Annotated in this window: 40 protein-coding genes; 31 read left to right on the top strand and 9 right to left on the bottom strand. The window is 70.4% G+C overall.

Annotated elements, in window-relative coordinates; all coding sequences use genetic code 11:
- The coding region (locus ACILR4_RS20620; protein ID WP_395702755.1) for an ornithine cyclodeaminase at positions 1-986 on the bottom strand (986 nt) is incomplete at its 3' end.
- A 151-nt stretch (positions 987-1,137) separates the two neighbouring features.
- Between ACILR4_RS20620 and ACILR4_RS20615 the strand changes: the two genes are divergently transcribed.
- From ACILR4_RS20615 to ACILR4_RS20605, 3 genes are read left to right on the top strand one after another with little or no spacing between them, the layout of a single operon-like run.
- Positions 1,138-1,563 carry an Lrp/AsnC family transcriptional regulator gene (locus ACILR4_RS20615; protein ID WP_395702754.1) on the top strand — a complete coding sequence of 142 codons (426 nt, stop codon included), beginning with the start codon at positions 1,138-1,140 and terminating at the stop codon, positions 1,561-1,563.
- 16 nt (positions 1,564-1,579) lie between these two features.
- Positions 1,580-2,152: a GrpB family protein gene (locus tag ACILR4_RS20610; protein WP_395702753.1), complete on the top strand. Its 573-nt coding sequence runs from the start codon at positions 1,580-1,582 to the stop codon at positions 2,150-2,152.
- A 55-nt stretch (positions 2,153-2,207) separates the two neighbouring features.
- On the top strand, positions 2,208-2,543 hold the full coding sequence (locus tag ACILR4_RS20605) for a DUF1992 domain-containing protein (RefSeq protein ID WP_395702752.1): 336 nt from the start codon (positions 2,208-2,210) through the stop codon (positions 2,541-2,543).
- Positions 2,544-2,547: 4 nt separating this feature from the next.
- On the opposite strand, the gene ACILR4_RS20600 is transcribed toward ACILR4_RS20605, so the two are convergent.
- Complete coding sequence (locus tag ACILR4_RS20600; RefSeq protein WP_395702751.1) at positions 2,548-3,207, bottom strand: glutathione S-transferase family protein; 660 nt, start codon at positions 3,205-3,207, stop codon at positions 2,548-2,550.
- A 160-nt stretch (positions 3,208-3,367) separates the two neighbouring features.
- Here ACILR4_RS20600 and ACILR4_RS20595 point away from each other — a divergent pair, with 160 nt between their 5' ends.
- The 3 genes from ACILR4_RS20595 to ACILR4_RS20585 are packed head-to-tail and all read left to right on the top strand — an operon-like array spanning position 3,368 to position 5,699.
- Positions 3,368-4,081: an ABC transporter permease gene (locus ACILR4_RS20595; protein WP_395702750.1), complete on the top strand. Its 714-nt coding sequence runs from the start codon at positions 3,368-3,370 to the stop codon at positions 4,079-4,081.
- Entirely contained in the window at positions 4,078-4,854 is a 777-nt protein-coding gene (locus ACILR4_RS20590) for an ATP-binding cassette domain-containing protein (protein ID WP_395702749.1), read from the top strand. The genes ACILR4_RS20595 and ACILR4_RS20590 overlap by 4 nt, the downstream gene beginning before the upstream one ends.
- Entirely contained in the window at positions 4,854-5,699 is an 846-nt protein-coding gene (locus ACILR4_RS20585; protein WP_395702748.1) for a substrate-binding domain-containing protein, read from the top strand. The genes ACILR4_RS20590 and ACILR4_RS20585 overlap by 1 nt, the downstream gene beginning before the upstream one ends.
- 24 nt (positions 5,700-5,723) lie before the next feature.
- Here ACILR4_RS20585 and ACILR4_RS20580 read toward each other — a convergent pair whose 3' ends face one another.
- Entirely contained in the window at positions 5,724-6,617 is an 894-nt protein-coding gene (locus ACILR4_RS20580) for a LysR family transcriptional regulator (RefSeq protein WP_395702747.1), read from the bottom strand.
- Between the two features lie 154 nt (positions 6,618-6,771).
- Here ACILR4_RS20580 and ACILR4_RS20575 point away from each other — a divergent pair, with 154 nt between their 5' ends.
- The 5 genes from ACILR4_RS20575 to ACILR4_RS20555 all read left to right on the top strand — a co-directional run bounded on the left by ACILR4_RS20575 (position 6,772) and on the right by ACILR4_RS20555 (position 11,523).
- Complete coding sequence (locus ACILR4_RS20575; RefSeq protein ID WP_395702746.1) at positions 6,772-8,112, top strand: NAD(P)/FAD-dependent oxidoreductase; 1,341 nt, start codon at positions 6,772-6,774, stop codon at positions 8,110-8,112.
- Positions 8,113-8,124: 12 nt separating this feature from the next.
- Positions 8,125-8,907, top strand: a complete 783-nt coding sequence (locus ACILR4_RS20570; protein WP_395702745.1) for a 3-hydroxybutyrate dehydrogenase — start codon at positions 8,125-8,127, stop codon at positions 8,905-8,907.
- A gap of 62 nt (positions 8,908-8,969) precedes the next feature.
- Positions 8,970-9,443, top strand: coding sequence for a cupin domain-containing protein (locus ACILR4_RS20565; protein ID WP_395702744.1), 474 nt, complete (start codon positions 8,970-8,972; stop codon positions 9,441-9,443).
- On the top strand, positions 9,443-10,558 hold the full coding sequence (locus ACILR4_RS20560) for a patatin-like phospholipase family protein (RefSeq protein WP_395702743.1): 1,116 nt from the start codon (positions 9,443-9,445) through the stop codon (positions 10,556-10,558). The genes ACILR4_RS20565 and ACILR4_RS20560 overlap by 1 nt, the downstream gene beginning before the upstream one ends.
- Complete coding sequence (locus ACILR4_RS20555) at positions 10,555-11,523, top strand: YeeE/YedE thiosulfate transporter family protein (RefSeq protein ID WP_395702742.1); 969 nt, start codon at positions 10,555-10,557, stop codon at positions 11,521-11,523. Before ACILR4_RS20560 ends, ACILR4_RS20555 begins: the two co-directional genes overlap by 4 nt.
- 1 nt (position 11,524) lies before the next feature.
- On the opposite strand, the gene ACILR4_RS20550 is transcribed toward ACILR4_RS20555, so the two are convergent.
- Entirely contained in the window at positions 11,525-11,842 is a 318-nt protein-coding gene (locus ACILR4_RS20550; RefSeq protein ID WP_395702741.1) for a hypothetical protein, read from the bottom strand.
- Positions 11,843-11,989: 147 nt separating this feature from the next.
- On the opposite strand from ACILR4_RS20550, the gene ACILR4_RS20545 reads away from it, so the two are divergent.
- A complete protein-coding gene (locus ACILR4_RS20545) occupies positions 11,990-12,337 on the top strand; it encodes a PspC domain-containing protein (protein ID WP_395702740.1) in 348 nt (115 codons plus the stop codon).
- Between the two features lie 13 nt (positions 12,338-12,350).
- Here ACILR4_RS20545 and ACILR4_RS20540 read toward each other — a convergent pair whose 3' ends face one another.
- Entirely contained in the window at positions 12,351-13,355 is a 1,005-nt protein-coding gene (locus tag ACILR4_RS20540; protein WP_395702739.1) for an XdhC family protein, read from the bottom strand.
- Positions 13,356-13,622: 267 nt separating this feature from the next.
- Between ACILR4_RS20540 and ACILR4_RS20535 the strand changes: the two genes are divergently transcribed.
- The 7 genes from ACILR4_RS20535 to ACILR4_RS20505 are packed head-to-tail and all read left to right on the top strand — an operon-like array spanning position 13,623 to position 21,161.
- Positions 13,623-14,096: a (2Fe-2S)-binding protein gene (locus tag ACILR4_RS20535; protein ID WP_395702738.1), complete on the top strand. Its 474-nt coding sequence runs from the start codon at positions 13,623-13,625 to the stop codon at positions 14,094-14,096.
- A 13-nt stretch (positions 14,097-14,109) separates the two neighbouring features.
- Positions 14,110-16,464 (top strand): xanthine dehydrogenase family protein molybdopterin-binding subunit, encoded by a 2,355-nt coding sequence (locus tag ACILR4_RS20530; protein WP_395702737.1) that lies wholly within the window; start codon positions 14,110-14,112, stop codon positions 16,462-16,464.
- Between the two features lie 26 nt (positions 16,465-16,490).
- Positions 16,491-17,279 carry an FAD binding domain-containing protein gene (locus ACILR4_RS20525; protein WP_395702736.1) on the top strand — a complete coding sequence of 263 codons (789 nt, stop codon included), beginning with the start codon at positions 16,491-16,493 and terminating at the stop codon, positions 17,277-17,279.
- Positions 17,276-18,190, top strand: a complete 915-nt coding sequence (locus tag ACILR4_RS20520) for an AAA family ATPase (RefSeq protein WP_395702735.1) — start codon at positions 17,276-17,278, stop codon at positions 18,188-18,190. Before ACILR4_RS20525 ends, ACILR4_RS20520 begins: the two co-directional genes overlap by 4 nt.
- 10 nt (positions 18,191-18,200) lie before the next feature.
- Positions 18,201-19,409 (top strand): VWA domain-containing protein, encoded by a 1,209-nt coding sequence (locus ACILR4_RS20515; protein WP_395702734.1) that lies wholly within the window; start codon positions 18,201-18,203, stop codon positions 19,407-19,409.
- A gap of 37 nt (positions 19,410-19,446) precedes the next feature.
- On the top strand, positions 19,447-19,980 hold the full coding sequence (locus ACILR4_RS20510; protein WP_395702733.1) for a CoxG family protein: 534 nt from the start codon (positions 19,447-19,449) through the stop codon (positions 19,978-19,980).
- Between the two features lie 35 nt (positions 19,981-20,015).
- Positions 20,016-21,161, top strand: a complete 1,146-nt coding sequence (locus tag ACILR4_RS20505) for a substrate-binding domain-containing protein (protein WP_395702732.1) — start codon at positions 20,016-20,018, stop codon at positions 21,159-21,161.
- Positions 21,162-21,172: 11 nt separating this feature from the next.
- Here the strand turns inward: ACILR4_RS20505 and ACILR4_RS20500 are convergent, their stop codons facing one another.
- Genes ACILR4_RS20500 through ACILR4_RS20485 form a run of 4 tightly spaced genes read right to left on the bottom strand, consistent with a single transcriptional unit; the run spans position 21,173 to position 23,768 of the window.
- Positions 21,173-21,859: a helix-turn-helix transcriptional regulator gene (locus ACILR4_RS20500; RefSeq protein WP_395702731.1), complete on the bottom strand. Its 687-nt coding sequence runs from the start codon at positions 21,857-21,859 to the stop codon at positions 21,173-21,175.
- 3 nt (positions 21,860-21,862) lie between these two features.
- Positions 21,863-22,366 (bottom strand): cupin domain-containing protein, encoded by a 504-nt coding sequence (locus tag ACILR4_RS20495; protein ID WP_395702730.1) that lies wholly within the window; start codon positions 22,364-22,366, stop codon positions 21,863-21,865.
- Between the two features lie 17 nt (positions 22,367-22,383).
- The gene (locus ACILR4_RS20490; protein ID WP_395702729.1) at positions 22,384-22,773 is read right to left on the bottom strand and encodes a VOC family protein; all 390 of its coding nucleotides are present in this window, start codon (positions 22,771-22,773) and stop codon (positions 22,384-22,386) included.
- A 56-nt stretch (positions 22,774-22,829) separates the two neighbouring features.
- Positions 22,830-23,768, bottom strand: a complete 939-nt coding sequence (locus tag ACILR4_RS20485; protein ID WP_395702728.1) for a LysR substrate-binding domain-containing protein — start codon at positions 23,766-23,768, stop codon at positions 22,830-22,832.
- 116 nt (positions 23,769-23,884) lie between these two features.
- On the opposite strand from ACILR4_RS20485, the gene ACILR4_RS20480 reads away from it, so the two are divergent.
- The 12 genes from ACILR4_RS20480 to ACILR4_RS20425 all read left to right on the top strand — a co-directional run.
- On the top strand, positions 23,885-24,937 hold the full coding sequence (locus ACILR4_RS20480) for a zinc-binding alcohol dehydrogenase family protein (RefSeq protein WP_395702727.1): 1,053 nt from the start codon (positions 23,885-23,887) through the stop codon (positions 24,935-24,937).
- A 63-nt stretch (positions 24,938-25,000) separates the two neighbouring features.
- Complete coding sequence (locus ACILR4_RS20475; protein ID WP_395702726.1) at positions 25,001-26,395, top strand: M16 family metallopeptidase; 1,395 nt, start codon at positions 25,001-25,003, stop codon at positions 26,393-26,395.
- On the top strand, positions 26,392-27,858 hold the full coding sequence (locus ACILR4_RS20470; RefSeq protein ID WP_395702725.1) for a M16 family metallopeptidase: 1,467 nt from the start codon (positions 26,392-26,394) through the stop codon (positions 27,856-27,858). Before ACILR4_RS20475 ends, ACILR4_RS20470 begins: the two co-directional genes overlap by 4 nt.
- A gap of 25 nt (positions 27,859-27,883) precedes the next feature.
- Complete coding sequence (locus ACILR4_RS20465; RefSeq protein ID WP_395702724.1) at positions 27,884-28,894, top strand: cupin-like domain-containing protein; 1,011 nt, start codon at positions 27,884-27,886, stop codon at positions 28,892-28,894.
- An 88-nt stretch (positions 28,895-28,982) separates the two neighbouring features.
- The gene (locus ACILR4_RS20460) at positions 28,983-29,819 is read left to right on the top strand and encodes a zinc-dependent peptidase (protein WP_395702723.1); all 837 of its coding nucleotides are present in this window, start codon (positions 28,983-28,985) and stop codon (positions 29,817-29,819) included.
- A gap of 28 nt (positions 29,820-29,847) precedes the next feature.
- Complete coding sequence (gene recG, locus ACILR4_RS20455; protein ID WP_395702722.1) at positions 29,848-31,917, top strand: ATP-dependent DNA helicase RecG; 2,070 nt, start codon at positions 29,848-29,850, stop codon at positions 31,915-31,917.
- Positions 31,918-31,967: 50 nt separating this feature from the next.
- Positions 31,968-32,891, top strand: a complete 924-nt coding sequence (locus ACILR4_RS20450; RefSeq protein ID WP_395702721.1) for a LysR substrate-binding domain-containing protein — start codon at positions 31,968-31,970, stop codon at positions 32,889-32,891.
- A 95-nt stretch (positions 32,892-32,986) separates the two neighbouring features.
- On the top strand, positions 32,987-37,399 hold the full coding sequence (locus ACILR4_RS20445; RefSeq protein WP_395702720.1) for a pre-peptidase C-terminal domain-containing protein: 4,413 nt from the start codon (positions 32,987-32,989) through the stop codon (positions 37,397-37,399).
- 10 nt (positions 37,400-37,409) lie between these two features.
- Positions 37,410-38,396: a hypothetical protein gene (locus ACILR4_RS20440; protein ID WP_395702719.1), complete on the top strand. Its 987-nt coding sequence runs from the start codon at positions 37,410-37,412 to the stop codon at positions 38,394-38,396.
- A complete protein-coding gene (locus ACILR4_RS20435; RefSeq protein ID WP_395702718.1) occupies positions 38,393-39,157 on the top strand; it encodes a GNAT family N-acetyltransferase in 765 nt (254 codons plus the stop codon). The genes ACILR4_RS20440 and ACILR4_RS20435 overlap by 4 nt, the downstream gene beginning before the upstream one ends.
- A 69-nt stretch (positions 39,158-39,226) precedes the next feature.
- Entirely contained in the window at positions 39,227-40,951 is a 1,725-nt protein-coding gene (locus ACILR4_RS20430) for a calcium-binding protein (RefSeq protein WP_395702717.1), read from the top strand.
- An 89-nt stretch (positions 40,952-41,040) separates the two neighbouring features.
- A partial coding sequence (locus ACILR4_RS20425; protein ID WP_395702716.1) for a heme-binding beta-barrel domain-containing protein occupies positions 41,041-41,339 on the top strand: 299 nt, incomplete at its 3' end.

The raw sequence follows: 41,339 nt of genomic DNA, 5'->3' as shown, positions 1-41,339 counted from the left end.
GGATCCGCCATCGACGGCGTGATGTCCACCGGCTCGCCCAGCCCCAGCTCGCGGGCGCAGTCGCGCAGCAGGCGCAGCGCCGAATAGTCTTCCAGCGCGAAACCGACCGAGTCGAACACGGTGATCTGCGCGTCGTGGTCTCGGCCGCTCACTTCGCCCGTCATCACCTGCCACAGCGCATGCACCGGGAAGTCCGCCGGCATCTGCTGCAGGTCGCCTTCGACCCGGCTCTGCGGCTCGTACTCGACGAAGACCTTGGCCGCGTGCAGCACGTCCGGGTGCAGCTCGGTCTTGCCCGGGCAGTCGCCGCCGACGCCGTTGATGTGCAGGCCGGGGCGCAGCATCGCGGGCGTGAGGATGGTCGCGTTGGCCTTGTCGGCGGTGACGGTGGTGACGATGTCGGCCCCGGCCACCGCGTCGGCAGTGGAGGCGCAGGCCACCAGCTTCAGGCCCGGCACGGCCCCCAAGTTGCGCTGCAGCTTGGCGGTGGCGCGCGGGTCGATGTCGTACAGCCGCAGTTCGGTGATGCCCAGCAGGTGGTGGAAGGCCAGCGCCTGGAATTCGCTTTGCGCACCGTTGCCGATCAGTGCCATCGTGCGGCTGCCGGGCCGTGCCAGCAGCCGCGCGGCCATCACCGAGGTGGCGGCGGTGCGCATCGCGGTGGTGAGCGTCAGTTCGCTCAGCAGTTCGGGCCGTCCGGTGGCCACGTCGGCCAGCACGCCGAAGGCCATCACGGTGGGCAGCCCGGCGCGGGTGTTCTTCGGGTGGCCGTTGACGTACTTGAAGCTGTACAGCGCGGCATCGGCAATCGGCATCAGCTCGATCACGCCATCGCGCGAATGGCTGGCCACGCGGGCGGTCTTGTCGAACTCCGGCCAGCGGCGGAAGTCGGCTTCGAGGTAGTGGACCAGGCGCTTCAGCAGCGTCGGCAGGCCATGGATCGCGACGATGCGGGCGACGTCCTGGGTGGTCAGCAAGGTGGTCATGGCGGCTCCCCTGGCGAGGGTTCGTTGCGGGATGCCGGGATTGTTCGGGGGCCGCGTGGCAATGAATAGCGGCAAGATTGCTTCGAAATCGTCAGGCTCTTGGCATTTCGGCAGCACCTGCTGACATTTTGCTCGGAGCGTGGAATCCGTCATGGACAGCCTGGACCAGCAACTGATCGCGCTGCTGCGCGCCGATGCACGCGCCAGCGTCGCCACGCTGGCGCAACGGCTGAAGGTCTCGCGCGGCACGGTCACCAACCGCATCAAGCGGCTGGAAGACGAGGGCGTGATCGTCGGCTACACGGTGCGGCTGCGACCCGACGTGCAGACCGAGCAGATCACCGCGTGGACCAGCATCACGGTGGACGGCAACCAGGCGCGCGAGGTGATCAGCCGCCTGCTCGGCGAGCCCGGTGTCGCCGCCATCCACGACACCAACGGCCGCTGGGACCTGCTGGCCGAGCTGCGCTCGTCCAGCCTGAACGAGCTGGCCGCGGTGCTGGAACGGCTGCGGCTGATCAAGGGCATCAGCGCGACGGAGACGAGCATCCACCTGCAGACCTACAAGCTGACGTGAGGCCGGTGAGGCGCCGATGATCGTCATCCATCCCTACGACGAGCGCTGGCCGGCCGAGTTCGCGGCGCTCAGGACCCAACTCGCCCAAGCCCTGGGCCCGCGTGCCCTGCACATTGCGCATATCGGTTCGACGGCCGTTCCCGGCCTGGCGGCGAAGGACATCATCGACATCCAGGTTGGCGTGCAGGCGCTGGACCCGGAACTCGTCACGCTGCTGGTCGACAGCGGCTTCGAGTACGTGCCCCGGCATCCTGTCGACCACCTGCCGCCCGGCGCCACCGATCCGCCCGAGCAATGGCAGAAGCTCCTCTTTCGCGGCCTGCCGCCGCGGCGCCCATGCCATGTCCATGTCAGGCCGGTCGGCCACGCGAATCAGCGCTACGCGCTGCTGTTCCGCGACTACCTGCGACACCATCCCGGCTCGCGCATGACGATCGAGGTCATCAAGCGCGAGCTGGCCCGCCTGCATGCGAACGACGTGGACGCGTACTACGCCGTCAAGGACCCGGTGTACGACCTCGTCTGGCAGTCCGCCCGGGATTGGGCGCAGCGCTCAGGCTGGCACCACGCCACGGCGCCGGAGTCCTAGCCGATCGGTCACCGCAGCGCTTGCCGGCCCCGGACGAGGCCGATATCGTTCGCCCATGAGCACCCTGGACGAGCACATTGCCAACATGCTGCGCGAGAGCGAGCGCAACGGCGAACTGCGCGCGGCGCCGAGCTTCGGCAAGCCGATCGAGATGAACGACGGCTATGCCGAGACGCCGGACGAGCTGCGCCTGCCGTTCAAGATCCTGAAGGACGCCGGCATCGTGCCGCCGGAGGTCGAGCTGATGCAGAAGCTCGGGGCCTTGCGCGCCGAGCTGGCCGCGCACAGCGGACCGGCCGACGAGCGCCAGGCGCTGCAGCAGCGCATCAGCGAACTGCAGCAGCTGATTGCGCTGCGGCTCGAACGGCTGCGCGCCACCCGAACGCTCTGACGCCTCAGACCAGCGGAGCCGAGAGCCCTTCGTCGGCGATCACCCGCTGCACCGCCGGCCGCGCCAGCATGCGCTGCAGGTAGGCGCCCAGCAGCGGCCGCTCGCGCGCCGGCGCAGAGGCGGCGCCCTGGAAGCCGCGCGTCCAGCGGCACAGCATGAAGGCATGCGCATCGGCCGCGCTGTAGGCCGTGCCCAGCAGCCACGGCCCGCCATGCTGCGCGAACTGCGCTTCCAGCTGGTCCAGCATGCGGCCGACCTGCGCCTGCGCATGGGCCTGCACCTGCGCCGCACCGTCGGCGTTGCCTTCGTCGACCAGGCGGTCAGGGTAGAAGTAGTGGATCAGCATCGCCTGCAGCGTGTTGGTCAGCCACACCATCCACTTGTAGTAGTGCGCGCGCTCGGGCGAGCCCAGCGCAGGGGCCAGGCCGGCCGCAGGATGCTTGTCGGCCAGATGCAGGCTGATGGCCGCGCATTCGTACAGCACCAGCTCGCCATCCACCAGCACCGGGATCAGCCCGTTGGGGTTGAGCTTCAGGTACTCGGCGCTCTTGTGCGCGTTGCGCGTGCGGTCGACCAGGCGCTTCTCGAAAGGAACGCCCAGCTCGTGCAGCACGATGTGCGGCGCCATGCTGGCGTTGCCGGGGTAGTAGTGCAGTTCGATCATCGGCGGGCTCGGCGTTGCGGAAGTCGGGCCCGCGATGATGCACCAGGGCCGGCCCGGCCGAGGCGCGCCTGTCGGCAGAAGCCCTGCTATGCAGCACGCTGCATATCGCCAAGCCCTGCCCCGGTCGCAAGAATCCAGCCGAAATCCGGAACCGTTGGGAATGGGTGCCTTCTCGCAAAGCCTGTCGCTGGCGCTGCAGCTGATTGCCAGCGCCGATGCGACGCTGTGGCGCATCGTCGGCCTGTCGCTGCGCGTCAGCGCCAGCGCCTGCCTCATCGGCGCGCTGCTCGGCCTGGGCCTGGGCGCCTGGCTGGCGGTGTCGCGCTTTCGCGGCCACGGCCTGGTCGTCGGCGCGCTGAACACGCTGCTGGCGCTGCCCTCGGTGGTGGTCGGGCTGGTGGTGTACCTGCTGCTGTCGCGCTCCGGGCCGCTGGGCAGCTGGGGCATCCTGTTCACGCCCGGCGCGATGGTGATCGCGCAGACCATCCTGGTGGTGCCGCTGATCGCCGCGCTGGCGCGCCAGCTGGTGGCCGACGCGCTGCGCGAGGGCGGCGACGAGCTGCAGGCCATGGGCGCGGGCCGCCTGCTGGCCGCGCTGCTGCTGCTGCTGCACGAACGCGTGGCCGTGCTGACGCTGCTGCTCACCGCCTTCGGCCGCGCGGTGGCCGAGGTGGGCGCGGTGATGGTCGTCGGCGGCAACATCGACGGCGTGACGCGGGTGATGACCACCGCGATCGCGCTCGAAACCAGCAAGGGCGACCTGCCGCTGGCGCTGGGCCTGGGCCTGGTGCTGCTGGGCGTGGTGGCGATCATCAACGGGCTGGTCGCGCTAACCCGCCGCTCGCCCGCGGCCTGGGTGGGCGCCGCCGCATGAAGCCAAGCGACCTGCCGCTGCCGCCGGCGGCCCTGCCGCCCGCGCCGCCGCGCCCGCTGATCAGCCTGCACGGTGCCGGCCTGCGCTTCGGCAGCGTGCAGGCATTGCGCGACATCACGCTGCAGGTGCGCACCGGGGAACGGCTGGCGCTGGTGGGCGCCAACGGCTCGGGCAAGACCAGCCTGCTGCGCCTGCTGAACGGCCTGCTGCCGCCCAGCGAGGGCCGGCGCGAGCTGCACGCGCCGGTCGATCCTGGCGGTCAAAGACAGCGTCCGGTGTCGGCCATGGTGTTCCAGCGCCCGTTCCTGCTGCAGCTGTCGGTGCGCCGCAACCTGCGGCTGGCACTGTGGCTGGCCGGCGTGCCGCGCGCGCAGCGCGAGGCGCGGCTGCGCGCGGCGCTGGAACGCGTGGGGCTGGACGAGCTGCTGCAACGACCGGCGCGGGCGCTCTCCGGCGGCCAGCAGCAGCGCCTGGCGCTGGCCCGTGCCTGGGCGGTGGAACCCGACGTGCTGTTCCTGGACGAGCCGACCGCCAGCCTCGACCCTTCGGCCAAGCGCGAGGTCGAGCAGCTGATCGAGGCCTTCGGCCACGACGGCGTCACGCTGGTGATGAGCTCGCACAACCTCGGCCAGGTCAAGCGCCTGGCCACCCGGGTGCTCTACCTCGAAGCCGGCCGGCTGGTGGCGGACCTGCCGGTCGACGACTTCTTCCACCGCGACGCCCTGCCCGGTGCCGCGGCCGCCTTCCTCAAAGGAGAACTGCCTTGGCACTGATGAAGACTCTCTCGCGCCCCTGGGTTTCGCGCCGTGCGCTCGCCGCATTCGGCGCCGCGCTGTGGCTCGGCCTCGCCGGCGTCCCGGCGCACGCGCAAAGCCCGTTCATCGTCGTCGCGTCCACCACCTCCACCGAGCAGTCCGGCCTGTTCGGCCACTTGCTGCCGCTGTTCAAGGCCGCCACCGGCACCGAGGCGCGCGTGGTGGCGGTGGGCACCGGCCAGGCGCTGGACATGGGGCGGCGGGGCGATGCCGACGTGGTGTTCGTGCACGACACGGCGGCCGAGGAGAAGTTCGTCGCCGAAGGCTGGGGCCTGAAGCGCCTGCCGGTGATGTACAACGATTTCGTGCTGATCGGCCCGGCCGCCGACCCGGCCAAGGTCAAGGGCCGCGACGTGGCCGCCGCGCTGCAGAAGATCGCCGCGGCCGGCGCGAGCTTCGTCTCGCGTGCCGACAAGAGCGGCACGCATGCGGCCGAGCTGCGCTACTGGAAGCTGGCCGGGCTGGACATGGCCGCGGCCAAGCCCGCCGGCTACAAGGAATGCGGCTGCGGCATGGGCCCGGCGCTGAACATCGCCGCGTCCACCGGCAGTTACCTGCTGTCCGACCGTGGCACCTGGCTCAGCTTCAAGAACCGCAACGACCTGACGATCCTGGTCGAAGGCGACACGCGGCTGTTCAACCCCTACGGCGTGATCGTCGTGAACCCGGCCAAGTATCCGCATGTCAAGCAGGCGCTGGCGCAGGGCTTTGCCGACTGGCTGGTGTCGCCGGCCGGCCAGGCGGCGATTGCCTCGTACAAGATCGGCGGCGAGCAGCTGTTCTTCCCGAACGCCAAGCCCTGAGGCGCGGCGTGCCAGGCGCCGGGTTCAAGGCGCCGCCGACGCGGCTTCCCAGCGGAAGCCGCGCAGCGACTCGATCACCGCCTGCTGCCCCGGCGTGGCCGGGCGCTCGGCCTGCATCAGCAGCTTGACCTCGCGCACGATCGGGCAGTCGGCCGTCAGCACATGCGACAGGCCGGCCGCGCGGGCGATCGACAGCGGCATGAAGGCCACGCCGAAGTTGGCGCGCACCAGCGCCTGGATCCAGTCTTCGCGCGCCGATTGCTGCACCACCTGCAGCCGCACGCCGCGCGCCACCAGCAGGCGCTCGATGTGGTGCGAGAACTCGCAGTGGATGCGCTCGCAGTAGTGCTCGCGGTCCAGCTCCTGCATCTCGATCGCCTCGCGGCCGTGGAAGCGGTGGTCGTCGCCGAAGGCCACCACATAGTCTTCGCTGAACAGCGGCGTGGCGGCAAAGCGGCGCGGAATCTCGTTCGGTGAGCACATCACGCCCAGGTCGATCTCGCCGCGGTCCAGCGCGTCGGTCAGCGCCTCGAGGTTGCCTTCGCGGAAGCTCAGGTCCAGCTCGGTGCGGCCTTGCTGGCTGTCGGCAAAGCCGGGCAGCACCTGGTGGAAGTCGATGGTGCACATCACGCCGACGCGCACCACCTCTTTCCGCACGCGCGTGAGCCGGCGCGCCTGCTCGCGCGTGGCCTGCGCGGTGTCGTAGATCTGGCGGAAGTTCGGCAGCATCGCGCGGCCCAGATCGGTCAGCTGCACCGCGTTCTTGCTGCGGTCGAACAACCGCCCGCCCAGCGTTTCTTCCAGGCGCTGGATGGCCTTGGTCAGCGCCGGCTGCGACACGTACGAGCGCTCGGACGCGCGCGTGAAGTTCAGCGTCTCGGCCACCGCGAGGAAATAGCGGATCTGATAAAGCTCCATGGCGCAGGTCTGTCGCGCCAGGCCGCCGAATCCTTACACCGGCGGCGATAACCGCCGCGCATGGCGCGATGAATCCATGCCATTTCCGCGCTAGCGACCTGCTGCCTAAAGTGCCTGCCATTCGCAACGCAGTCAGCACCCAGGCAGCCCCATCATGCATCCCAGCAAGACCCTCGTGATCGTCGGCGGCGGCTTCGCCGGCACCACGCTGGCCCGCGCGCTGGAACAGCGCCTGCCGCCGGATTGGCAGCTGCTGCTGGTCAGCGAAGAGAGCTACACCACCTTCAACCCGATGCTGGCCGAGGTGGTGGGCGCCGCGGTGTTCCCCGAGCATGTGATCGCGCCGATCCGCGCAGTGATCTCCCGCACCCGTTTTGTCATGGGCCGGCTGCTGCAGGTGGATGCCCGCCAGCGCCGCCTGCGCTGCGACACGCTGGCCGGCGTGCGCGAGTTCGCCTACGACGAGCTGGTGCTGGCGATCGGCCAGCGCGCCAAGCTCGACCTGCTGCCCGGCCTGGCCGAGCATGCACTGCCACTGAAGCTGGTGGGCGATGCGCTGCACATCCGCAACCGGGTGCTGCAGCGGCTGGCGCGCATCGAGCTGACGGCCGATCCGGCCGAGCGGCTGGCGCTGGGTCGCTTCGTCGTGATCGGCGGCGGCTTCTCGGGCGTGGAAGTCGCCGGCTCGCTGGCGGACTTCCTGCGCAGCGCGCGCCGCTACTACCCGCGCATCGCCGACGGCGAGCTCGGCGTCACCTTGCTGCACGACGGCGAGCGCCTGCTGCCGGAATTGCCGGCCCGCCTGGGCGACGCCGCCGCGCACTCGTTGCGCCGCCGCGGCGTCGAGGTGCAGCTCGGCACCCGCGCGACGCGCATCGAGGCCGACGCGGTCACGCTCGACAACAGCGCCCGCCTGGCTTCGCACACGGTGGTCTGCACCATCGGCACGCAGCGCCATGCGCTGGTCGATGCGCTGGCCGCCACGGCTGGCGTGGCGCTGCAGCGCGGCCGCATCGCCACCCACGCCGACGGCTCGGTGCCCGGCGTGCCTGGGCTGTGGGCGCTGGGCGATTGCGCCGCGGTGCCGAATGCCGAGGACGGCAGCATCAGCCCACCGACCGCGCAGTTCGCGGTGGCGCAGGCGCAGCAGCTGGCCGAGAACCTGCTGGCGCGGCTGCAGGGCCGGCCGACGATGCCGTTTGCCTACCGCTCGCGCGGAATGATGGCCACCACCGGCCACCACAAGGGCGTGGCGCTGCTGTTCGGCCTGCAGCTCACCGGCCTGCCGGCCTGGCTGCTGTGGCGCGCCTACTACCTGAGCCGGCTGCCGACCTTCGGCCGCAAGTTGCGCATCTGGGTCGAGTGGACCTGGAGCCTGTTCTTCCCGCTGGACATCACGCACCTGCGCTTCACCCGCACCGCGGAGGCGCAGGCCGCGCAGGAGCCGGCCGCCGCGTCTTCTTCCTCGTCCGAACACGCCCACTTTTCACGTTAGGAGCATTGCACCATGTTCATCGGCAAGACCGCCCTCGTCACCGGTTCCACCTCGGGCATCGGGCTGGGCATCGCCCGCACGCTGGCCGCGCAGGGCGCCAACATCATCCTCAACGGCTTCGGCGACAAGCGCGAGATCGAGGCGCTGCGCAGGAAAATGGCCGAGCAGCACGACGTGCAGGTGCGCTACGACGGCGCCGACATGGGCCGGCCCGAGGCCATCGAGGACATGATGGGCAAGGCGCTGTCGGAGTTCGACAGCATCGACCTGCTGGTCAACAACGCCGGCATCCAACACGTGGCGCCGGTGGACGAGTTCCCGGTCGACAAGTGGTACGCGATCCTCGCGATCAACCTCTCGGCCACCTTCCACACCACCCGGCTGGCGCTGCCGGCGATGAAGCGCAAGGGCTTCGGCCGCATCGTCAACGTGGCCTCGGCCCATGCGCTGGTGGCCAGCAAGTTCAAGTCGGCCTACGTCACCGCCAAGCATGGCGTGGCCGGTTTCACGAAGACCGTGGCGCTGGAGGTGGCCGAGGCCGGCATCACCGTCAACGCCGTCTGCCCCGGCTATGTGCTGACGCCGCTGGTCGAGCAGCAGATCCCCGACACCGCGAAGGCGCGCGGCATCTCGCAGCAGGAAGTCATCCGCGATGTGCTGCTGGCCGCGCAGCCGACCAAGCGCTTCGTCACGGTCGAGCAGGTGGCCGCGCTGACCGCCTTCCTGTGCTCGGACGATGCGGCATCCATCACCGGCGCAGTGCTCCCCATCGAAGGCGGCTGGACCGCGCAATGAGTTCCCGTCCCGGGCCGCAGGATGCGGCCCATTTCCTCCTCATCCCCATTCTGGAGATCACCATGCAATCCACGTTCAAGCTCTCGCTTGCCAGCCTCGCGCTGGCCACCTTCACGCTCGCGGCGCAGGCCGGCGAGTGCCCGGCCGACAAGGTCGCGACCAATGCGCTGGCCGGTGCGGCCACCGCGCCGGCCGGCGTCACCGACACCGAGCTGGCCTCGGTCGACCTGGCCAAGGAAAACGTCAAGCTCAGCCAGCGCCGGCTGCGCATGCGCCACATGACCATCGCCCCCGGCGGCATCGTGCCCTTCCACAGCCACGAGGACCGGCCCGCCCTGATCATGGTCAACAGCGGCGAGATCTACGAGCACTCGAGCAAGTGCGCGGTGCCCATCCTGCACAAGGCCGGCGACATCTCGAAGGAGTTCCTCGGCACCAAGCACTGGTGGAAGAACACCGGCAGCCAGCCGGTCGAACTGACGATCGCCGACATCGTCAACGACAAGAAGCCCGAGACGATGATGGAGATGATGTGATGGCACGCCAGCACCCCTCTTCCAGGAGCGCCACGCTGCCGGGCCAGGTGGTGCTGGTGCTGCAGGGCGGTGGCGCCCTGGGCGCCTACCAGCTGGGCGTCTACGAGGCGCTGCACGAGGCCGGCATCGAGCCGGACTGGGTCATCGGCACCTCGATCGGCGCGATCAACGGCGCGCTGATCGCGGGCAATGCGCCCGAGCATCGGCTCGAACGGCTGCAGGCCTTCTGGCAGCATGTGGAACAGCAGATGCCGCTGGCCGGGCCGATGGACTGGCTGGGCATGGGCAACCTGCTGGCCAACATGACGACGGTGATGCGCGGCATCCCCGCCTTCTTCACGCCCAACCATGCGGCGCTGCGTGGCGCGCGGGCCGCGGTGGGCGTCGAGCAGGCGGCCTACTACAGCACCGCGCCGCTGCGCGACACGCTGGCCGCGCTGGTCGACTTCGAATCGCTGCAGGGCGGCCCGACGCGGCTGACCGTCGGCGCGGTCAACGCCTGCAGCGGCGCGATGCGCTACTTCGACAGCCGCGACGAGGCGCTGGGCGTCGACCATGTGATGGCCTCGGGCGCGCTGCCGCCGGCCTTTCCCGCGGTGCGCATCGACGGCCAGCCCTATTGGGACGGCGGCATCTACTCGAACACGCCGATCGAGGCGGTGCTGGACGACAAGCCGCGGCGCGATTCGCTGATCTTCGCGGTCAACGTCTGGCACCAGACCGGGCCCGAGCCGGAATCGATCTGGCAGGTGATGGGCCGGCAGAAGGACATCCAGTACGCCAGCCGGGCCGACAGCCACATCGCGCGGCAGAAGCAGATCCACCGCCTGCGCCATGTGATCCGCGAGCTACAGAAGCAGCTGCCGGCCGCGAAGCAGAACGACCCGAAGGTCAAGGAACTCGCCGCCTGGGGCTGCGGCACCACGATGCATGTGGCGCACCTGGTGGCGCCGCGGCTCGAAGGCGAGGACCACACCAAGGACATCGACTTCACGCCCGCCGGCGTGCGCGCGCGCCGCGAGGCCGGGCATGCGGACACGCTGCGCATGATCGAACGCGCGCCGTGGCAGGCGCCGGCCGACCCGATCGAAGGCGTGGTCGAGCACGTGGCATGAATCCCTGGCTCCAGACCGCCGCGTTCGCGGCGGCCGCGCTGTGCGCGCTGACGATGGGCTACGCGATCCAGCGCGGCGCCACCTGCACCGTGGCCGCGGTGGACGAGCTGCTGCGGCAGCGCCGCGCCGCGCGGCTGCGCGCGCTGCTGGAGGCTGCGCTGTGGGTCGGCGGCGGGCTGCTGCTGGCGCGGCATCTGCACTGGATGGACGCGCCTCTGAATGGTTATTCCCTCAGTGCCTGGACCGTGGCCGGCGCCGCGCTGCTGGGCTTCGGCGCCTACATCAATCGCGCCTGCGTGTTCGGCGCCATCGCGCGGCTGGGCTCGGGCGAATGGGCCTACGTGGCCACGCCGCTGGGCTTCTACCTCGGCTGCGTCAGCGTCGCGACCGTGTTCGCGCCGCCGACGGCGCAGGCGCTGCCGGCCGGCTCGGCGGTGCTGCAGGCGCCGGGCTGGGTGCTGGCGGCCTTCGTCGCCTATCTCGCCTGGCGTATCGGCCAGCCGCTGCTGGACCGCCTATCGCGTGAAAAGCGCGTCCACGAACTGATCGAAGGCCGCTGGCCGCCGCATGTGGCGACGCTGGTGATCGGCCTGAGCTTCCTGGCAATGCTGCTGCTGGTGGGCGCCTGGGCCTACACCGACGTGCTGGCCGAGCTGGCGCATGGCATGGCCGGCAGCCTGCTCGCGCGCAGCGCGCTGCTGCTGTGCCTGCTGGCCGGCGCGATGCTGGGCGGCTGGCGCGCCGGGCGCCTGGCGGCGCAGTGGCCCAGCGGCGCGCAGATCCTGCGCTGCGCCGCCGGCGGCCTGCTGATGGGCTGGGGCAGCCTCTTGATCCCCGGCGGCAACGACGGGCTGATCCTGGTCGGCATGCCGCTGCTGTGGCCCTATGCCTGGGTGGCGTTCGCGACCATGTGCGCGGTGATCGCGGCGGCCCAGGGCTGGCAGCTGCGGCGCGCCGCGGCCTGAGTCACGCCGGCGGCAACACGGCCGGCGGCGGCCAGCCCAGCAGTTCGGCCAGCCGCGTCGTCACCCACCAGGCCTCGGCGGCGCTGAAGCCGGCCTCGGCGCTGCCCAGCCCGGCCTGCGTGCGCGAGAGCACGATGTCCTCGGCCAGGCCCAGGTCGTGGTGCAGCGCCTGGCTGCGCTCCACCAGCATCTGCGCCATGTCCTCGCACAGCTCGTAGCGGGCGCGGAATGCCGCCAGCGGCAGCTGCAGGCGGCCGCGCGCGTCGGCATGCAGGGCGTGGAACGAAGGCGGAATCGGGATCTGGTAGTCGTCGGACATCGCCACCGCATTGTCCGGCCACCGCACGCTCCATCGCAGGTTCGCCCGGCACCATGCCGCCCGGGCTGCAGCCTGTCGCATCGCAAGCCACGGCGCGCCGGCACCGACTACGCTTGTGTCATTGCTTCCGTTGGCAGGAGATGAACCATGGCAATGAGCGACGAACTGGCCCGTCTGGGCGACCTGCACCAGCGCGGCGTGCTGTCCGACGACGAATTCGCCCGGGCCAAGGCCCGCGTGCTTGACGGCGGCTCGGCCGCCAGCAGCGGCGTGGCGGCGATCAACAGCCTGCGCCGCAGCGTGGCCGACCGCTGGCTCGGCGGCGTGTGCGGCGGCCTGGGCGAATTCACCGGCGTCTCGGCCTGGGTGTGGCGGCTGTGCTTCGCGCTGATGGTGCTGTGCGCGGGCACCGGCATGCTGGCCTATGTGCTGCTGTGGATCTTCGTGCCCTCGCAGGCCGCGGCGCGGCCGCTGCCGGCTCTCGGCAGTCGCTGACAGGCCGCGGCCTTCAGCTCACGCAGCCGGCCTCCACCGCCTGCTGCGGCTTCACGTTCACCGGCTCGGGAATCCAGTAGCCGTAACGCACCGCGGTCAGCTCCGCCAGGATGCTGACCGCGATTTCCGGCGGCGTGCGCGCGCCGTTCTTCAGCCCCACCGGGCCGTGCAGCCGCGCCAGTTGCTCCTCGGTCATGCCGAAGTGCTCGATCAGGCGCTGCTTGCGCTTGGCCTGGTTCGCGCGCGAACCGATCGCGCCGATGTAGAACGCATCGCTCTTCAGCGCTTCCATCAGCGCCAGGTCGTCGAGCTTGGGGTCGTGCGTCAGCGCGATGATGGCGGTGTGGCCGTCGGGCTTCAGCGCGGTCACGGTGTCGTCGGGCATCGTGCGCAGCAACGTGGCGCCGGGCACCACGAAGCCTTCGGCGTATTCCTCGCGCGGGTCGCACACCAGCACCTCGTAGCCCAAAGCGCCGGCCATCTGCGCCAGGTACTGCGTCATCTGCCCGGCGCCGATCAGCAGCAGCCGCCAGTGCGGGCCGTGGTGGGTGGTGAGCGTGGTGTCGGTGAGCTGCAGTTCGTCGGTGTCGGTGGCCGGCTGCAGTTCGACCTCGCCGCTGGCGATGGTCAGCACGCGCCGCACGCGTTCGCCGCGCGACAGGCGTTCGAGCAGTTCGTTCAGCCGCGTGCGCGGGGCCACCGGTTCGAGCACCAGCTCGATCAGGCCACCGCAAGGCAGGCCGAAGCGGTGCGCGGCATCGGCATCGATGCCGTAGCGCACGACCTTGGGCACGCCCGCGGCCAGCACGCCCTCGCGCGCCTTGTCGATCAGGTCGTCTTCGATGCAGCCGCCCGACACCGAACCTGCCACCAGGCCGTCATCGCGGATGGCCACCGCCGAGCCCGGCGGGCGCGGCGCCGAGCCCCAGGTGCGGGTGATGGTGCCCAGCACCACGCGGTGGCCGGCGGCCGTCCACGCGGCCACCTGGCGCCAGATGTTCAGATCGACGTTGTCCATAGCGGGGTCCTGCCTGCCACCGGGGGGACCGACGGTAGGCGAGGCGCCACCCGAACATCGACCCCGGTGAAACCCTGATTCTGCGCCGCCGGTCATGCCCTTGTCGGACAAGTGATTCAAGCTGGAGCAACCCGCTGGGCTGTTCCGCTTCGCTTCAGGGTTTACCCATTGGTGCGTGGCGAGACCGGCAGTCCTAGGATTGTTTGCATCGGGGGACCGGCGGCTGACTGGTGCCCGATCACTTTCTCTCAAAGGAGACGCGAACAAATGGCCACGACGATCACGCTGAAGGTCAACGGCAAGTCCGTGACCCGCGAAGTGCAGCCGCAGACGCTGCTGGTGGAGTTCATCCGCGAGGACCTGCGGCTGACCGGCACGCACGTGGGCTGCGACACCTCGCAGTGCGGCGCCTGCACCGTGCACCTGAACGGCCGCGCGGTGAAGAGCTGCAACACGCTGGCGGTGCAGGCCAACGGCGGCGAGCTCACCACCATCGAAGGCCTGGCCGCGGCCGACGGCACGCTGCACCCGATGCAGGCCGCCTTCCGCGCCTGCCACGGCCTGCAGTGCGGCTTCTGCACCCCGGGCATGGTGATGAGCGCGGTCGACTTGGTGCAGCACCACCGCTGCGGCTCGGAAGCCGAGGTGCGTGAAGGCCTGGAAGGCAACATCTGCCGCTGCACCGGGTACCACAACATCGTCAAGGCCGTGCAGCAAGGCGCTGCCGCCATGAAGGCCTGAGGAGGCGACCACCATGAACGCACGCCAAGGTTTCGTCGGCCAATCCGTCGAGCGGCGCGAGGACGCGCGCTTCCTCACCGGCAAGGGCCAGTACACCGATGACATCTCGCTGCAGGGCCAGACCTACGGCTACTTCCTGCGCAGCCCCTACGCCCACGCCCGCATCAAGAGCCTGGACACCACCGAGGCCGCCAAGGCCGAGGGCGTGCTGGGCATCTTCACCGGCGAGCATTTCAAGGCCGTCGGCGGCCTGCCCTGCGGCTGGCTGATCAACAGCCTGGACGGCACGCCGATGAAGGAGCCCAAGCACCCGGTGCTGGCCGACGGCAAGGTGCGCTACGTCGGCGACCGCGTCGCGCTGGTCGTTGCCGAGACGCTGGAGCAGGCCAAGGCCGCCGCCGCGCTGATCGAGGTCGACTACGACGAGCTGCCGCCGGTGATCGACACCGCGAAGGCCGCCGGTGCCGCCTCGGCCGTGCATGACGAAGCGCCCGGCAATGTCTGCTACCACTGGGGCATCGGCGAGAAGGACGGCACCGACGCCGCGTTCAAGACCGCCGCGCACGTCACGACGCTGAGCTTCCGCAACAACCGGCTGATCCCGAACGCGATGGAGCCGCGCGCGGCCAACGCCAGCTACGACGCCAATGCCGACAGCTACACGCTGTACGTCAGCAACCAGAACCCGCACGTCGAGCGGCTGCTGATGTGCGCCTTCGTGCTGGGCATTCCCGAGCACAAGATGCGCGTGGTGGCGCCCGACGTCGGCGGCGGCTTCGGCTCGAAGATCTACCTCTACGGCGAAGAGACCGCGCTGGTGTTCGCCAGCAAGCACATCAAGCGCCCGATCAAGTGGACCTGCGAGCGCGGCGAGGCCTTCCTGTCCGACGCGCATGGCCGCGACCACGTCACCACCGCCAAGCTGGCGCTGGACAAGGACGGCCACTTCCTCGCGCTGCGCGCGGACACCACCGCCAACATGGGCGCCTACCTGTCGACCTTCGCGTCCTGCATCCCGACCATCCTGCACGCCACGCTGCTGGCCGGCCAGTACAAGACGCCGAAGATCTGGTGCGAGGTGACCGCGGTGTTCACCAACACCGCGCCGGTGGACGCCTACCGCGGCGCCGGCCGGCCCGAGGCCACCTACCTGCTCGAGCGCATCGTCGAGACCGCCGCGCACGAGATGAAGATGGACCCGGCCGAGATCCGCCGCCGCAACTTCATCACCGAGTTCCCGTATGCCACGCCGGTGGGCCTGACCTACGACACCGGCGACTACGACGCGACGATGCGCCGCGCGGTCGAGCTGGCCGACGTCGGCGGCTTCGCGGCGCGCAAGGCCGCCAGCGAGGCCAAGGGCTTCAAGCGCGGCCTCGGCTATGCGGCCTACATCGAGGCCTGCGGCATTGCGCCCTCGTCGGTGGCCGGCGCCCTGGGCGCGCGGGCCGGCCTGTTCGAAGCGGGTGAAGTGCGCGTGCACCCCACCGGCAAGGTCACCATCTTCACCGGCAGCCACAGCCACGGCCAGGGCCACGAGACCACCTTCGCGCAGGTGGTGGCCGACAAGCTGGGCCTGCCGCTGGAGGACATCAGCATCGAGCACGGCGACACCGGCAAGGTCCTGTTCGGCATGGGCACCTACGGCAGCCGCTCGCTGGCGGTGGGCGGCACGGCCATCGTCAAGGCGCTGGACAAGATCGTCGCCAAGGGCAAGAAGATCGCCGCGCACCTGCTGGAGGCGGCCGATTCGGACATCGTGTTCGAAGGCGGCCAGTTCAAGGTCACCGGCACCGACAAGGCCGTGCCCTTCGCCAGCGTCGCGCTCACCGCCTACGTGCCGCACAACTTCCCGCACGACAAGCTCGAGCCCGGCCTGAACGAGAACGCGTTCTACGACCCGAGCAACTTCACCTACCCGGCCGGCACCTACATCTGCGAGGTCGAGATCGACCCGGCCACCGGCAAGACGACGATCGAGAAGTTCACCGCGGTCGACGACTTCGGCAACATCATCAACCCGATGATCGTCGAGGGCCAGGTGCATGGCGGCATCGCGCAGGGCATTGGCCAGGCGATGCTGGAGCATGGCGTGTACGACACCGAGTCCGGCCAGCTGCTCACCGGCAGCTACATGGACTACGCGATGCCGCGCGCCGACGACCTGCCCAGCTTCACGGTGGAAACCGCCAAGGGCACGCCCTGCACCCACAACCCGCTGGGGGTGAAGGGCTGCGGCGAGGCCGGCGCCATCGGCTCGCCGCCGGCGGTGATCAACGCCATCTGCCATGCGCTGGGCGTGAAGGACGTGCCGATGCCGGCCACCCCCTACACTGTCTGGCAGGCCGCTCAGTCGGCCAATCGCTGAACCCCGAACACGAAGGAGAGAACACCATGCAAGCCTTCGCCTATTCCAATCCCGCCTCGCTGGCCGACGCGGCCGCGCAGGCCGGTGGCGCCAATGCCAAGATCCTGGCCGGTGGCCAATCGCTGCTCGCAGCGATGAAGCTCGGCCTGGCCGCGCCCGATGCGCTGGTCGACCTGGGCGCGATCGCCGAGCTCAAGGGCATCAGCGTCGGTGGCGGTGCCGTGACGATCGGCGCGATGACCACCCACGCCGCGGTGGCCGCCAGTGCCGAGGTCGCCAAGGCCATCCCGGCGCTGGCCGACCTGGCCAGCCACATCGGCGACCGCCAGGTGCGCAACCGCGGCACGCTGGGCGGCAGCCTGGCCAACAACGACCCCGCGGCCTGCTACCCGGCCGCGGTGCTGGGGCTGGGTGCCACGATCAAGACCAACAAGCGCTCGATCGCCGCCGACGACTTCTTCAAGGGCCTGTACGAGACCGCGCTGGCCGAGGGCGAGATCATCACCGCGGTGAGCTTCCCGATCCCCGAGAAGGCGGCCTGGCAGAAGTTCAAGCAGCCGGCCTCGCGCTTCTCGATCGTCGGCGTGTTCGTCAGCAAGGGCACGCAAGGCGTGCGGGTGGCCGTCACCGGCGCCGGCGCCTGCGTGTTCCGCGCCAAGGACCTGGAAGCCAAGCTGAGCGGCAGCTGGTCGGCCGCCGCGCTGAACGGCGCCAAGGTCTCGGCCGACGGGCTGAACAGCGATCTGCACGGTTCGGCCGAGTACCGCGCCGCGCTGATCCCGGTGCTCGCGCAAAGGGCCGTGGCCGCGACGTGACGCAAGCGCTCCCGACCAGCATCGACGACACCCTGGCCCGGCTGCTGGCGCACGATTACGTCGCCGACCGGCAGCTGGCCACCGTGGTGTTCCTGGCGCTGAAGCTGCAGCGCCCGCTGTTCCTCGAAGGCGAGCCCGGCACCGGCAAGACCGAGATCGCGCGCACCTTGAGCGCGATGCTGGAACGGCCGCTGATCCGCCTGCAGTGCTACGAAGGCCTGGACCTGGCCGGCGCCGCCTACGAGTGGAACTACGGCCGGCAGATGATGGAAATCCGCCTAGCCGAGCGCGAGGACGTCGGCCGCGACCAGCTGGGCGCCGAGCTGTTCTCCGAGCGCTTCCTGACCAAGCGCGCGCTGCTGCAGGCCATCGACCCCGCGCAGGCCGTGCCGCCGGTGCTGCTGATCGACGAGCTGGACCGCGCCGACGAGCCCTTCGAGGCCTTCCTGCTCGAAGTGCTGAGCGACTTCCAGATCACGATCCCCGAGCTCGGCACGGTGAAGGCGGCCACGCCGCCGATCGTCGTGCTCACCTCGAACCGCACACGCGAGATCCACGACGCGGTGAAGCGCCGCTGCCTGTACCACTGGGTCGATTTCCCGAACGCCGCGCGCGAGCTGGAGATCCTCAGGCGCCGCGTGCCGAACGCCGGTGCGCAGCTGGCGCAGCAGATCGTCGCCTTCGTGCAGAAGCTGCGCGAGATCGAGCTGTACAAGCTGCCCGGCATTGCCGAGACGCTGGACTGGGCGCGCGCACTGATGGAGCTGGACGCGCTGGTGCTCGACCCCGAGCTGATCCAGCACACGCTGGGTGTGCTGCTGAAGTACCAGGACGACATCGCCAAGGTGCAGGGCTCGGAAGCCGCGCGCCTGCTGGAGCAGGTCCGCCGCGAGGCCCAGACGCCGGTCTGAGCAGCCCACGATGATCCCGGCCCGGCCCACCCCCGGCCACCTGGCCGAGAACGTGATGCACTTCGCCCGCGTGCTGCGCACGGCCGGCATGCCGGTGGGCACCGACCGCGTGCAGCTCGCGCTGCAGGCGCTGCGGGTGGCCGGCTTCGAGACCAAGCGCGACTTCCACGCAGTGCTCAGCGCCTGCCTGCTCGACCGCATCGAGCACCGCGAGCTGTTCGACCAGGCCTTCGTGCTGTTCTGGCGCGACCCCGACCTGATGGGCCGGATGCGCGCGCTGCTGCTGCCCAAGGTGCAGCTGAAGGACGGCGCCACGCCGCCGCCGCCGGAGAACCGCCGCCTGGGCGACGCGCTGTTCCCGCACCAGCCGAACCAGCCGCCGGCCGAGGAGCCGCAGGACCAGGTCGAGATCAACGCCGAGCTGACCTGGAACGACCGCGAGCTGCTGCGCAAGGCCGACTTCGACACGATGACGGCCGACGAATGGCGCGAGGCCCAGCGCCTGCTGGCACAGATGCGGCTGCTCTTCGAGCCGCTGCCCACGCGCCGCAGCCAGCGCGCCGCGCACCCGGGCCGCGCCGACTGGCGCGCCACGCTGCAGGGAATGGCGCGCCACGGCGGCGAGCTGTGGGACATGCGCTGGCGCCGCGCCCGCAGCAAGCCCGCGCCGATGGTGGTGCTGGCCGACATCTCCGGCTCGATGAGCCGCTACTCGCGCATGCTGCTGCATTTCGCGCATGCACTGGGCCATGCCGAGGCACGGGTGGAGAGCTTCGTGTTCGGCACGCGGCTGACGCGCACCACGCGGCTGCTGAAGAGCCGCGACCCCGACATCGCGGTGGCCCAGGTGGTGCGCGCGGTGGAAGACTGGTCCGGCGGCACCCGCATCACCACCAGCCTGCATGAATTCAACCAGCGCTGGGCGCGCCGCGTGCTGTCCAGCCACACCACCGTGCTGCTGATCAGCGACGGCCTGGAGCATGGCGACACGCGCCAGCTGAGCTTCGAGATGGAGCGCCTGCACAAGAGCTGCCGCCGGCTGATCTGGCTGAACCCGCTGCTGCGCTTCGAGCGCTTCGAGCCGCGCGCCGGCGGCATCAAGGCGATGCTGCCGCACGTCGACCGCTTCCTGCCGGCCCACAACCTGCAGAGCCTGGCCGAGCTGGTGACCGTGCTGTCCCAACCCGGCACCGCGCACGAGCGCACGGCCCGCCACTGAATCCCTCTCCCTCCGCTTTCCCTCCGAATCGATCACCATGGAACTCACGCAACAACAATCGCTGCCCGTCGGCCAGGCCCAGGCCTGGGAGGCGCTGAACGACATCACGCTGCTGCAGGCCGCCATCCCCGGCTGCGAAGGCATCACGCCCACCGGCGAGCACCAGTACGAGGTGCTGGTGCTGGCCGCCGTCGGCCCGGTGAAGGCCAAGTTCAAGGGCAAGCTGCAGCTGGAAAACCTGCAGCCGCCGAACTCGTACACCATCCGCTTCGAAGGCCAGGGCGGCCCGGCCGGCCACGGCAAGGGCTCGGCCGACATCCGGCTCGAAGCGGTGAGCGCGCGCGAAACCACGCTGCACTACACCGCCAAGGCCCAGGTCGGCGGCAAGATCGCGCAGATCGGCTCGCGCCTGGTCGACATGGCCGCACAGAAGATGGCCACCGAGTTCTTCGAGAAGTTCAACACCGCGCTGCAGGAGCGCTACCAGGTCGCGCCGGCGCCGGCCCCCGCCGCCCCGCAGGGATTCTTCGCCCGGCTGGTCGCTTTCTTCAAGCGCCTGTTCGGCGGCTGACCCCTCGGCGCCGCTGCGAGGCACACTCGGGCCTCATGAAGGCAAGAGGCGTCCATCTCCAGTACAGCTTCGAGGCGGAAGGCCAGCGCGGCGCGGCGCTGCACAACCCGCTGTTCGACCTGCTCAGCGCCGTGCACGAGCATGGTTCGATCCAGCATGCGGCGAAGGCGCTGGGCGCCTCGTACCGCCACATCTGGGGCGCGCTGAAGCGCTGGGAAGGCGTGATCGGCGAGCCGCTGGTCACCTGGGCCCAGGGCCAGCCGGCGCGCCTGACGCCGTTCGCCGAGCGCCTGCTGTGGGCCGAGACGCGCGCCCGCACGCGGCTCACGCCGCACATCGAGGCGCTGCGCGCAGAGCTCGAACGCGTGCTGGCCGAGGCCCTGGACGGCAGCCAGCATGTGCTCACCGTCTACGCCAGCCACGACCTCGCGCTGCCCAAGCTGCGTGACATCGCCAGCCAGCAGCACGGCCTGCACATCGAGCTGCGCTTTGCCGGCAGCGTCGATGCGCTGCAGGCACTGGCCGCCGGCCGCTGCGGCGTGGCCGGCTTCCATGTGCCGCGCCTGGCGGGCAGCGGTGGCCGCGGCGGTGCGCCGGTGTTCGCCAAGGCGATGAAGCGGCTGCTCAAGCCCGGCCTGCACAAGCTGATCGGCTGCGAGCGCCGCACCCAGGGGCTGATGCTGCACCCGCTGAACCCCTTCCGCCTGCGCGGCCTGCCCGACCTGGCCGGCAGCCAGGCGCGCTTCGTCAATCGCCAGCCCGGCTCGGGCACCCGGCTGCTGATGGACCACCTGCTGGCGGAGCAGGGCCTCGAGGCCGCGTCGATTCGGGGTTATCACGAGCCCCCCGAAGACAGCCATGTCGCGGTGGCCGCCGCCATCGCCAGCGGCGTGGCCGACGTCGGCCCCGGCATCGAATCGGCCGCGCAGCAGTTCGGTCTGGACTTCATCCCGCTGGTCACCGAAGACTACTTCCTCGTCTGCCTGAAAGATGCGCTGGAGCAGCCCGCGGTGCTGAAGCTGCGCCAGGCCCTGGCCAGCCCGGCCTGGGTGCACGCGCTGGCCACCTTGCCGGGCTACCAGCCGGCGCAGGCCGGCGAGGTGCTGTCGCTGACACGGGCCCTGCCGTGGTGGAACTACAAGGTGCCCAAGCACGCCAGCATGGCGGCACAGCAGCGTTGATGCCAGGCTGATCAGCCGTTGTCGGACTCGTAGGCGCGGAACATGTCCGCCAGCGTCTGCCCCGGCGCGTCGCGGAAGCGCTCGTCCAGCACCTGCAACTGCTGGATGCGGTCGACGCGGAAGCTGCGGAAGCCCACGCGGCTTTCGCACCAGGCGGCCAGGGTCCACACCTGGCCCCAGTAGAAGCAGCCCAGCGGGTGCACGGTGCGCTCGCTGTCCGCTTCCTTCAGGTCGCGGTAGTGCAGGCGCAGCTTGTGGCGCGATTCGGTGGCCAGCCGCAGCACTTCCAGCCGGTCGCGCGTGGCTTCGTCGAGCACGCCGGTGGGCGCGTAGACCGCCAGGCTCTCGGCCGCGGCGCGTACCGCGACGGGCAGCACGGACAGGATCTTCGACAGCGCGCCCTCGGCCTGCGTGGCCAGCGCGGTGTCGAGCCGCGGCCGCGCCAGCCGCACCGCGGCGACCAGGGCCTTGGCTTCGTCGGTGGTGAACATCAGCGGCGGCAGGTCGAAGCCGGCGCGCATGCGGTAGCCGACGCCGGCCTCGCCTTCGATCGGCACGCCCTGGGCGACGAGGTCGGCGACATCGCGGTAGACGGTGCGCAGCGAGACCTGCAGCCGCTCGGCCAGGAAGGCGGCGGTGGACAGGCGCCGGCCGCGGATCAGCTGGACCAGCTGGAACAGTCGATCCGCACGCCGCATCCGCTATTCACCGTCCCAGTAGTCCACCGCGCCATTCTCGCGCCCCATGTAGTAGAAGCTGCCGGTGGGCAGGTCGGCATAGACGCCGAGCTTGCCGGAATCGGGGTACTGGCACACCTCCACCGGCGCCTGGGTGCTGATGGCCAGGTAGCGCAGCTCGCGGGTGCCGGTGTTGATCAGCTGGTGCGCGGTGTCCGGCCCGCCCGAGGGGCAGCCGATCACGTCGCCGGCCTTCACCGGATGCACCGCCTCGCCCAGCCGCAGCTGGCCTTCGCCTTCGAGCACGATGAACAGCTCGTCGTCCATGCGGTGGCTGTGGAACGGGAAGGCGCGCATGCGCGGCGGCACCGCCACCACGCTGCAGCCAAGCTGCTTCAGGCCCAGCAGCGGGCCGAGGCGCGCCAGCCGCGCATCGAAGCGTTCGGCGGCCTGGCCCGCGGGCTGGTGGTCCGCCGGGCGCGGCTGCAGGCGCACATCGGCCAGGTTCATCACGGGGGTGGTCGTCATGGTCCTTCCTCCCCGGCTCAGGCCATCGCGGTGCACAGCTCGACCAGCGTGCCATCCGGTGCGCGCACGTAGGCCACGGTCTGGCCCCAGGGCTTGGCGACCGGCTCCGCCAGCAGCGTGGCGCCGGCGGTGATGGCCTTGTCGCAGGCGGCGGCCACGTTGTCGCAGACCAGGCCGACCTCGACGCCCAGCGGCGCGGGACTTGCGTCGGCCGCCACGTAGTCGCGGCCCAGGCTGTCGCGCGCCGTGGCATGCTGCGCGAAGGCCAGCGCGGTGGCGCCGGTGTCGAGCTCGCCATAGGCGCCGCTCGGGTGCAGGAAGCGCCGCTGGAAGCCGAAGGCCTCTTCGAAGAAGCGCAGCGACGCGTCGACGTCGCGCACGTAGACGATGGTGTAGGCGAATTGCATGGGTGTCCTCCGATTTCGAGGCCGCATGCTGCGCCGCCCCTGCTGACAGCGGCGTGTCAGTAGCCGGCCGCCTTGAGCCGCTGCTGCAGGAAGTCGCCCAGCGCTCGCACCCGCGCGCCCAGGTGGCTGCCGCGTGCCAGCGCCAGCAGCAGCGGGTAGGGCGTCGATTCGACATCCGGCAGCACGCGCACCAGGCGGCCTGCCTGCAGGTCGGCGGCGACGTCGATGCGCGACTTCAGCGCGATGCCATGGCCGTCCACCGCCCACTGCCGCGCCAATAGGCCGTTATCGGTGGTGCGACGGATGCGCAGCAGCACCTGCACCGGCCGGCCGCGTTCCAGCAAGGGCCAGTGCCGACCCAGCCGGCTGGCGATGCGCAGGCCGATGCCCTCGTGCTGCGCCAGCTCGGCCGCGCTGCGCGGCACGCCGGCGCGCTGCAGGTACTCCGGCGCGGCGACCAGGATCGCGGTGTTGTCGGCCAGCCGGCGCACGACCTGGCCGGCCTGCGTCGGCTCGCCGTAGCGGATGGCCGCGTCGATCGGCTCGCGCTCCAGGTTGCTGACGCGGTCGCTGACCGACAGCTCCAGCTGCAGCTGCGGATGCAGGCGCATGAACTCGTCCAGCAGCGGCCGGATCAGCTGCGTGCCCAGGTCCACCGAGACGCCCAGCCGCAGCAGGCCGCGCACCTGCGTCAGCGGCGCGTGCAGCTCGCCCAGCGCCTGGTCCAGCAAGCCCAGCGCGTCGCGGCTGCGCGCGAGGAAGGCCTCGCCCTCGGGCGTGGGCTTCAGCGCCCGGCTGCTGCGCGCGAACAGCTTGACGCCCAGCTGCTGCTCCAGCCGGCGGATCGCCGCGGTGGCGGTGGCCGGCAGCAGGTGCTGCTCGCGCGCCGCCGCGGCCACGCCGCCGAGCTCGGCCACGCGCTGCGCCAGCCGCAGCGCCGGCAGCTCCAGCGCCTGCGGGTTGAGCAATGGCGGATGGAGCGACGACGTCGACATGATCCAGACCCCGATCGACAAATGCGGTTTGTCGCTGCCGCAGTCTCGCACGGCTGGTTCCGATCGCGCCGGGCCGGCACAGTGAGCGCATCCACCCCTGCTTCAAGGAGCCCCTCATGAAAGCCGTCGGCTACCACCAGAACCTGCCGCTCAGCGACGAGCGCGCGCTGCTCGACCTCGACCTGCCCGAACCGGTGCCCGGCCCGCTGGACCTGCTGGTGGCGGTGCAGGCGGTGTCGGTGAACCCGGTGGACGTGAAGCTGCGCGCCGGCGTCGCGCCGGAGCCCGGCCAGGCCAAGGTGCTGGGCTGGGATGCCGCCGGCACGGTGCTGGCCGTCGGTGCGCAGGTGCAGGGCTTCGCGGTCGGCAACCGCGTGTTCTACGCCGGTGCGATCCAGCGCCCGGGCAGCAATGCCGAGCGCCAGGTGGTCGATGCGCGCATCGCCGCGAAGATGCCGGCCACGCTGGACTTCGCGCAGGCCGCCGCGCTGCCGCTGACCAGCATCACCGCCTGGGAGCTGCTGTTCGAGCGCCTGGGCGTGCGGCCCGCCACGCAGGCCGGCCGGCCCGAGACCGGTGGCGGCGCCGGCCAGCGCCTGCTGGTGATGGGCGCGGCCGGCGGCGTCGGCTCGATCCTGGTGCAGCTGGCGCGGCAGTACACGCAGCTGGAGATCATCGCCACCGCCTCGCGGCCCGAGACGGTGGACTGGGCGCTCGCGATGGGCGCGCACCATGTCATCGACCACCACCGGCCGCTGGCCGACGAGCTGCAGCGCATCGGCTGCATGGGACCGGCGGGGGGCGTACACCTGGTGGCCAGCCTGACGCACACTGAACAACACTACCCAGCGCTGGTGCAGGCGCTGCTGCCACAGGGCAAGCTGGCGCTGCTGGACGAGCTGAGCCAACCACTGGACGTGATGGCGCTCAAGCGCAAGAGCCTGTCGCTGCACTGGGAGATGATGTTCACGCGCTCGATGTTCGGCACCGCCGACATCGCCGCGCAGGGCGCGCTGCTGGCCGAGGTGGCGCGCGCCATCGACACCGGCGTGCTGCGCCATACGCTGACGCGGCGCTTCGGCCCGATCACCGCCGCGAACCTGAAGCAGGCCCATGCGTGGATCGAGAGCGGCCGCGCCATCGGCAAGGGCGTGCTGGAGGGCTTCTGAATCGGCGCGCGGGTTTCGGCGATGATGGCGGCCTCGCCGTCTTCACAGCCGAGTCCCGCGCCCATGTCCTGGAAACCCAACCGCCGCCACTGCCTAGCGATGGCGCTGGCGGCCTCGGCCGGCGCACTGCCGGTCGGCACGGCCGGCGCCGCCACGCGCGCCGCGCCCACCCTACCGGCCCCGACGCCCGCCCTGAGCCTGCCGCCGATGCCGCTGCGCGAGCGGCGCCTGGCCAACGGGCTGCAGGTCATCAGCGTGGCCGACAAGGCCAGCGCCACCGTCAGCGTGCAGGTCTGGTACCGCGTCGGCGGCAAGGACGATCCGGAAGGCCGCTCGGGCTTCGCGCACCTCTTCGAACACATGATGTTCAAGAGCACCAAGCACATGCCCAACGAGATGTTCGACCGCCTGACCGAGGACGTGGGCGGCAACAACAACGCGTTCACGGCCGAGGACATGACGGGTTACCAGAACGAGATCCCGTCCAACCACCTCGAGCGCCTGTTGTGGGCCGAGGCCGAGCGCATGGCCAACCTCAACGTCGACCAGGCCAACTTCGACAGCGAGCGCGCGGTGGTGCAGGAAGAGCTGCGCCAGCGCGTGCTGGCCGACCCCTATGGCCGGCTGTTCAACGCGCTGCCGGTCGAGAACTTCGCGCTGCACCCGTACCGCCGGCCGGTGGTCGGCAGCATCGAGGACCTGAACGCCGCCACGCTGGACGACGTGCGGCGCTTCCACGACACCTACTACCGGCCCGACAACGCAGTGCTGATCGTCGTCGGCGACTTCGACCCGCCGCAGCTCGACGCCTGGGTCGACCGCTATTTCGGTCCGCTGAAGACGCCGGAAGACGCGATCCCGCGCGTCAACATCGTCGAGCCCGAGCGCGCCAGCGACCGGCGCGTGGCGCTGCAGGGGCCGAACGTGCCGCTGCCCGCGGTGGCGCTGCTGTGGCAGGGCCCGAAGGCCGCGGCTGCCGATGCCGCGGCGCTGCAGGTGGCCGCGGCGCTGCTGGCCGCCGGCGAGTCGTCGCGCCTGAACGAGGCACTGGTCTACCGCGCGCAATCGGCGCAGGCCGCCGGCTTCGCGACCGAGCTGTATGCCGATGCCGGCCTGCTGGCGGCCTACGCCATTGCGGCCAGCGGCCACCCGCTGGCGCAGCTGGAGGCCGCGCTGCTGCAGGAGATCGGCAGGCTGGCGCAGGCCGGCCCGAGCCCGGCCGAGCTGGACAAGGTGCGCACGCAGCTGCTCACGGCCGCGCTGGTCGGCCGCGAGACGCCGCAGGGCAAGGCCGACGCGATCGGCCGTGCGGTGCTGCTGCGCGGCGATGCGCAGGATGCCAACCGCGCGCTCGCGCGGCTGTCCGCGGTGAGCGGCGCCGACGTGCAGCGGGTGCTCAAGCAGATGTTGAAAGGCAGGCGCGTGACGATCGAGTACACCCAGGGAGCCAAGTCATGAGCCGGCACCTGCGGCCGCGGGTGGCGGCCTGGCTAACGTCGATGTTCAGCGGCCTGGCGCTGGCCGCGACGCCCGGCGTCGATGCGCCGCCGCCGCCCCAGACGCCGCGGCCGGTGGTGGTGCCGGCCTTCGAGCAGCAGCAGCTGGCCAACGGCCTGACGCTGGTGGTGGCGCCGCGCCACGAGACGCCGGTGGTCACCCTCTCGGTGCTGGTGCGCGCCGGCCCCGAGTTCGACCCCCCGGGCCGCAGCGGCACGGCCGCGATGACGGCCAGCCTGCTGACCAAGGGCGCGCGCCGCGGCGGCAAGCCGGTGCCGGCCACCGAGATCGCGCGCCAGGCCGAGGCGCTGGGCGGCTCGCTGGACTCCGCCAGCGGCTGGCGCTCGTCGACGCTGACGATGACCGTCACCACGCCCAAGCTCGCCGCCGCCGCCGCGCTGGTGGCCGATGTGGTGCGCCAGCCCATCCTGGCCGCCGCCGAACTGGAACGCGCCCGCGCCCAGGCGCTCGACGGCCTGCGCGTGACGCTGGGCGACCCCGGCGCGGTGGCCGGCATGGTCGCGCGCCGCGCGTTCTGGGGCGACAGTGCGTATGGCGGCATCGCCACGCCGGCCAGCCTGAAGCACATCACCCGCGCCGACGTGCTGGCCTTCCATGCAGCAGCCTATCGGCCCGAACGCACGGTGCTGGTGCTGGCCGGCGACATCGAGCCCGCCCAGGCCCGCCAGCTGGCCGACAAGCTGTTCGGCCGCTGGCGCGGCGCGGCGCGGGCGCATGCCACCGCACGCCCCGACGCGGCCTCGCCGCTGCCCGACCCGCTGGTGCTGGTGGACATGCCCGGCAGCGGCCAGAGCGGTGTCGTGGTCGCAGCACCCTTCGTCGCCGCCGATGCGCCGGACCGGCGCGCCGGCCAGGTGGCCAGCGCAGTGCTGGGTGGCGGCTATTCGGCACGGCTGAACCAGGAGGTGCGCATCAAGCGCGGCCTGAGCTACGGCGCCTTCAGCGAGGCCGAAGCCCACCCGGGCGGCGGCATGGAACAGGCCGCCACGCAGACCAGCCACCCGAATGCCGCGCAGGTGCTGCAGCTGATGCGCGGCGAGATCGAACGCCTGGCCGAAGCGCCACCGCCGGCCGACGAGCTCGCCGCGCGCCAGGCCACGCTGGTCGGCAGCTTCGCGCGCCGGCTGGAGACCACCGGCGGCCTGGCCTCGGTGGTCGTCGCGCAGCTGGTGCAGAACCGGCCGCTGGCCGACCTGCGGTACACGGTCGACGAGATCATGGCGGTGACGCCCGAGCAGGTGCAGACCTTTGCCCGCACGCACTGGCGCGGCCAGGCGCTGCGCGGCGTGATCGCCGGCGACCTCCAAGCCGCCGGCGAGGCGCTGGCCGCGCTGCCGGGCCCGGTGCGGCGCATCGGCGCCGAGGCCATGAACCTCGAGGCCCCGTCGCTGGCCGGCCCATGACGCGGCCAGCGCCCGCGCGCCTGTCATGAGCCCGGCCACCGTGCCGCGGCTGCGCGTGGCCGATGCCGAGGCCTTCGCACGGCAGGTGGTGGCCACGCACCGGCCGGCCGTCATCGAGGCAGCGGTGGCCCACTGGCCCGCGGTGGACGCGGGCCGCCGCAGCGCCCAGGCACTGGCCCAGCTGCTGGCCCGGCTGGACAGCGGCGCGCCGGTCGATGCCGTGATGGTGCCGCCCGGCCGCGGCGGCCGCATCTTCTACGACGACACGCTGGCGGGCTTCAACTTCCTGCGGCGCCAGCTGCCGGTCTCGGCGGTGCTGGAACAGCTGCTGCGCTACAGCCACTTCGACGATCCGCCCGCGGTGGCGGTGCAGAGCGCGCTGATCGCCGATTGCCTGCCCGGCTGGCTGGCCCTGCACCCGCAGCTGCTGCTGCCCGAGGGCGTTGCGCCGCGGCTGTGGCTGGGCAACCGCATCGTCACGCCGGCGCATTTCGACGAATCGCGCAACCTGGCCTGCGTGGTGGCCGGGCGACGCCGCTTCACGCTGTTCCCGCCCGAGTGCATAGTCGACCTGTACGTCGGCCCGCTGGGCCATGCGCCGACCGGCACGCCGATCAGCCTGGTCGACTTCGCGCAGGTCGACGCGCAGCGCTTCCCGCGCTTCGCGAACGCGCTGGCCCAGGCCTGGGTGGCCGATCTGGCGCCGGGCGACGCGCTGTACATCCCGCCGCTGTGGTGGCACCACGTGCAGTCGCTGGACCGCTTCAACCTGATGGTGAACTACTGGTGGCCGGCGGCCGGACCCGAGCCGGGCTCGGCGCTGGATGCGCTGCTGCACGCGGTGCTGGCGCTGCGCCCGTTGCCGGACGAGCAGCGGCGTGCCTGGGCCGCTCTTTTCGAGCATTATGTCTTCGGGCCCGCCGAGGCCGCCACCGCTCACCTGCCGGCCGACCGGCGCGCCTTCCTGGCCGACCTCGATCCCGCGCTGGCGCGGCAGCTGCGCGCCTTCCTGCGCAGCAAGCTCGACGCGGGCTGACAGCGTCTCTTTACAACGCAGGCCTTGAATCCCGCCGCGGCGGATCCATCTGCCGCTGTTCCTGATTCGTGAGCAAGGGGCCAGGCCGATGGCGATGCTGATCCTCGCGGGGCTGGCCCTGCTGCTGGTGGCCTGGTGGGGCACGGCCACCTGGCGCGCCGAGCGCCGCCGCGCGCAGTGGGCCGCGGCGCCGTTCCCGGGCGCCTGGCGCCGCATCCTGCGCCGGCGCGTGCCGCAGGTGGCGCGGCTGCCGGTGCCACTGCAGCTGCGCTTGAAGGGCCTGATCCAGGCCTTCCTCGCCGAGGTGCCGATCATCGGCTGCGGCGGCCTCACCATCACCGACGAGATGCGCGTGACGATTGCCGCACAGGCCTCGCTGCTGCTGCTGGGCCGCGCGGTGAATGCCGCGCCGGCCAGCCACTTCCCGAACCTGCGCCAGGTGCTGCTGTACCCGGGCAGCTTCGTCGTCGACCGGCCCGCCACGCAGGCCGGCGGCGTGCAGCAGGAACAGCGCCGCACCTTGGCCGGCGAATCCTGGCAGCAGGGCCAGGTGATCCTGAGCTGGGAAGCGGTGCGCGACGGTGCCGCCGATCCCGACGACGGGCAGAACGTGGTGCTGCACGAGTTCGCGCACCAGCTCGACCAGGAAACCGGCCCGGCCAACGGCGCCCCGGCCATGCCCGGCCAGGCCCATGCGCGGCAATGGGCCCAGGTGCTGGGCGCGGCCTTTGCCGAGCTGCACCGGCGCCTGGCGCAGGGCATTCCCAGCTGCCTGGGCGCCTACGCCGCCAGCAGCGAGGCCGAGTTCTTCGCGGTGGCCACCGAGGTCTTCTTCGAGCAGCCGCGCGCGCTGCTCGACGAGTACCCGGCGTTGTACCGCGTACTGGCCGGCTACTACGGGCTGCAGCCCGTCCACTGGCAGTAAAACCAGGGCCACGCGGCGCGGCGGCAGAATGCCGCGCATGCCCGCAGCCCCCAGCCCCGCCCCCCAGGCGCCGCGCGAGAAATCCGCGCCGCAGCGGGCGATGGAGAAGCTGGGCCTGAAGCGCGACATCGACCTGGCGCTGCACCTGCCGCTGCGCTACGAGGACGAGACGAAGCTGACGGCGATTGCCGCGCTGCGCGACGGCGAGCCGGCGCAGATCGAAGCGCTGGTGCAGGACGCGCGCATCGAGACCCGCGGCCGCCGCCAGCTGGTGGTGCGCGTGGCCGACGTCAGCGGCGAGCTGCTGCTGCGCTTCCTGCACTTCTACCCCTCGCACCAGAAGGCGCTGAGCCCCGGCGCGCGCGTGCGCGTGCGCGGCGAGGCGCGCGGCGGCTTCTTCGGCCGCGAGATGGTGCACCCGCAGTTCAGGACGGTGGACGAGCACACGCCGCTGGCGGCCGCGCTGACGCCGGTGTACCCCAGCAGCGCGCAGCTGCCGCAGGCCTACCTGCGCAAGGCCGTGGCCGCCGCGCTGGCCCGCGCGCCGCTGCAGGAGCTGCTGCCGCCCGAGGCATTGCCGCCGGGCCTGCCACCGCTGCGCGAGGCGCTGCAATGGCTGCACCATCCGCCACCGAAGGCCGCGCAGGCCGCGCTGGAAGACCGCAGCCACCCGGCCTGGCAACGGCTGAAGTACGAGGAGCTGCTGGCACAGCAGCTCTCGCAGCTGAGCGCGCAGCGCGAACGCGCGCGGCTGAAGGCGCCGATGCTGCGCGGCAAGCCCGGCGGCCTGCACGAGCGCCTGCTGGCAGCGCTGCCCTTCCAGCTGACGCCAGCGCAGCAGCGCGTGGCCGAGGAAATTGCGGCCGACATTGCGCGGCCGCAGCCGATGCACCGGCTGCTGCAGGGCGACGTGGGTGCCGGCAAGACGGTGGTCGCGGCACTGGCCGCCGCCGTGGCCATCGACGCCGGCTGGCAATGCGCGCTGATGGCGCCGACCGAGATCCTGGCCGAGCAGCATTTCGCGAAGCTGGTGCAGTGGCTGGAGCCCTTGGGCATCGGCGTGGCCTGGTTGACCGGCAGCCGCAAGGGCAAGGCGCGGCAGAAGATGCTGGAGCGGGTCGCGTCGGGTGAAGCGGCGCTCGTCGTCGGCACGCATGCCGTCATCCAGGAGGACGTGCACTTTGCGCGTTTGGGACTGGCTGTCATCGACGAGCAGCATCGCTTCGGTGTCGCGCAGCGCCTGGAACTGCGTCGGAAGCTTGCTCTGCAGACCCTGGAGCCGCACCTGCTGATGATGAGCGCGACACCGATCCCGCGCACGCTGGCGATGACCTACTTCGCCGACCTGGACGTCAGCACCATCGACCAGCTGCCACCGGGCCGCACGCCGGTGCTGACCAAGCTTTTCGCCGACAGCCGCCGCGCCGAGGTCATTGCCCGCATCGCCGACGAAGTGGCGCAGGGCCGGCAGGTCTACTGGGTCTGCCCCTTGATCGAAGAGAGCGAGAAGAGCGACCTGCAGAACGCCACCGAGACGCACCAGCGCCTGAGCGCCGCGCTGCCCGGCACCATGGTCGGGCTGCTGCACGGCCGCATGCCGGCGGCCGAGAAGAGCGCGGTGATGTCGCTGTTCAGCGGCGGCACGATGGCGGTGCTGGTGGCCACCACGGTGATCGAGGTCGGCGTCGACGTGCCCAACGCCAGCCTGATGGTGATCGAGCATGCCGAGCGCTTCGGCCTGTCGCAGCTGCACCAGCTGCGCGGCCGCGTCGGCCGCGGCGCGGCCGCCAGCGTCTGCGTGCTGCTGTACGCCACGCCGCTGTCGCCCACCGCGAAGGACCGGCTGCGCGCCATGGCCGAGACGAACGACGGCTTCGAGATCGCGCGCCGCGACCTGGAGATCCGCGGTCCCGGCGAGTTCATGGGCGCGCGCCAGAGTGGCGATGCACTGCTGCGCTTTGCCGACCTGCAGGAAGACGGCGCGCTGCTGCGCTGCGCGCGTGAGGCTGCAGGCCAGCTGCTGCAACACCAACCCGAGATCGCGAAGGCGCATGTCGCGCGCTGGCTTGACACCAAGGCAGACTATCTGAAGGCATGAACCTTGGGCACCCGGCGCGGGCACGCGGCCCGCGCCGATAAACTGCGCACATGACCCTCACCGAGCTGCGCTACATCGTCGCGGTGGCCCGCGAGAAGCACTTTGGCCGCGCGGCCGAAGCCTGCTTCGTCTCGCAGCCCACCTTGTCCGTCGCGATCAAGAAGCTCGAGGAAGAGCTGGATGTGAAGCTGTTCGAGCGCGGTGCCAGCGAAGTGAGCGTCACGCCGCTGGGCGAGGCCATCGTGCGGCAGGCGCAATCGGTGCTCGAACAGGCCGCCTCGATCAAGGAGATCGCCAAGCGCGGCAAGGACCCGCTCAACGGCGCGCTGCGGCTGGGCATTATCTACACCATCGGCCCCTACCTGCTGCCCGAGCTGGTGAAGCAGGTGATCGGGCGCACGCCGCAGATGCCGCTGATGCTGCAGGAGAACTTCACCGTCAAGCTGCTGGACATGCTGCGCACCGGCGAGCTCGACTGCGCGATCATGGCCGAGCCCTTCCCGGACACCGGCCTGGCCATCGCGCCGCTGTACGACGAGCCCTTCGTCGTCGCCGTGCCCAGCCACCACCCGCTGGCCCGCCGCAGCAGCATCAGCGCCGACGAGCTGAAGAAGGAGACGATGCTGCTGCTGGGCACCGGCCACTGCTTCCGCGACCAGGTGCTGGAGGTATGCCCCGAGTTCGCCCGCTTCTCCAGCGACGCCGACGGCATCCGCAAGAGCTTCGAAGGCTCGTCGCTGGAGACCATCAAGCACATGGTCGCCTCGGGCATGGGCGTGACGGTGGTGCCGCAACTGAGCGTGCCGAAGGACCTGCCCGAGCACGTGCGCTACGTCCCGTTCGCCCCGCCGGTGCCCAGCCGCCGCGTGGTGCTGGCCTGGCGCCGCAGCTTCACGCGCTACGAGGCCATCGCCGCGCTGCGCAATGCGGTGTATGCATGCAGGCTCGAGGGTGTCGAGCGGCTGACCGCCTGAGCCCACGCCTCCTCGTTTGTGGGGAGGTGCTTCAGCAGTCTCGTCGTTAGGATCCATTGGCATTCAGCCGATGGCGGCCATCCGCCACCACACCGATGGCCACCTACGCGACCCTGGACTATCTGCCCGACCTGACATCCGCCCAGAAGTCCGGGGCCGGCGTCCTGAGCCTCGGCCCGGCCAGCCCCAACGCGGTCGGCTGGGACTACTCGGCCAATGCCAGCGGACTGGAGCCCTATGCGTTGCTGCATTCGCTCTACCGGTTCACCGCGGTGGAGGGCGCCACCTACGACTTCTTCAGCACCAGCTACTACGACCCCTACCTGCTGCTGCTCTACGACGCGCAGGGCAATGCCATCGTCGCCAATGAAGAGGCGGACGATCCGGCCGACTTCCGGCTGTCCGATGGCGGCCTGTACTCGCAGGACGTGATCTTCAGCTGGCGGGCGCCGTACTCCGGCACCTTCTATGTCGATGGCAGCTGGGCCCAGGGTTCGTACTACAGCTACTACTCGCTGTCGGTCTACGAAGACCGCGACACGGCCGTCTCGGTCAACCATGCGCCGACGGTGGCCGTGCCGATGCCCGATCTGGACTGGAGAGAGGGCGCGCTGCTGTACTACCTGGTGCCGGCCGGTACCTTCGCCGACCCTGACGGCAATGCATTGACGTACTCGGCCAGGCAGGCCAATGGCAGTCCGCTGCCGTCGTGGCTGAGCTTCGATCCGGCGACGCAGAAGTTCCTGGGCACCGCACCAGCCAACTCGGGCGACTTGACGGTGCGGGTGACTGCCACCGACCCCGGCGGCCTGAGCGCCTACGACGACGTGGTGTTCCACACGCCGGCAGGCAGCAGCAACGGCCAGACCATCAACGGCACCGGCAACAACGACACGCTGACCGGCGGCAAGGGCGACGACATCATCTATGGCGGCAAGGGCGACGACCTGTTGACCGGCGGCAGTGGCAACGACAGCCTCTACGGAGAAGACGGCAACGACACCGCGGTGTTCAGCGGCAAGTTCGGCGAATACACCATCACCTTCAACGCCACCGCCAGCACCTACACGGTGACCGACAAGACCAGCGGCCGCGACGGCACCGACACGCTCAGCGGCGTCGAGCTGCTGAAGTTCAGCGACGGCACGCGGCCGGTCGGCGGCGGCACGGAGGGCGGCCTGAACCTGACCGGCACGTCGGGCGCCGACACGCTGAACGGCGGCCCGCTCGACGATCGCATCGACGGCCAGGACGGCGACGACATGCTCAACGGCGGCGCCGGCAACGACACGCTGTACGGTGGCAAGGGCAACGACACCTTCGACTGGGACGGCGACAAGCGCGGCGGCGTCGACCGCTTCGAGGGCGGCGCCGGCAACGACACCTACGTGCTCGACGATCCAGCCGACCAGGTGGTGGAGACCTCGGGCAACGGGCTCGACAAGGTCTGGGTGCCCTTCAGCTACTCGCTCGAAGCCCTGCCCTACGTCGAGAACCTGGCGGGCTTCGGCACCATCGGCCTGACGCTCACCGGCAACGACTACGGCAACCAGATCGGCGGCACCGACGGCGGCAACGACACGCTGCGCGGCGGCAAGGGCGACGACCGGATCGACGGCCGTGGCGGCACCGACACGGCGGTGTTCAGCGGCAAGTTCGCCGACTACACCGTGCGCTACGACACCACCACCGCGAGCTACACCGTAACGGACAAAGTGAGCGACCGCGACGGCAGCGACACGCTCACCGGCGTGGAGTTCTTCAAGTTCGCCGACGGCACCCGGGCCGCCTCGGCCGCCGCCTTCGACACCACGCCGCCCACCGTGGTGAGCTTCGACCCGGCGGACGAGGCGACCAACGTGGCCGTCGGCGCCGACCTGAAGCTGACCTTCAGCGAGAACGTGCAGCGCGGCAGCGGCAGCATCGTGCTGAAGACCGCGGCGGGCGTCGTCGTCGAGACCTACAACGCGGCGAGCAGCGGCAACCTCGTCTTTTCCGGCAGCACGCTGACCGTCAACCCCAGCGCCGACCTGAGCCCGGGCACCGGCTACCGGCTGGAATTCGCCGCCGGCAGCGTGAAGGACCTGGCCGGCAATGGCTTTGCCGGCAGCACCAGCTACAACTTCAGCACCCGCGTCGCCGACGACTTCGCCGCCAACAGCGGCACCAGCGGCAAGGTGGTCGTGGGCCAGGCCAGCCGGGGCAGCATCGAGACGGCGGGCGATGTCGACTGGTTCGCGGTCTCGCTCAGTGCCGGGCAGAGCTACGAATTCAAGCTGGACGGGGTCTCGCTGGTCGACCCGACGCTGTCGCTGTATGCGCCGAACGGCGCGCTGCTGGGCACCGACGACGACAGTGGCACCGGGCTGAATGCGCTGATCAGCTTCAATGCCGGCACGAGCGGCACCTACTACCTCGCGGCGCGAGGCTACAGCACACAGACCGGCACCTACACGCTGAGTGCCAGCGCGCGGCAGCAGGACGACTTCGCGTCGAATGCCTCGACCACCGGCCGCGTGGCACTGGGCGGCAGCAGCAGCGGCAGCATCGAGACGGCGCACGATGTCGACTGGTTCGCCGTCAGCCTCAGCGCCGGCCAGACCTACCGCTTCCAGCTCGCGAGCAACGGACTCGCCGACCCCTTGTTCGCCGTCTTCACCGCGAACGGCGATCTGCTGGCCGCCGATGACGACAGCGGCGGGGGCCTGAACGCCCAGATCCAGTTCACCGCGCCGAGCACCGGCACCTTCTACCTGGCCGCGATGGATGTCGGCAGCGGCACCGGCCGCTACACCGTGGCGGCCCAGGCCCTGGTCAGCGACGACTTCGCCGCCAACAGCAGCACCAGCGGCCGCCTGGCACCCGGCGGCAGCAGCAGCGGCACGGTGGAAACCAGCGGCGACAAGGACTGGTTCGCGATCACGCTCAACGCCGGCCAGACCTACCAGTTCCGGCTGCACGGCGTGACGCTCGGCGACGCCGCACTGACGCTCTACAGCGCCAGCGGCACGTCACTGGCCAGCGACGACAACAGCGGCGGCGGCCTGGATGCCCTGATCAACTACCAGCCCGGCACCAGCGGCACCTACTACCTGTCCGCTGGCGCCGCCGGCACGCAAACCGGCAGCTACAGCCTCAGCGCCGCCAGCGTCGGCAGCGACGACTACGCCGCCGGCAGCGGCACCTCCGGCCGAATCGCGGTCGGCGGCACGGCCACCGGGTCCATCGAGACCGCCAGCGATGCCGACTGGTTCGCGATCACGCTCGCCGCCGGCCAGTCCTACACGTTTGCGCTGGACGGCCTGAGCCTCGGCGACCCGGTGCTCACGCTGTATGGTGCCAACGGCGCCTCGCTGGCCCGCGACGACGACAGCGGCAGCGGCAGCAATGCCTTGCTGAAGTTCACCGCCCCGAGCGCCGGCACCTACTACCTGGCGGCCAGCGCCTACGGCAGCCTGACCGGCAGCTACCGCCTCAGCGCCAGCAGCGGCATCGGCGGCAGCGACGACTACGCCGGCAACACCGGCACGACGGGCAGGCTGGCGGTGGGCGGCTCGACCAGCGGCAATGTCGAGAGCGCGAACGACAGCGACTGGTTCGCGGTCACCCTCAGCGCCGGCCAGCGCTACGAATTCCGCCTCAATGGCAGCGGCCAGAATGATCCGCGCCTCGGGCTGTACTCGACCCAGGGCACGCTGCTGGCCAGCGATGACGACGGTGGCGGCGGCAACAACGCCCTGATCAGCTACCTGGCCCCCGCCAGCGGCACCTACTACCTCGCCGCGCAGATGGCATCGGGCGGTACCGGCGGCTACAGCCTTTCGGCCCAGCAGCGCGGCGGCGATGGCGGCGACGGCAGCTTTTCGATCCGCATCGTCTACAGCGGCGACGCGCGCTTCCAGACCTACTTCGACCAGGCGGCGCAACACTGGTCGCAGATCATCACCGGCGATCTCAGCAACGTCGTCGACCGGCAATACGGCACCATCGACGACCTGCTGATCGAAGCACAGATCAGCAACATCGACGGCGTCGGCAGCATCCTGGGCCAGGCCGGCGCCACCGCCTGGCGCAGCAGCAGCGACAGCGGCCTGGCCTACCGCGGCATGATGCAGTTCGACAGCGCGGACTTGGCCGCGATGGAAGCCGACGGCACGCTGGAGAGCGTGATCCTGCACGAGATGGGCCATGTGCTCGGCATCAACGGCGCGATGTTCCGGCAGAAGGGCCTGATCAGCGGCTCGAACTACATCGGCGCCAACGGTGTCGACGCCTACCGGCAGGTCACCGGCAACCTCGGCCTCACCGCGGTGCCGATCGAAACCGGCGGCGGCAGCGGCACCGCAGGCAGCCACTGGTCGGAGAGCGTGTTCCACACCGAGCTGATGACCGGCTATGCCGAGAACGCGCCACCGATGCCGCTGAGCATCATCACCGTCGGCTGCCTTGAAGACCTGGGCTACCAGGTCAACTACGCGGCCGCCGATCCCTACACCCTGGGCGGCTGAGGACGCGCGCATGGCCATCGTCAGCGGATCACTCGCCAGTGCGTTCGACAACCTGTCGCCAAGCACCGGCTTCGTCTCGTCCACCAGCAGCGAAGGGGTCGCCCTCAGCTTCACGCCCGAAGGCAGCAAGCAGGGTTCGACGCTCAAGCTCTACGGCAGCTTCGACGCACAGGGCAGGCTCGGCCCGCTGAGCAGCGCGGTCTATGTGCTGCCCGATGCCTCTTCGGTCACGCTGTCCTTTCCCGGCGGCAGCACGGTGCCCGAACTGGGGTCGGCCGGGACCACGCTGCGCGTCGACCGGCTGCTCGAATCCCTGCTCGGCGGCGACGACTGGTTCACCCTCGGCGACAAGGCCGACCGCACCCAGGCCGGCAGCGGCAACGACTACATCAACGCCGGCGGCGGCGACGACGTGGTCCAAGGCGGCCCCGGCAACGATTTCATCGCCGGCGGCGCGGGCCTGGACCGCGCGGTCTTCGCCGGCCCGCGCTCGCGCTACGCCGTGGCCGTCGCCACCAACGGCTACAGCATCGCCGACCAGTCGGGCGCGGATGGCACCGACACCGTCAGCAGCGTGGAACGGCTGCAGTTCAACGATCTGCAGGTCGCGCTCGACCTCGACGGCCACGCCGGCCACGCCGGCCAGGTGGCCCGCATCATCGGCGCGGTGTTTGGCGCCAAGGCGGTGGCCAACCGCGACTACGTCGGCATCGGCCTGAAGCTGCTCGACGACGGCATGTCCTACACCGACCTGGCCGCGCTGGCGGTGTCCGTCACCGGCAAGAGCGCGCCGGCCGACGTGGTCAAGCTGCTGTGGGGCAATGTGATCGGCGGCGTGCCCAGCAGCGCGGACGCGCAGCCCTTCGTCGACCTGCTCAAGGGTGGCATGAGCATCGGCCAGCTCGCGGTGCTGGCGGCCGATACCGATCTCAACGCGACGAACATCGACCTCACGGGCCTGGCCAAGACAGGCCTCGAATACCATGCGTCGCCGTGACGCCGCCCCCTGCCTCGCCCGCCGATCAGCTTCGTGCATTGCGCCGCGCCGGCCGCTTTGACGAGGCGCGCAAGTGGATTGCCGCGCGGCTGCGCGAGCGCCCGGATCCGCAACTGCTGCACCTGGGCTGGCAGCACGAACCGTTCTGGTGGCAGCCACTCGAAGGCCCGCGTGTCAGCCTGCACCGGCGCGGGCCGGACGACCTGTCGCTGGTGCGCGCCTGCTGGGCCGATGCCGCCTTCATGGCCAGGTTCAACCGCATGGCCGCGCCGCTGCCGGCGGACGATGACGCGCTGCGTGCGCTGCTGGCGCGCGAGCACGCCACGATCGTCGGCGAGGCGCAGGCCCTGCACTGGACCATCCGCACGCAAGGCCGCGGCGTCGGCTTCGTCAGCATCGCCAACATCACGCTGGGCCACCGGCGCGCCGAGTACCTGATCGGCATCCGCGATCCCGGCTGCAGCCCCTGGGTCGGCCCCGAGGCCTCGCACCTGGCCCTGGGCTTCCTGGCCGAACGCCTGAAGCTCGAACGCCTGACCGCCTACTTCTACCCTGAAAACGGAGCGGCCATCCAGGTGGCGCAGAAACTCGGCTTCGAGATCGAAGGCACGATGCGCGGCTTCCTGCGCGAGCCCGACGGCAAGCGCGGCGACCTGGTCGTCGCCGGGCTGCTGCTGACCCCCGCGTACTTCGAGCGCATGGCCCGCATCCGCCGCAGGCTGCTGGGCGAGACATCCCCACCCGGTTCGCGGGGGGTGTGAGGCGCAAATCCCTCGTTAGCATCGCGTCGCCGGAGGAACGGCGAACGAGATCTCTTAGGGACGGGAAGCATGAGCAGCAGCAAGGCGGCAGGACATGGCGCGACCGGAATAGTCATCATTGCCGACGACACCGACAATAGCTTGGTCGGTGGACAAGGTGACGATCTGCTGTTCGGGCGCGGTGGTGACGATTTTCTGTACGGCGACAAGGGAAACGACACACTGAATGGTGGCGACGGGAACGATCGGACCGCCTTCGACGGTCGCTACGGCGACTACGTCATTACTTTCGACGCAGGCACCGGTCGCTACACGGTGTCGAATGCCAATTTCGGCACCGACACGGTCGTGGGGATCGAGACCTTCATCTTCGATGACGGCACCATCGCTGCGGGCCCGAAGAGTGCCGGTGCCACGTACTACAGCTCACAAACCAGCGCGACCTTGCTTGAAGGTGGTGATGGTGACGACAGCCTTGTCAACGACCAATCTGTACCATGGCGCATTGCGGGCGGCCCTGGAAACGACTTCCTGAGCAGTTGGCAAAGCAGCACGGCCGTGTTCCGCGGCAATGCGGCGGAATACACCATCAGCCGAGACCCGCACACATATCAATTTGTCGTCAGTGACAGCGTTGCCGGGCGCGACGGCACAGACATTCTTGGAAGCAACTTCTCGACGCTTGAATTCGCCGACCGAAGCCTGGCAACTTCCAACCTTGGTAGCTTTTACGGCACTGAGGGCGACGACGTGCTCACAGGCACACTCTCCAATGAGTTCTTCTCCGGCTCCGCCGGCAATGACTCAATAGACGGCGGCGGCGGCATAGACCAGGCTGGCTATCGAGGTCGATACGCCGAGTATGTGATCACATTCGACGCCACATCGGGCACATACACGCTGACGGACAAGGTCAGCGGCCGTGACGGAACCGATACGTTGAGCCATATCGAGAACTTACTGTTCATCGATGCGTTGATTCCGATCGGCGCGAGCCCCGGTGGTCAGGTCTTGTTGGGCACCGACGCATCCGATTTGCTGATCGGCACGCCCGGCAACGACAGCCTGTACGGTGGCAAATATGGCGACGATACATTGACAGGCGGGGCTGGCAATGATGTGCTCAGCGGAGGCATGAGCGCAACGGTCACGGCCGTCTACAGCGGTCCTTTTGCGGACTACGTGATCACCTACGACAGCACGCTGGCACAGTACACGATTACGGACAAGACGAGCGGCCGAGACGGTACGGACACGCTCAAAGCCATCGACTTTCTGAAGTTCGCCGACATCACTCTGCCGATCATGTCCAGCGTCGGGGGGCAGGTGCTCAATGGCACCAACCGTTCGGACGCGCTGACCGGTGGTGCAGGAAATGACAGCCTTTACGGTGCAGGAGGCAATGACAAGCTGACGGCCGGCAACGGAAATGACGTGCTACGCGGCGGCGATGGCGACGATCGGCTCGACGCCGGTAGCGGCGACGATTGGTTGATCGGCAGCGCCGGCAACGACGTGCTGATCGGCAGCGCCGGCAACGACGTGCTGATCGGCCGCGCCGGCAACGACACCGCCGTCTACAGCGGCAACCATGCCGACTACCAGATCGCTTTCAACAGCAGCAACAACACCTACAAGATCACCGACACGGTGGCCGATCGCGACGGCGTCGACACTTTGAGCGGCATCGAGAACCTGCAATTCGCCGACGGCACCTGGCCGGTGGGCCCGACTGCCGGCGCCACCGCGCTGATCGGCGTCGACCCGCTGCACGGCGCGGACATCGTCGCCTGACCGTTCCGGATGGACCGGGCCGCGGCACCTGTGCCGCGGCCGGCGCTATGCTCGCAGGCCATGTGCAGCCCACAGGCCCGAGCCCCGCGATGAGCGACTTCCCGAGCGACATCTACACCGAGCCGTCGAACGTCGACGTGCACACGCTGAACAACCTGGGCCCGCTGGCGCCGATGGCCGGCGTCTGGCAGGGCACGCGCGGGCTGGACGTCAAGCCCAAGGCCGACGGGCCGCGCAAGCAGGCGTATGTCGAGCGCATCGAGCTGCAGCCGATCGACCCGCAGACCAACGGGCCGCAGCTGCTGTACGGGCTGCGCTACCACACGCACGTGACCAAGCCCGACCAGGTGAAGACCTACCACGACCAGGTGGGCTACTGGCTGTGGGA

Origin of the sequence: Aquabacterium sp., assembly GCF_044226965.1 — a bacterium.
In the GTDB taxonomy this organism is placed as follows: domain Bacteria; phylum Pseudomonadota; class Gammaproteobacteria; order Burkholderiales; family Burkholderiaceae_C; genus Pseudaquabacterium.
The sequence above is the reverse complement of the archived record's forward strand: the minus strand, read 5'-3'. Positions and strand labels throughout refer to the sequence as shown.

Excerpts from the sequence above, each read along its gene's own strand:
- ACILR4_RS20490 (WP_395702729.1), bottom strand. The coding sequence starts at position 22,773 with ATGCAATTCGCCTACACCATCGTCTACGTGCGCGACGTCGACGCGTCG.
- ACILR4_RS20500 (WP_395702731.1), bottom strand. The coding sequence starts at position 21,859 with ATGCGGCGTGCGGATCGACTGTTCCAGCTGGTCCAGCTGATCCGCGGC.
- ACILR4_RS20590 (WP_395702749.1), top strand. The coding sequence starts at position 4,078 with ATGAAGCCAAGCGACCTGCCGCTGCCGCCGGCGGCCCTGCCGCCCGCG.
- ACILR4_RS20470 (WP_395702725.1), top strand. The coding sequence starts at position 26,392 with ATGAGCCGGCACCTGCGGCCGCGGGTGGCGGCCTGGCTAACGTCGATG.
- ACILR4_RS20535 (WP_395702738.1), top strand. The coding sequence starts at position 13,623 with ATGGCCACGACGATCACGCTGAAGGTCAACGGCAAGTCCGTGACCCGC.
- ACILR4_RS20460 (WP_395702723.1), top strand. The coding sequence starts at position 28,983 with ATGGCGATGCTGATCCTCGCGGGGCTGGCCCTGCTGCTGGTGGCCTGG.
- ACILR4_RS20495 (WP_395702730.1), bottom strand. The coding sequence starts at position 22,366 with ATGACGACCACCCCCGTGATGAACCTGGCCGATGTGCGCCTGCAGCCG.
- ACILR4_RS20550 (WP_395702741.1), bottom strand. The coding sequence starts at position 11,842 with ATGTCCGACGACTACCAGATCCCGATTCCGCCTTCGTTCCACGCCCTG.
- ACILR4_RS20570 (WP_395702745.1), top strand. The coding sequence starts at position 8,125 with ATGTTCATCGGCAAGACCGCCCTCGTCACCGGTTCCACCTCGGGCATC.
- ACILR4_RS20555 (WP_395702742.1), top strand. The coding sequence starts at position 10,555 with ATGAATCCCTGGCTCCAGACCGCCGCGTTCGCGGCGGCCGCGCTGTGC.
- ACILR4_RS20525 (WP_395702736.1), top strand. The coding sequence starts at position 16,491 with ATGCAAGCCTTCGCCTATTCCAATCCCGCCTCGCTGGCCGACGCGGCC.
- ACILR4_RS20530 (WP_395702737.1), top strand. The coding sequence starts at position 14,110 with ATGAACGCACGCCAAGGTTTCGTCGGCCAATCCGTCGAGCGGCGCGAG.
- ACILR4_RS20475 (WP_395702726.1), top strand. The coding sequence starts at position 25,001 with ATGTCCTGGAAACCCAACCGCCGCCACTGCCTAGCGATGGCGCTGGCG.
- ACILR4_RS20545 (WP_395702740.1), top strand. The coding sequence starts at position 11,990 with ATGGCAATGAGCGACGAACTGGCCCGTCTGGGCGACCTGCACCAGCGC.
- ACILR4_RS20600 (WP_395702751.1), bottom strand. The coding sequence starts at position 3,207 with ATGATCGAACTGCACTACTACCCCGGCAACGCCAGCATGGCGCCGCAC.
- ACILR4_RS20445 (WP_395702720.1), top strand. The coding sequence starts at position 32,987 with ATGGCCACCTACGCGACCCTGGACTATCTGCCCGACCTGACATCCGCC.
- ACILR4_RS20595 (WP_395702750.1), top strand. The coding sequence starts at position 3,368 with ATGGGTGCCTTCTCGCAAAGCCTGTCGCTGGCGCTGCAGCTGATTGCC.
- ACILR4_RS20565 (WP_395702744.1), top strand. The coding sequence starts at position 8,970 with ATGCAATCCACGTTCAAGCTCTCGCTTGCCAGCCTCGCGCTGGCCACC.
- recG (WP_395702722.1), top strand. The coding sequence starts at position 29,848 with ATGCCGCGCATGCCCGCAGCCCCCAGCCCCGCCCCCCAGGCGCCGCGC.
- ACILR4_RS20540 (WP_395702739.1), bottom strand. The coding sequence starts at position 13,355 with ATGGACAACGTCGATCTGAACATCTGGCGCCAGGTGGCCGCGTGGACG.
- ACILR4_RS20480 (WP_395702727.1), top strand. The coding sequence starts at position 23,885 with ATGAAAGCCGTCGGCTACCACCAGAACCTGCCGCTCAGCGACGAGCGC.
- ACILR4_RS20440 (WP_395702719.1), top strand. The coding sequence starts at position 37,410 with ATGGCCATCGTCAGCGGATCACTCGCCAGTGCGTTCGACAACCTGTCG.
- ACILR4_RS20575 (WP_395702746.1), top strand. The coding sequence starts at position 6,772 with ATGCATCCCAGCAAGACCCTCGTGATCGTCGGCGGCGGCTTCGCCGGC.
- ACILR4_RS20510 (WP_395702733.1), top strand. The coding sequence starts at position 19,447 with ATGGAACTCACGCAACAACAATCGCTGCCCGTCGGCCAGGCCCAGGCC.
- ACILR4_RS20430 (WP_395702717.1), top strand. The coding sequence starts at position 39,227 with ATGAGCAGCAGCAAGGCGGCAGGACATGGCGCGACCGGAATAGTCATC.
- ACILR4_RS20560 (WP_395702743.1), top strand. The coding sequence starts at position 9,443 with ATGGCACGCCAGCACCCCTCTTCCAGGAGCGCCACGCTGCCGGGCCAG.
- ACILR4_RS20580 (WP_395702747.1), bottom strand. The coding sequence starts at position 6,617 with ATGGAGCTTTATCAGATCCGCTATTTCCTCGCGGTGGCCGAGACGCTG.
- ACILR4_RS20465 (WP_395702724.1), top strand. The coding sequence starts at position 27,884 with ATGAGCCCGGCCACCGTGCCGCGGCTGCGCGTGGCCGATGCCGAGGCC.
- ACILR4_RS20515 (WP_395702734.1), top strand. The coding sequence starts at position 18,201 with ATGATCCCGGCCCGGCCCACCCCCGGCCACCTGGCCGAGAACGTGATG.
- ACILR4_RS20450 (WP_395702721.1), top strand. The coding sequence starts at position 31,968 with ATGACCCTCACCGAGCTGCGCTACATCGTCGCGGTGGCCCGCGAGAAG.
- ACILR4_RS20610 (WP_395702753.1), top strand. The coding sequence starts at position 1,580 with ATGATCGTCATCCATCCCTACGACGAGCGCTGGCCGGCCGAGTTCGCG.
- ACILR4_RS20585 (WP_395702748.1), top strand. The coding sequence starts at position 4,854 with ATGAAGACTCTCTCGCGCCCCTGGGTTTCGCGCCGTGCGCTCGCCGCA.
- ACILR4_RS20505 (WP_395702732.1), top strand. The coding sequence starts at position 20,016 with ATGAAGGCAAGAGGCGTCCATCTCCAGTACAGCTTCGAGGCGGAAGGC.
- ACILR4_RS20485 (WP_395702728.1), bottom strand. The coding sequence starts at position 23,768 with ATGTCGACGTCGTCGCTCCATCCGCCATTGCTCAACCCGCAGGCGCTG.
- ACILR4_RS20605 (WP_395702752.1), top strand. The coding sequence starts at position 2,208 with ATGAGCACCCTGGACGAGCACATTGCCAACATGCTGCGCGAGAGCGAG.
- ACILR4_RS20615 (WP_395702754.1), top strand. The coding sequence starts at position 1,138 with ATGGACAGCCTGGACCAGCAACTGATCGCGCTGCTGCGCGCCGATGCA.